This is a genomic window from Paenibacillus sp. CR_12 (assembly GCF_041953985.1).
GTDB lineage: Bacteria > Bacillota > Bacilli > Paenibacillales > Paenibacillaceae > Paenibacillus_AQ > Paenibacillus_AQ lautus_A.
This window is the reverse complement of the sequence record NZ_JAVFHO010000004.1, coordinates 344,952-402,622: the sequence shown is the minus strand read 5'-3', so window position 1 is coordinate 402,622 and position 57,671 is coordinate 344,952. Positions and strand designations below refer to the sequence as shown.

Below are 57,671 nucleotides of genomic sequence, written 5' to 3'. Positions count from 1 at the left end.
CTCGTAACGATCCTTCACTCCGAGCGCACGGATCTGCTAGAAGGAGTGCGAGGCGGCGCCGAAGAGACAACGACGGGCATTCTGCGCCTGAAATCGCTGGAGAAAGAGGGCGCTCTGAAATTCCCGATGGTTGCCGTGAATGACGCGTACTGCAAATACTTATTCGATAACCGTTACGGTACGGGGCAATCGGTCTGGGACGGAATTAACCGAACGACCAACCTGGTGGTTGCAGGCAAAACGGTCGTTGTCGTCGGCTATGGCTGGTGCGGCAAAGGCGTGGCGATGCGCGCCAAGGGTCTCGGCGCCAACGTCATCGTGACCGAGATTGATCCGATCAAGGCGGTTGAGGCTTACATGGACGGCTTCCACGTTATGCCGATGCGCGAAGCGGCTAAACGGGGAGACTTTTTCGTAACCGTCACGGGCAACCGCGACGTCATTAGCGGAGAAGACTTTGATGTCATGAAGGATGGCGCCATTTTGTCCAATGCCGGGCACTTCGATGTGGAAGTCAACAAACCGGATCTGTCGGAGCGATCCCAATCGGTTCGGACGGTTCGCCGCAATATCGAAGAATACCATTTGAAGGACGGCCGTAAGATCTATTTGCTTGCAGAAGGCCGTTTGGTGAATCTGGCGGCAGGGGACGGACATCCGGCAGAAATCATGGATATGACGTTTGCGCTTCAGGCCTTGTCGCTCAAACACGTGAATGATCAGTACAAGAGCATCGGCAACCGCGTCGTGAATGTTCCGTACGAGCTGGATCAACAGGTTGCATTATATAAACTGGAAAGTCTAGGTATCCATATCGACAGCCTGAGCGCTGAGCAGAAATCCTACTTGGACAGCTGGGCCCAGCATTAAACCGCAGCAGCTTCAGATCATTTGCAGACCTCCTTTCCATCCCCCGACGGGATGAAAGGAGGTTTTTTGCGCGGTTGTTCTGAGAGAAAGTTCCAAAAAAACAAATGCAGCTCAGAAGGGATTTGATTCTTGACGCCGAATCTATTATCCTAAAGTGGTGGAAAGTGGTGCAAAGTGGGGAATCGGGGTTAAGGAGTGGAATGCCTGATGTTTATGGGGGAGTTTCAGCATAGCATCGACGATAAGGGGAGAATCATCATCCCCGCTAAATTTCGCGACCTCCTGGGCACCTCGTTTATCGTAACCCGCGGATTGGACAATTGCCTCTTTGTATACCCCAAAGATGAATGGGCCATCATGGAGCAGAAGCTCAAATCCCTACCGCTCATGAAGTCGGATGCACGCGCATTCACCCGGTTTTTTTTCTCCGGAGCGACGGAATGTGAATGGGATAAACAGGGAAGGGTAAATTTGCCGGGCAATTTGCGCGAGTTCGCCAAGCTCGAGAAGGAATGCGTCGTCATCGGCGTATCGAGCCGCGTGGAGATCTGGAGCAAGGAGCAATGGCAAAATTACTATCAGCAGTCGGAGGAAGCGTTCAACGACATTGCTGAGAAGCTGGTAGACTTTGATTTTGACTTATGACCAGCTAGGAAATCCCGTAATCGAAATGGACAAGTTACACTAAAAATCAGGAATGAGACACAATGGAGGGCTGCAGCTTTGTTCCATCACATCACAGTGCTTAAGCAAGAAGCGACAGAAGGGCTGCGCATCAAACCAGACGGTATATATGTTGACTGTACGCTCGGGGGGGCGGGGCACAGCTCGCTCATTGCTTCCCAACTAAGTTCGGAAGGCCGGTTGATCGCTTTGGATCAGGACGACTGGGCATTGAATAACGCCCGGGAGGCCATGAAGCCTTATGCGGACCGGATCACCCTCGTTAAGACCAATTTTCGCGATTTGGAGGAGGTGCTCCGACGCGAAGTGGGGGCTGGCGAGAACGGGCAGCCGCAAGTTGACGGTATACTGTTCGATTTGGGCGTATCTTCTCCGCAATTTGATGAAGGGGAGAGAGGGTTTAGCTACAATCATGATGCCCCGCTGGATATGCGGATGGATCAATCCGCCGAGCTTACAGCAGCCAAGATTGTAAACGAATGGCCGGAACAGGAAATCGCGCGGATATTGTACCAATACGGCGAAGAGAAGTTTTCAAGGCGGATTGCCAAGGTCATCGTTGAAAGAAGGGCACAGAGTCCTATTCAGACAACCGGAGAGCTTGTCGAAATGATTAAGGAAGGGATACCGGCCGCGGCTCGAAGAACGGGCGGCCACCCGGCGAAGCGAAGCTTTCAAGCATTTCGCATCGCGGTAAACGATGAGCTGGGCGCTTTCGAGGATGCGCTTCATCAAGCCGTAAGATGTCTAGCACCGGGAGGAAGGGTCTCGGTGATTACCTTCCACTCGCTCGAAGACCGGATATGCAAGCAGATTTTTAACAGTTACATTCCCAAGTGCACGTGCCCTCCAGACTTTCCGATGTGCGTATGCGGAGGCGGCCAAGGCGATCTGAAGCTGGTAAACCGTAAACCGCTTATCCCGTCGGCGGAAGAAATTGAGAGTAATCCAAGGGCGCGTTCGGCGAAGCTGCGGATTGCGGAGAAACTGTAGAAACATCAAATCCCTGAAGAAGGAGAATCAGCCATGGCTTACACGCGCGGCAATTTAGCCGTACAGGAGAGACAGAAGGAAACGCAGCAGTCCGCTTATCTCGAGAAGACCAAAGTCGTTAAACGTCGTTCCCAGCTTCCGCAAAAAGAAAAGCTGCTGTATTTGTTGTCCGTGGTGTTCGTGGTTGCCGTCATGGGCGTCATCGGCATGAGTCATGTTCATTCCTATGACTTGAACCGGCAGATCCAGGCGACGGAGAATGAGATACTTAAAGCTAAACGAAACATCAGTCAACTTCAGGTAGAGAAGCAGACGCTGGAGATGCAGGTATTGGACAAGGCGAAAGAGCTCGGTTATGTGCCGATTGAGGACGATAACATGATCCATCTATCACCTGTCTCGGGAGCAACCGGGACACAGGATTCAGACTCGGGACAAAATGATTGAAGTGTGAGGTTTTGACCGATGATTAAAAAAATCAAACTGCGTACCGTGCTAATAGGGGGATGTATAACCCTCTTTTTTGCTTTATTGATTGGTCGGGTATTTTGGCTGCAGGTGATCGATAACGACTTCTGGAAGGAACAAGCCTTAGCGAAATGGTCCAGAACCCAGGACTTGCCGGCATCCCGCGGTACGATCATGGACCGGGACGGCGACATCCTGGCCATGGACGCCCCCGCCTTCACGGTCATAGTAAACCCTGCGGTCATCCAGGCTAACGGCCTGGAGGATGAGGTCGTTAAAGGGCTGCACGAAACCCTCGGCAAGGATGAGGATAAGCTTCGCGAAATGGTTCAAGCCAAAGGCAAGGACGGGGAATACCTCAAGGGCGTGGAAGTCCGCAACGAAGGATGGAAGATCAGCCAAGAGAAGATGGAAGAGGTTAAAGCGTTCAGCCAAAGCTTGAATGATAAATTGAAGGCCGCAGGCAAAGTCCCCGATTCGGGCATCGGCTTTCAACGCGAGCAGAAACGCTTCTATCCCAAAGAGACATTGGCCGCGCATATGCTGGGTTACACCGATCGTCAAGGACAGGGGATCGGAGGCATTGAGCAGTTTTATGACGAGATGCTGAAGGGGACCGACGGATTCGCTTCTTACAAGAGCGACAAGAAGGGAGTCAAGCTGCCCAGCGAGGATGATTTATACCAGCCTGCAATAAATGGGAAAAATTTAGTACTGACGACCGACGATACAATCCAGTATTATATCGAGGAAGCGATGCGCGACACGTATAACCAATATAAACCAATCAGCATGACGGTGATCGCGGCGGATCCGAACACGATGGAAATACTGGGGATGGCCAACATGCCGACTTTTGATCCCAATACATATTCGAAGTGGAATCAAAAGAATTTTATCAACCATGCCGTGCGGTCCATCTATGAGCCGGGATCGACCTTCAAAATTGTAACCCTGGCCAGCGCAGTGCAGGAAAAGCTGTTTAACCCGGGTGATATCTATCAATCCGGATCCATCAGGGCGGGGGGAAGAACCCACCGGGACATTAACAGCGTAGGGTGGGGCCCGATCACCTACCTGGACGGCGTGAAAAAGTCGAGTAACGTTGCTTTTGTTAAACTCGGATACGAGATGCTCGGCAAGGAGCGGTTTACCAATTATATTCGGGAATTCGGTTTTACCGAGAAAACGAATATTGACCTGCCGGGGGAAATTCTCGGTACCTTGAACATGACCTATGATTCCGATATTTCAACCATGACCTACGGTTACGCCGTATCCGTAACGCCTATACAACAGATTGCGGCCATTTCCGCCGTTGCCAACGGCGGCAAGCTCATGGAGCCGCATATGGTGAAGGAGATCGAGGACCCCAACACGGGCGAGGTTCAGAAAATCGAGCCGAAAGTCGTGCGCCAGGTCATATCTCCCGAAGCCGCAAGAGAAACAGGGACTTACCTTGAGCAGGTCGTAGCCGACCAATTAAACGGCACAGGCAAGCTTGCGTATATCGACGGATACCGCGTTGCGGGCAAAACCGGTACCGCCATTAAATCCGGCGGCGGATATAAAGACCGTTCGAAACAGGTGGTTTCGTTCATCGGGTACGCACCCGTCGAAAACCCGAAGATTGCCGTGCTGGTTATTATCGACGAACCTAACGTGGAGAAGGGCGGCGGAACGCTGGCGGCACCGATTTTCAAAGAAATCGTCTCCAAGACATTGAATTATTGGGGCGTTCCCAAATCGACTGAAACTCAGGACAAAGAAAAATCGAATACGGGAACGGCGCCGAAGGATTCCCTTAAAGCACCGGACTTTACGGGAATGAAGCTCAGCGAAGTAAAGGCCAAGCTGTTGAAGGACGGAGTTGCGTTTGAGACATTGGGTAATGGAAGCACCGTGAAGGAGCAGTATCCGCCCGCAAATGCGACCATCAGCGTTGGACAGCGAATCTATCTTCTTACAGAGGACAGCCCATCGATGAAAATCCCGAATTTAGAAGGAGAATCGCTTAGGGACGCCATGGAGGTGCTCACCTTGATGAAAGTAAAGGTGAACGTTCAGGGCGAGGGTTTCGTTGCATCGCAATTGGAAGCCAAAGAGAATGGCCAGCGGATCGTGCAATTAACGCTGAAATCGGCTCAAGAGCTGATAACGGGGAGCAGCAGTACCGATGAAACCTCCTCCGATGGCAACGAAAATGCGAACGGGGAAGAAACCGGCGACAAAGAGACGGAAGGAACCCCCGATAACGAAGCCGAAGCAAACGACCCAGGACAAGGCGATACAGAAGGGGAATAGCTTGTTCTAACCCGGGTTTGTCCCGAATACTCATGTGAAGAACGCATATCATGAGCTTTCGGGTTCAAACAGGGAGGGAAGCTTAGGTGAAAGTATCCAAGGTATCGCAGCGGAGAAGGCTGCTCTGGAGCCTGCTGCTGCTGCTCCTGCTGTTCTCTGCGCTGATCGTCAGACTGGCCTATGTGCAGATCGGGAAAGGCGCGGAGCTGTCGGCGAAGGCGGAGGACCTCTGGCGCCGCGACATTCCGTTCGCGGCACAACGTGGCGAAATTCTGGACCGTAACGGAACCGCATTGGTTACGAATATAACGACACCGACCATTTGGGCGATTCCTGTACAAATCAAAGATCCGGACCATACAGCCGAGACGTTGGCCGGGCTGATCAGCATGGACAAGGCCGATATCAAGAAGATCATTACGAAACGTTCGAGGTTGGAACGGATAAATCCCGGTGGACGAAAAATTACGATGGAGCTGGCTCAGGAAATTCGTGATTTGAAGCTGCCGGGTATCGTTGTTGCTGAGGATAACAAACGGTATTATCCCTACGGCGATCTCGCGGCCCATATTTTGGGGTTTACGGGAGCCTACAGCCAGGGACTCACCGGCCTGGAAGCCATGCATGACGACAAGCTGAAGGGCTTCGAAGGCGGAATATCCTATTTGTCCGATGCCGGCGGAAGAATCATGCCGGGCTCCTCGGAGAAATACGTAGAGCCCCGCGACGGTCTGAATCTGGAGCTGACGATCGATAAATCGATCCAGTCCATCATGGAGAGGGAGCTTGACCAGGCCATGGTGAAGTACCAGGCGAATGGAGCATGGTCGATTGCCATGAATCCGAAGACGGGCGAGATTTTGGCGATGGCCAGCAGGCCGGGGTACTCCCCTGCCAACTATCAGGAATTTTCAGCGGAGACATACAATCGCAACTTGCCGATCTGGATGACCTATGAGCCGGGCTCGACGTTCAAGATTATTACGCTTGCCGCTGCCCTCGAAGAGGACAAGGTCGATCTGAAGAACGACCATTTCTTCGACAGCGGGGCGGTAGAGGTCGGCGGAGCCAGGCTGCGCTGCTGGAAGAAAGGCGGCCATGGCAGTCAAACCTTCATGGAGGTTGTGCAGAACTCCTGCAACCCGGGCTTTGTGGCATTGGGCCAGAAGCTGGGCAAGGAAAGCCTGTTCCAGTATATCCGGGATTTCGGCTTTGGAGCGAAGACGGGCATCGATTTGAACGGGGAAGAGAACGGCATTCTGTTCAAGCTCGATAACGTTGGCCCTGTGGAGCTGGCCACAACGGCGTTTGGCCAAGGCGTATCGGTTACGCCGATCCAGCAGGTTGCGGCCGTGTCCGCCGCCATTAACGGCGGTAAGCTGTTCAAGCCGCACGTCGCCAAGGCTTGGGTCAATCCGGAGACGGGCGAGACGGTTGAGGAGATCAAACCGGAGCTCGTCAGACAAGTAATCTCGGAGGAAACCTCCAAGCAAGTGCGCGAGGCACTCGAAAGCGTCGTCGCCAAAGGAACCGGACGTCCGGCCTTCATCGACGGTTATCGTGTGGGAGGGAAGACCGGTACCGCCCAGAAGGTGATTAACGGCCGCTACTCGTCAACCGAGCATATCGTCTCCTTCATCGGATTCGCGCCAGCCGATGATCCGGAAATCGTGGTGTACACGGCGGTGGATAACCCGAAAGGCATACAGTTCGGCGGCGTCGTGGCAGCCCCGATCGTGCAGAATATCCTGGAGGATGCGCTGCACTATATGAACGTTCCGCCGCGCAAAGACCAGCTTGCCCGCGAATACAAGTACGGCGAGACGCCGACCGTGACCGTACCGAACCTGGTCGGTGCAACCGTTCAGGATCTGTATGAGGACTTGAATATGAACTTCATGCTGGCCAAGTCCGGAACCGGCAATACGGTGATTTCCCAGGCGCCGAAGCCGGGAAGCCGGGTGGAGCGAGGGTCCACCATTCGGATTTACATGGGTGAAGACCCGGGGGAATCCAAGCACGAACACTAAGGCATCATCCGGTCGGCAAGCGAAGGGCGGATGATGCAGATATATAGAGAGAGGGATAACAATGAACTTAAAGCAATTATCATCCGTATTGGCCGCTGCTGTTATCGAGGGATCCGGAGATGTTGAAATTACGGGGATAGAAACAGACTCCAGACAAGTAAAACCGGGGGATTTGTTCATTTGCCTGCCGGGCCATACGGTGGATGGACACCAGTTTGCAGCCCAGGCCGCCGACAAAGGCGCCGCGGCGCTGGTCGTTGAACGCAAGCTGGAGGTTGACCTCCCGCAGGTCATCGTGAAAGACAGCCGCTTCGCGATGGCGGGTTTGGCGAATGCCTTTTATCATCAGCCGAGCTCCCGCATGAAGATGATCGGCGTAACCGGTACGAACGGCAAGACAACGACAACGTATTTGATCGAGACGATCATGAACGATTTCGGGTTGAAAACCGGATTGATCGGCACGATTCAGATGAAATACGGCGGCCAGTCCTTCCCGATGCCGAGAACGACGCCCGAGGCGCTGGAGCTTCAGCGTTACTTGAACGATATGGCCAATGCAGGCACCGAGTGCTGCGTGATGGAGGTATCCTCGCATGCGCTCGAACAGGGGCGCGTGAAGGGAACGGATTTCCGGACAGCCATCTTCACGAATCTGACCCAGGACCATTTGGACTATCATCACACGATGGAAGAATACCGCGGCGCAAAAGGGTTATTTTTCTCCCGGCTGGGCAACGCTTTTGCCAAGGATGAATCCGCGCGCAAATATGCCGTCCTGAATGCGGATGACGATGCTTCGGCATATTTCGCCAAGCAGACCGCGGCGGAAGTGATTACCTACGGTTTGGGTGAAGATGCGGATGTGCGGGCGAGCAATATATCGATCACCGCGCAAGGCACCTCGTTCCATGTGGATACGTTCCGCGGCAGTGCGGACATTTCGATTCGAATGGTAGGGAAATTCAACGTGTATAACGCCATGGCTGCGATCGCGGCAGCGCTCCTGGAAGGTGTGCCGCTCGAAGATATCAAGAACAGCCTGGAGTCCGTGCCCGGAGTCGATGGCCGCGTAGAGGTCGTGGATGAAGGCCAGCCGTATGCCGTGATCGTGGATTATGCCCATACGCCGGACGGACTTGAAAATGTGCTCCGCACCGTCAATGAATTCGCGGAAGGCCGGGTGCTCACCGTTTTCGGCTGCGGGGGCGACCGGGACCGGACCAAACGGCCGATCATGGGTAAAATCGCTGCGAAATACAGCGATGTTGTATTGGTAACTTCCGATAATCCCCGTACCGAGGATCCGGAGTTGATATTGAAGGATATCGAGGCCGGATTGGTTGAGGACGGTGTGGCAACCGAAAGCTACAAGCTCATCGTCGATCGCCGGAAAGCGATCGAAAAGGCTATTGAAATGGCAAGCCCGGGCGATGTAGTATTGATTGCGGGGAAAGGTCATGAGACCTATCAGCTGATTGCGGGCGAAGTGCTTGATTTTGACGACCGCATCGTAGCCAAAGACGCGATAAGGGGCAGACAATAGTGATCCATAAATCATTAAAGAGCATCGCCGACATGTGCGGCGGAACGCTCTCACGTAACCAAGATGACAACATCATCATTCAAGGAGTCGGTACCGACTCCCGAACCATACAGCCGGGCAACCTGTTTGTTCCGATTGTCGGCGAGAAGTTTGACGGGCATGAATTCGTGGAGAGCGTGCTCGCCGGCGGAGCCGGCGCGGCATTCTGGCAGAGGGATCATCAGCCGGTTCCCGCCGACCTTCCGCTCATTTTCGTGGAGGATACATTAAAGGCGCTCCAGTCGCTTGCGGCGGCCTATTTGTCCGAGAGCAGAGCCAAGGTGGTGGGCATAACCGGCAGCAACGGCAAAACCACCGTGAAGGACATGGTGTCGGCACTGCTTGAAACCACGTATAACGTTCACAAAACGCAAGGCAATTATAATAATCATATCGGGCTTCCGTTAACCGTACTGGCAATGAAGGAAGGCACCGACATTATCGTGCTTGAGATGGGTATGAGCGGACGACATGAGATCGAGCTGCTCTCGAATATAGCCCGCCCGGATTTAACCGTGATCACCAATGTCGGGGAAGCGCATTTGCTGCAGCTCGGTTCCCGGGAAGAAATCGCACGGGCCAAGCTTGAAATTATCAGCGGCATGAAGCCCGGCGGTTTGCTGATCTATCATGGGGACGAACCGCTGATCCGTCAGGTGCTTGCTGAAGAGGGAACGGTGAAGCCGGAGGGGCTGCGTACGTTTACGTTCGGAAATCAAGATACCAATGACGATTATCCGACGGGACTCATGTTCCATGCCAGAGGAATCATTTTTACTTCGAGCCGGCATGCAGGCGAAGGCTTCAGCCTGCCGCTCCTCGGCCGCCACAATGTGGTAAACGCCCTGGCAGCCATGGCCGTGGCGACCCATCTGGGCATCGGCGATGAAGCCATTCGCAGCGGGTTCGCCCGTCTGAAGCTGTCGAGCATGCGGATCGAAGCCGTAGAGACCGCGTTCGGGGTAACCGTGCTGAACGATGCCTACAATTCCAGCCCGACGGCGGTGAAGGCGGCTGTAGACGTGCTTGGCGATATGAAGGGTTACCGCCGCCGGATCGCCGTGCTCGGGGACATGCTGGAACTTGGTCAGCGGGAAGAGTCATTCCATGCCGAAATCGGAGAGTATTTATCTCCGGACAATGCGGATCTGGTATTCACCTACGGTCCGTTGTCTCTTCATACGGCGAATAAAGCGAAAGCTCGCTTCCCGGAAGGGGCCGTGCTTTCTTTTTCGGATAAAGAAAAGCTGATCGAAGCCCTGCTGGAGCAGGTTACGGAGAAGGATATCGTATTGGTGAAAGCCTCGCGCGGCATGAGGCTGGAGCACGTGGTTGATGCCTTGAAGGCACTGCCGGGCAGCAACAACGGAGTGAGGGGGTGAGCTGATGGACTTTCAATTGCTGTTATTGACAATCGGTGTAGCGTTTGTGCTTGCGGTGATATCGGCTCCGCTGCTCATTCCGCTGCTGCGGCGTATGAAGTTCGGCCAGCAGGTCAGGAACGACGGTCCGCAGAGCCACTTGAAAAAAGCCGGGACGCCAACGATGGGCGGCGTCGTCATTCTTTTAGCTTTTACGCTGACTTATATTAAATTTTCGCCTGTCGATACCGATTTCTACGTGCTGATCGTAGCCACGCTCGGTTTCGGTTTGATCGGCTTTCTTGACGATTACATCAAGATCGTGTTTCGCAGATCATTAGGACTTACGGCCCGGCAGAAGCTGTTTGGACAGCTTCTGTTTTCCGGTATTATGTGCTGGCTGTTGATTTCCAACGGCCACAGCACGGCAATCAGCGTACCCGGCATGGATTGGTCCTTTGATTGGGGCCCATGGTTCTATTATCCGTTCATCGTGGTCATGATGCTTGCAATCAGCAACGCGGTCAATTTCACCGACGGATTGGACGGCCTGCTGTCCGGCGTCAGCGCGATTGCCTTTGGCGCCTATGCCATCGTCGCCATCCAGTCCACCTCGTTCGCGGCGGCGTTCTGCGCGGCTGCCATGATCGGCGCGGTGCTCGGGTTTCTGGTATTTAACGCTCATCCCGCGAAGGTGTTCATGGGTGATACGGGTTCTTTAGGCATCGGCGGTGCCATCGGCGCCATTGCCATCGTAACCAAGAGCGAGCTGCTGTTCCTGATCATTGGAGGGGTCTTCGTCATCGAGATGCTATCTGTTGTGCTTCAGGTGATCTCCTTCAAAACCCGGGGCAAACGAATATTCAAAATGAGCCCGATCCACCACCATTACGAATTGTCCGGGTGGTCGGAGTGGCGCGTTGTTTTTACATTTTGGGCCGTGGGACTGGTACTTGCGGGACTCGGACTCTATATCAACAAGGGGTTGTAACATATGAAGCAGCTAGATGTTTATCGGGATAAGCATATCGTCGTGTTGGGTCTTGCCAAAAGCGGAGTGCAGGTGGCCAAGGTGCTGCATCAAGCCGGCGCCTCCGTCATCGTGAATGATCGAAAGGAAAGAGAACAGTGTCCTGAAGCCTCGGAGCTCGAGGCTTTGGGTATTTCTGTTATTTGCGGCGGGCATCCCGATGACCTCATTCATCCCGGCGTGGCGCTCCTTGTCAAAAACCCGGGAATTCCGTATTCGGTTCCTCCTGTCCAAAAGGCGATCGAGCTTGAAATTCCGATCGTGACCGAAGTCGAAATCGCCTATCACCTCTGTGAAGCTCCCATAATCGGCATCACGGGCTCGAACGGCAAAACAACCACGACGACTTGGGTGGGCCAGCTGCTGGAAAACGCCGGCCTTTCTCCGATCGTTGCCGGCAATATCGGCACGCCCCTATCCGAGGCTGCAGCGACAGCCACCGAACATGACTGGATGGTCGTGGAGCTGAGCAGTTTTCAGCTAAAAGGAACGGAGGCGTTCCGGCCGCGCATTGCCTGTCTCCTCAACGTGACGGAAACGCATCTGGATTACCATGGCGGAATGGATGATTATGTGGCATCCAAAGCCAAGCTGTTTGCCAACCAGACTTCGGAGGATACCGCTGTGCTCAATTGGGATGATCCCGTGTGCAGAAACCTTGTCCCGTATATCAAGGCGCACATCGTGCCTTTTTCGATGAGCGAGAGCCTTCGTGAAGGGGTTCACATCACGCCGCCATATGCTCCCGGTGCCCAGGATTCGGACGACGACGATCAGGGGCGCAGAATCATTTATACAGACGGCGAAGGGTTTACCCATGAGATCATCCGTGTGGAGAACATCGGACTGCCGGGAAGATTCAATGTGGGGAACGCAATGGCGGCCTGTGCCATCGCCATAGCGGCGGGCGTTGCCCCCGATAAGCTGGAGGAAGCTTTGTCCAGCTTCCGCGGCGTTGAGCACCGCCTGGAATTTGTGGCGGAGCTTCAAGGCGTATCCTATTACAACAATTCCAAGGCAACCAACTCCAAGGCGACGCACATGGCTTTGACCTCGTTCAAGGAACCTGTCGTTTTGATCGCGGGGGGGCTTGACCGGGGATCGGATTACGAGGAGCTGATTCCATCCATGCAAGGGCGGGTGAAAGCGGTCGTGCTTCTTGGCGAAACCAGGGAGAAAATCGCGAACGCTGCCGCCAAGGCCGGATTAAAGGACATCATCCTCGTCGATAATGGGGAGGACGCCGCTTCGACATTGACCTCGGCTGTCCGGAAGGCTGCCGGGCTGGCGGAGAGCGGAGACATCGTTCTCCTGTCCCCCGCGTGCGCGAGCTGGGACATGTTTCCTTCCTATGAGACGCGAGGACGCATTTTTAAAGAGGCGGTGCATAACCTTTAAGTAGGGGGGTGGAAAAGCCCCTACTAAGGATGTACGAGGTGGCCTTTCCATGAACAAGAACCGCCAGGCGCCCGATCTGTGGCTGCTTATCTGTATTTTGGCCCTGCTGGCCATCGGAATCGTCATGGTATACAGTGCAGGCTCCGTCCTCGCTTTTCATGACTATGGCGATAAGTTTTATTTTGTGAAGCGTCAGCTGTTTTTTGCCTGTCTGGGGCTTGCTGCCATGTACTTCACATCGAGGATCGATTTTCGGGTTTGGAAGAAATACAGCAAGATTGCGCTGCTGGTCTGCTTTTTTTTACTGATTATCGTACTAATTCCAGGCATCGGCGTTGTTCGCGGCGGAGCCAGAAGCTGGCTCGGCATCAGCTCGTTCGGCATTCAGCCCTCCGAGTTCATGAAGCTGGGCATGATTCTGTTTCTATCGCGCTGGCTTAGCAAGCAAGACTATGATATTACATCATTTACCAGAGGGCTGATGCCGCCGCTAGGTTTGATCGGACTGGCATTCGGGCTGATCATGCTCCAGCCTGATTTGGGTACGGGGGCCGTTATGCTCGGTGCTGCGATGATGATCGTATTTACGGCAGGAGCACGGATGAAGCATCTGGGCTTTCTCGCTTTAGGGGGGATAGCCGGATTCATAGGCTTGATTCTGACAGCGCCTTACCGGCTGAAGCGGATAACCGGCTTTCTCGATCCATGGTCCGATCCGCTCGGCGCAGGCTACCAGATCATCCAATCCCTCTATGCGATAGGGCCGGGCGGACTCGGCGGACTCGGACTAGGCATGAGCCGTCAGAAGTACGCTTATGTGCCCGAACCGCAGACTGATTTTATTTTTTCGATCCTGGCCGAAGAGCTGGGGTTCATCGGCGGCTTGATTGTACTGCTCTTGTTCGCCGCCTTGGTGTGGCGGGGCATGAGGGTGGCCATGACGGTCACCGACGGCTTTGGCAGTCTGCTGGCCGTAGGGATCGTAGGCATGGTCGCCATCCAGGTCGTCATCAATATCGGCGTCGTTATCGGTTTGATGCCGGTGACAGGGATTACGCTGCCGCTCATCAGTTACGGAGGCAGCTCGCTGACGCTGATGCTGACGGCGCTCGGCATTCTATTAAATATTTCCCGTTATGCGAGGTGAAGGGTATGCGTGTCGTTTTGACCGGCGGCGGAACGGGGGGGCATATTTACCCCGCCGTTGCCATAGCAAGACAATGTGAGAAGGAAGATCCGAAGACGGAATTTTTATATATCGGAGGCGAGCGAGGCCTCGAAAGCAAGCTGGTGCCCCAAGAGAAGCTGCCGTTCGAGAGCATCGATATCACGGGGTTCCGGCGCAAGCTGTCGATGGACAACGTGAAAACGATCATGCGTTTTTTTAAAGGCGTGAAGCGATCGAAGGCCCTTCTGAAGGAGTTTAAGCCCGATGTCGTGATCGGGACGGGCGGATATGTGTGCGGCCCTGTCGTTTACGCCGCCGCCAAGCTGGGAATACCGACCATGATTCATGAGCAGAACGCGATTCCGGGCCTGACCAACCAATTCCTCAGCCGATATGCGGATACGGTTGCGGTCAGTTTTGAAGGAACGGAGTCTTCTTTTCCTAAAGCCAAAAGAACGGTATATACAGGAAATCCACGTGCGACAACGGTTTTATCCGCCAATCGTGAACGTGGATTTGCTACGCTCGGCATTCCGGTGGACAGCCAGGTCGTTCTGATCGTCGGCGGAAGCCGGGGAGCCAAGGCGATCAATAACGCGATGATCGGGATGGCGCCGTTCATTCACAAGCTGCCGAATGTCCATTTTGTTTTTGTTACGGGCGAAACGTATTTCGAGAATACGCGGGAATCCATTCGGTCCCAGCTCGGCACCATGCCGAATCATCTTCATATTTTGCCCTATATTCATAATATGCCGGAAGTGCTTGCGGCTACTTCGCTGATCGTAAACCGTGCGGGAGCCTCATTCCTGGCGGAAATTACATCGCTTGGCATCCCATCCGTCCTTATACCATCACCTAACGTCACCAATAACCACCAGGAGGCGAATGCGAGGCAATTGGAGGAAGCGGGGGCATCCAGCATGATTTTGGAAAAGGACTTGACGGCTGAATCGCTGTTCCGAAAGCTTGAGGAGATCATGACCAACCGCTCTGCAAGAGAGTTGATGTCTGCGGCTTCGAAAGAGCTCGGCAAACCGGACTCGGCGGCCGTCATAACCCAAGAAATCCGCCGGTTAACCGGCAAACGCTAAAACGGCTGGGCGATTGTCACACACCTATGGAGCCTGACATAAGATACTCTATAATCGTGACACACCCATGAGGCCGGCATTACTGACAGCGGCCATCTCTTCATCCAGTTGAAGGAATGGCCTTTTGGTTTTGAAAGTCAAGGGAGGTTTATTTAAAATGCAGCAGTGGAAATCGCTACTATCAGAGGCCAATGTCGGAGCAGTGTTATGGAATGAACCGCTGGCAAAATATACGACATGGAAAATAGGCGGACCAGCCGATTGCCTGATTGTTCCTGAGAACAAGGAACAGCTCAAGGAACTGGTCACTCTTCTCCATGCCCATCACATACCTTGGACACAGCTGGGCCGCGGTTCAAACATGCTGGTTGCCGATAAAGGAATTCGGGGAGCGGTCATCAAGCTGGGCCAGGGTTTTGAGGAGCTTCGTTTTGACGGAGAGACGGTAACTGCAGGCGGCAGTCTGTCTTTTGTCAAACTTAGTGTTCTGGCCGGAAAACAAGGATTATCCGGGCTCGAATTTGCCGGAGGCATTCCTGGATCGGTCGGAGGGGCCGTCTACATGAATGCGGGTGCCCATGGGTCTGATGTGTCACGCATATTCAAGTCCGCTGACATTGTACTGGAAACAGGGGAATTGGTTACGTATGCTGCGAAAGATATGGCGTTTGATTACCGACACTCCATTCTGCATGAACGAAAAGGGATTGTGACTGAAGCGGTATTTGAGCTCCGTCAAGGAGACCGCAAGGAGATTACAGCCGTTATGGCCTCCTATAAGGACCGTCGCCGGCGTACGCAGCCACTCCAATCCGCAACGGCAGGCAGCGTATTTCGAAACCCGCCCGGCGACCATGCGGCGAGGTTGATCGAGGCTGCCGGTCTCAAGGGCCTGCGGATCGGAGGCGCGGAAGTTTCTTTACAGCATGCCAATTTCATCGAGAACACCGGTCAAGCGACAGCAGAGGACGTGCTCGCTTTGATGGAACGCATCAAGGAAACCATATCGGAGAAGAACGGAATTCAAATGGTGCCTGAGGTGTACGTTCTGGGCGAGCGGTAAACTCGGAGGTGATACATTGGACAAATTGGTGATTGAGGGCGGAAGGCCCCTATCAGGAACCATACGTATCCATGGAGCAAAAAATGCAGCTTTACCTATTCTAGCAGCAAGTCTTCTTGCAGAAGGGACTGTAAGATTAAGCAATGTCCCGCATCTGCTGGATATTGAAGTGATGCTCAGCATTCTCGGCCGTCTCGGCTCCAAATGCAAGCATGAGCTGGAGACGGTGACCGTGGATACCTCGTCGGCCAATTCGTTTCATGTCCCGGAAGATTTAATGAAGCAGATGCGATCCTCCATCTTTTTGATGGGACCTCTGCTGGCCCGTTTTGGCGAAGTGACGATCTACCAGCCCGGAGGCTGCGCGATCGGAGAACGCAAGATCGACCTCCATCTTAAAGGATTGCAGGCGCTTGGTGCGGAAATCGAGGAGAGCAACGATAAGATCCATTGCAGGGCCAGCCGTTTGATCGGAACCGATATTCATCTGGATTTTGCCAGCGTAGGGGCGACGGAGAATATCATGATGGCAGCTGCAACGGCGCTTGGCACGACGGTGCTCACCAATGCCGCGAGAGAGCCTGAAATTCAGGACCTTCAGCATTTCCTGAACAAAATGGGAGCGAACATTATCGGGGCAGGAACGGATACCATAACGATCCATGGCGTGGAGCGCCTGGAGCCTTGCGAGTATGAGATCATTCCGGACCGGATCGTAGCCGGAACTGTCATGATCGCAGCAGCGGTTACCCGCGGCAGCGTAACGCTTACAAAGACCAATCCGTCCCATTTAACTTCCCTTATACATGTGCTGAAGCGCGCCGGTGTTCAAACCAGTATATGCAATGATATAATAAATATAAGCTGCATGAGCCGTCCTAAAGCTGTGGAACGAATCGTGACTTCGCCGTATCCTTCTTTCCCGACTGATTTGCAATCCCAGGTTATGGTTTTGCTGTCCTTGGCGGACGGGTTTAGCGTGATGAAAGAGACGGTATTCGAAGGACGGTTCAAGCATGTGGAGGAACTCTCCCGCATGGGGGCGGACATTTCCACGGATCTGAACTATGCGTTCATACGCGGCGTTCAGAGAATTTACGGAGCCACCGTGGAAGCAACCGATCTTCGGGCTGGAGCGGCGCTCGTCATTGCCGGTTTGGCCGCGCAGGGAACGACCGTGGTGGAACAAGTTCACCATATTGATCGCGGTTATGATCGTATTGAAAACATGTTCCAAGGTTTAGGCGCACGGATCTATCGTCAGTCCCCGGTGCCAAAGCCGCTTGATTTAGCCAATTGAGGTCCTGAGCATCCCCTCCAGGAGGAGGGGATAACAGGTCTTTATGGAGAGAGTGGATATGTCCAAGACACATATGCCTGTCCTGAAGCAGGACAAGCCCAAACCGAAAACGGCCAAAAAAATCATATGGATTCTTTTGCTGCTGTTTGCAGCTCTGCTGACGATCCTGTTTTTCCGGTCGTCGGTCAGCCAAGTTACCGAGATTCATTTTACAGGTAATACGTTTAATACAAATGAGCAGCTTACCAAGCAAAGCGGACTCCACATCGGAGACCAGTACTTTGGCGTCGACCCCGCACTCGTGCAGGAGCGCCTGATGAAGCTGGGCACGATTAAGACGGCCGAAGTGGTCAAGAGCTTTCCCGGCGAAGTCAGTATTGTGGTGACGGAACATCCTACGGTTGCCTTTGAGCTGTCCGACAGCGGCGAGCTCCAAGCGATTCTGTCGAGCGGTACCTCGGTTCCCGTCACGGCAAGCGGCATTGCCGTGGAGAAGCCGATTCTGACCAATTGGGATGCAAACGACCCCAACAAGGCCAAGCTCAGCAAAGTACTTGCCGAGATTCCGGGCAGCCTGACTTCGGACATTTCGGAGATTATGCCATCGCCAACGTTATCTTTTCCGGATCGGATCAAGATGTATACGCGTTCCAAATTCGAGGTCATTACTTCGGTTTCCTTGCTCCGTGACAAGGTAGAGTACTTGAATCAGGTTACCGAAATAGAGCGGCCGGGCGTGATTACGATGCTGGAAGCCGATTCTTACGTGCCGTTTGAAGAAGAAGTTGGAGAAGACGCCGAGGAAGGGCAATAAACCCCTACTCAGGCATAGGAATAAATGGTACAATTGAAAGTATTGACAACTTGTTTCGGCTCTTCTTTTTTGAATGACTTTTACGGCCTGTTATAGCAAATGTTGGCAGTAAAAAAAATGTTGAAAAAAGAGGGAAAGACCCGCGAGTGTTGAATAAGTAGAAATGTATTCTTTATAATCAAAATTAATTTGCTAAAAACAGGAGGTGCCAGGGCTTGAGCAACAATGACATCATTGTTAGTTTGGACATCGGTACATCCAAAGTTCGTGCTATTATTGGGGAAGTTAATAATGGAACCTTTAATATTATTGGAGTTGGATCTGCCGACTCGGAGGGAATTCGCAAAGGTGCAATTGTAGATATCGACCAGACCGTACAATCCATTCGCAGCGCTGTTGATCATGCGGAGCGTATGGTCGGTATTCAAATATCCGAAGTTTATGTCGGCATATCTGGAAATCATATCGGACTTCAATCCAGCCACGGCGTTGTGGCAGTATCGAACGAGGATCGCGAAATTGGTGAAGAGGACATTGACCGCGTGCTGAAGGCAGCGGAAGTCGTTGCGCTTCCTCCCGATCGTGAAATTATCGATGTGGTTGCTAAACAGTTTGTAGTTGACGGTTTGGAAGGAATCTCTGATCCGCGAGGAATGATCGGCGTAAGGCTGGAAGTGGAAGCGACGATTATAACTGGCGCCAAAACGGCAATACATAACCTGTTACGCTGCGTGGAGAAATCAGGTCTGAAAGTGAAGGATCTGGTGTTGATTCCGCTTGGTGCGGGACAGCTGGCCTTGTCCAAGGACGAGAAAACGATGGGGTCCGTGCTGGTCGACGTCGGAGCGGGCTCAACCACGCTGGCTGTGTTCGAGGGAGGCAGCATTGCCGCAACCTCCACGCTTCCGGTAGGCGGGGATTTCGTGACGAATGATATCGCATACGGCCTGCGAACGCTGACGGATCAAGCAGAGAAGGTTAAACTGAAGTACGGGTGCGCGCTGATCGAGAGTGCCGCACACGAAGTAACGTTCAAGGTAACGAGAATTGGAAGCAATGTGGACAAGGAGTTCACTCAAGAGGATCTGGCAGCTATCATAGAACCTCGCGTTCAGGAAATATTCCAATTAGTGCGCCAAGAAATCAAGCGCTTGGGTTACAGTGAGCTTCCTGGTGGTTATATACTTACTGGGGGCACTATGTCCATGCCTGGTGTGCTGCAGGTGGCACAAAATGAGCTGGCGACTTCCGTACGGATTGCGGTTCCCGATTTTATCGGTGTTCGTGATCCGGGATACTGCAGCGGAGTCGGCATCCTCCATAATGCAATCCGGAACGTACGCGTACGGAATACAGGAGGAAGCAACAACAGCAGCGGAAATAGCAAGAAACCGGTGAACCGCGCTAAGCAGCAAAATCCTGTCGCAGCAACTCAGGAGACCAGCCAGAAGCCGGGATTTATTGAACGCCTGAAAAAGATGTTCAGCGAGTTTATATAGCGGATTCATTCGACTGTGGACGTGCCATCCACGCACATTGAGGGGGAGATGGATTAAATGTTGGAATTTGATTTTGAAATGGAGAGCTTAGCTCAAATAAAAGTAATCGGAGTAGGCGGCGGCGGAAGCAACGCCGTTAACCGAATGATTGAAAATGGTGTGCAGGGCGTTGAATTCATTACGGTCAATACGGATGCTCAGGCACTCCACCTTGCAAAATCCGAACATAAACTGCAAATCGGGGACAAGCTCACTCGCGGTCTTGGTGCCGGCGCCAATCCTGACGTAGGCAAGAAGGCTGCGGAAGAATCCCGTGATTTGATCATGAACACCCTGAAGGGTGCCGATATGGTATTCGTTACAGCCGGTATGGGTGGCGGTACAGGTACTGGAGCTGCGCCTGTCATCGCTGAAATTGCTAAGGAGTGCGGGGCATTAACGGTTGGGGTTGTCACTCGTCCGTTTACGTTCGAAGGACGCAAGCGTGCTTCCCAAGCGGAGCTTGGCATCGAAGCATTGAAAGAGAAAGTGGACACACTCATCGTCATTCCGAATGATCGCTTGCTGGAGATCGTGGATAAGAAGACACCGATGCTGGAAGCGTTCCGAGAAGCAGATAACGTATTGCGTCAAGCCGTTCAGGGCATTTCTGATCTGATCCAAGTGCCGGGTCTGATCAACCTTGACTTTGCCGACGTGAAAACGATCATGACAGAACGCGGCTCGGCTCTGATGGGTATTGGATTGGCTACTGGTGAAAACCGTGCCTCCGAGGCTGCCCGCAAGGCGATCATGAGCCCGCTGCTTGAAACCTCAATCGAAGGTGCCCGCGGTGTGATCATGAATATTACGGGAGGAACCAATCTTTCCTTGTATGAAGTGAATGAAGCGGCCGAGATTGTAACATCTGCTTCCGATCCGGAAGTAAACATGATCTTCGGTGCGATCATTGAGGAAAGCATGAAGGATGAAATCAAGGTCACGGTTATCGCTACCGGCTTTGAGAGCAAGCCTTCTCCAATCCCGCCGGGACGTCGTCCTGCAATGCCGCAAGGGGAACAACAGCAACAACAGCAGCCGGAAACGGACAAGAGTAATGTGAATCTGAAGCCGTTTGGCAATCAGAGCAATGATCAGCTTGATATTCCTACTTTTCTTCGCAATCGTACCCGTAATAATGATTAATAACGGTAAGCCTGTGCTTCGTCATCATGATGAAGACAGGCTTATTTTTATATCCAAGCCTCGTCATCTTCCTTTTATTTCATTTACAAGGCCAACAGCTGATGCTGTCACACTTTCACGAATGAAAGCCCAATCAGCAATTACTGGGGAAATTACGGATATTCCCCGAGCCTTCCCGCCAAGATAGAGATCGCCGATAACGCTAAGAGGCTGCTCTTGGTACAGGTCTCTAAAAACTGCCCTTCATCGACAAAAAAAGTCCGAAATCCGCCCACAGGTTTAGACAGACTTTGAATTCTATTCTTCTTATACTAGTAACATCTCCCTTAGCCCAGAATTCAACAGAAGGATAACGGTAGAGGATTCTTCGACTAGGCAGGTGAACAACCTGGTTGTTTATATTGATCTCATATTTTTGGCAAACCTCGTCATTGACGCCGTTTTGCTGGCTTTGACCGCCTGGATGCGGAGAGTGAAGCCAACATGGTGGAGGCTTGCATTATCCTCTGTGATCGGCGCTCTGTATGTCGTCATGATGTTTGTCCCGCAATTGTCGTTTTTGTTTACCTTTCTCATCAAGTTTGGACTATCGTTGATCATGCTGTGGGTGGCTTTCGGCTTTGTGAGCTTGCAGAGTTATCTTCGGAATTTGGGAGCTTTTTACATGGTGAATTTTGCAGCTGCCGGAGGCATTATCGGTTTTCATTACTTGGTCCAAAATTCGGGAGAGTTGTTCAGCGGGATATGGTATACGACATCGGGCGGGCTATCCTTTGAATTGAAGGTGGGATTCTGGTTTGCGTGCATTACCTTTTTTGTAGTTGTATTCGCGTTTAAAGCCGTTCAGACCACGAAACGAAAAACCGAGAACCGGGAAGCCTTGTTGGGAGAAGTGTCCGTATGGATCGGCAGCGCCAAAATAGGCTGCGTGGGTCTGCTTGATACTGGTAACCAATTGAGCGATCCCTTGACGCGCACGCCGGTTATGGTGATGGAAGCAGAACTATGGGAAGCCTACCTGCCCCAGGGATGGAGCAAACAGCTGATGGAGGGGGAACCGGACAAATTAATCATGGGGCTGGCGGCAGAGGAATTCGAATGGCAGGACCGCCTGCGGCTTGTTCCGTATCGCGGCGTCAACCGGGGGGCTGCATTTATGCTTGCGCTGAAGCCTGACATGGTGCGAGTCGAGCTGGGGGGATTTGAATACGCGGCATCCAAGGTGCTGATTGGTCTTGACGGCGGGACGCTTTCGGGAGACAGGGCATACAGGGCCATCATCCATCCGGCGTTGACGGAAGGTGAGGGGACGCCGAAGAATGCACAACCTGCCATAACGGGCGATTCTCAGAATCATGAGGCGACCGGTCTGAAATCAGGCGAAGCCAAGACTGCAGGATAATGACAGGTGAAGCCATTTTCATAGTGTTCGAGTCTGTGACCCAACGTTCGAGCGATGGATAAGTCTTTGAAAATCTTCATGAAAATCCATCCTTTCCGGATTAGGAGCCTAAAGATGATCTTTATGAAGTCAGTTAAACCTTCGGGAAAACGCATTAGGAGGATAAGAGATGCCCGTTAAATGGAGATTAGCATTGCAGCTGCAGTATTACCGCGTACTTTTTATGCTGGGTTTGAAGAGTCAGGAAATCTACTATATCGGAGGAAGCGAGGCGCTTCCGCCTCCGCTAACGAAAGAGGAAGAGGAGTTCTTGCTCAAAAAGCTGCCTACCGGCGATGCGGCCACCCGGGCCATGCTGATCGAACGTAATCTGCGTCTGGTCGTTTATATCGCCCGCAAATTCGAGAACACCGGCATTAACATCGAAGATTTGGTATCGATCGGTGCCATCGGTTTGATTAAGGCGGTGAATACGTTTGACCCCGAGAAAAAAATCAAGCTGGCCACGTATGCCTCGCGCTGCATTGAAAACGAAATTTTGATGTACCTGCGCCGGAATAACAAAACGCGAAGCGAGGTCTCGTTCGACGAGCCGCTGAATATCGATTGGGACGGCAATGAATTGCTCCTGTCCGACGTATTGGGCACCGAGAACGACACCATCTACCGCAACATCGAGGAGCAGGTCGACCGGAAGCTGCTGCAAAAAGCACTCGATAAATTGAGCGACCGGGAACGCATGATTATGGAGCTTCGTTTCGGCCTGCAGGACGGGGAAGAAAAGACGCAAAAAGACGTGGCAGACCTGCTTGGAATCTCGCAATCCTACATTTCCCGATTGGAGAAGAGAATCATTAAACGGCTCCGCAAAGAATTCAACAAGATGGTGTAACTGGAAATCGCAAGGAATAAAATAACCCCCCTCGGAGATAATGTACAGTAATGTTTCTCCTTGGGAGGTTAGTCATCATGACGCGAAACAAAGTTGAAATTTGTGGTGTGGATACGTCAAAACTGCCTGTTCTGACGAACGTGGAAATGAGGGAGCTGTTTCATAATCTGCAGCAGAACAATGAACGGTCGGCCCGAGAAAAATTGGTGAACGGCAACCTGAGACTGGTGCTCAGCGTCATCCAAAGGTTTAACAATCGGGGAGAGTTCGTTGATGATCTGTTTCAGGTAGGCTGCATCGGATTGATGAAGGCCATCGACAATTTTGATTTATCGCAAAATGTTAAATTTTCCACTTATGCCGTACCGATGATTATCGGAGAAATACGTCGATATTTAAGGGACAATAACCCGATTCGCGTCTCCCGATCACTGCGCGATATTGCCTACAAGGCACTTCAGGTCCGGGATCAGCTGACCAATGCGAATTCGCGCGAACCAACGATTTTTGAAATTTCCGAAGCGCTGAATGTGCCCAAGGAAGACGTTGTTTTTGCACTCGATGCCATTCAAGATCCCGTTTCGCTGTTTGAGCCGATTTATCATGACGGTGGCGATCCGATATATGTGATGGATCAAATCAGTGATGACAAGAACAAGGATGTGTCCTGGATTGAGGAAATCGCTCTCCGGGAAGCGATGCACAAGCTCGGGCAGCGCGAAAAAATGATTCTGTCCATGCGGTTTTACGAAGGCAAAACCCAGATGGAAGTTGCCGATGAAATCGGTATCTCCCAAGCCCAAGTGTCGCGCCTGGAGAAGTCGGCGATCAAGCAGATGCAAAAGCACGTCAAAACTTAAGAAGCCCAGCAATCAAACGAACAGACAACGATCCCGTTTATGGGGTCGTTTTTTTCGTTTTAAATAAGCTATTTTACCCAAGCGGATCATATATTGAACAGAGGGATGCGGATTGAACAGGGATGGACGGATAATCTTCAAATACATCTAAGGTGTGATGCTCATGATACCTGATAATCAAATGGTGGGGAAAAAGATGAAAATTTCCGATTTTCAAACAAAGGATGTTATTAATATCATCGACGGCAAGCGGCTCGGGCAAATCAGCGATTTGGAGCTGGATTTGCGGCAGGGCCGGATTGAAGCGATCGTGGTGCCGAGCTACGGCAAATTCATGGGGCTGTTCGGCGGCGGAAGCGATCTGATCATACCGTGGCGGAATATCGTCAAGATCGGCTCGGACGTGGTCCTTGTCAAAATGGAGGAACTGCGGAGAACGCCGGATGATCAGGAACCGGTGGAGTATCTGGATCGTCCTGACCGTCGATCCTTCTAACCAAACGGCGGGTTCATATGTCTCCGGCGTATGTTTTCTGTTACACTGGTCATAGAGGTGAATGTTCATGGAACCGTTTGTTAGTCAAGATCGGCAGACACCGAGTCTGTTTGTGCTCGAAAAATGGGAAGGGAAGTCAGCGGCCGCACTCACGGCCGGGTTCACGGGCCGGCATGGCGGCGTGAGCCGGATACCCTATGACAGTTTGAATTTGGCCTTTCATGTCGGAGACGAGCCGGGCGACATTGTCGAGAACCGGAAGCGGGTCGCCGCGGCGCTTGGCTTTTCTCTCGAGGACTGGACGTGCGGCGAGCAGGTGCACGGCATCCGGATTGGCGTCGTTCATGATAAGGACAGGGGCAGAGGGAGCTTGGACCGGGCCTCGGCCTATCAAGATACGGACGGGCTTGTAACCGATGTTCCCGGCGTGTTGCTGACTTCCTTCTACGCCGACTGCGTGCCGCTGTATTTCTGGGACCCGGTCACGGGCGCCGTCGGTCTGGCCCACGCTGGCTGGAAGGGAACCGTGGGTGCCATAGCCGAACAAATGGTGGTCAGGATGTCTGCGGAATACGGAAGCTTGCCTCGGAACCTCCATGCAGCCATCGGTCCGTCGATCGGCGAATGCTGTTACGAGGTGGATGATCGGGTCATGGAGCGTGTCCGCGAACTCGGAATCGAAGGATTCTCAGGCGATAAAGTTACAAATTCAGCTTTTTATATCGACAAGGGACACGGGAAATACATGCTGAACTTGAAAGAAATAAACAGACACATTATGATTAAAGCAGGAATATTGGCGGAACATATCGAATGTACATCATGGTGTACAAGCTGCAATCACGATCGGTTCTTCTCCTATCGCAAAGATGGAGGGACTACGGGTCGGATGGCGAGTTGGATCGGGATGAGAAAGAGGTGAGTCGTCCCTTGAGTTTGAAGGAACGTATCGATCAAGTGGAACAGCGAATAACGGAGGCTTGCGCAAGAAGCGGCAGGGACCGGAATGATGTGAATATGATTGCGGTCACGAAATATGTCTCCTTGGATATGACGGCTTCGGTACTGGATCACGGACTTTTGCATATCGGCGAGAACCGCTGGCAGGATGCCCAGGCGAAGTGGAATGCACTCGGCAACCGCGGCACATGGCATTTCATCGGCCATCTTCAGACCAATAAGGTCCGGGATGTCATTGATAAATTTCAATATATTCATTCGCTCGACCGCTTGTCTTTGGCCCATGAGCTGGAGAAGCGGGCGGCTGCGCTGAATCTGCAGGTATCCGCCTTGATGCAGGTCAATATCTCGGGTGAGGAATCCAAGTACGGCTTGCCTCCCGAGCAAGCAGCCGAGTTTTTGAAGGAAATCAACAGTCTTTCGCACGTAAAGGTAACCGGACTCATGACCATGGCTCCATACGAATCGTCGGCGGAGCAGACGCGTCCTGTATTTCGTGGTTTAAGACAACTAAGAGATGAGCTGAACGAGCAGGCGCTTACGGCGGAGCCATTGACCGAATTGTCCATGGGCATGTCCAATGACTTTGAAGTTGCCATAGAGGAAGGGGCGACCTGGGTGCGTCTCGGCTCAATTTTAGTAGGGAAAGAGGAGGATTGACGATGGGCGTGATGAACCGGTTTATGAATTTCTTGGGACTGCAAGAGGAAGAAGAAGTTGTGGAACGCGAGGTTCTGGCCTCGCAGGAAGAGCCGGTGGAGGCAACGCCGTTTGATCATCGGAAAAACCAAAAGAGCGGCAATATCGTTAGCATTCATTCGCAGAAGAACGTTAAGGTTGTATTAGTCGAGCCTCGTTCATATGATGAAGCACAGGAGATTGCAGATCATCTGCGGTCATTTCGAACGGTTGTGGTCAACCTTCAGCGCGTGAGGAATGATCAGGCGCTGCGCATTATCGATTTTCTTAGCGGAACCGTTTATGCGCTTAGCGGCGGAATCTCGAAGGTGGGCGGGAACATCTTCCTATGCACGCCGGATACCGTTGAGATCCAAGGTTCGATCTCGGAGATTCTAGCAGACGAGCATGAATATAACAGAATGAGGTGATTTAGGCTTTGACCTACGAAATTTACAGTATCGTTGGAACGCTGTTCCAAATTTATTTTTACATGATCTTGGTCTACGTCTTAATGTCATGGCTTCCGAATGTGAGGGAAAGCTTTGTCGGAGAGCTGCTTGGCAAGCTGGTAGAGCCATACTTGGCGCCTTTCCGCCGGTTCATTCCGCCGATTATGGGCATGATCGATATTTCCCCGATTATCGCGCTGTTCGTGCTGCAGCTGGCACAGCGCGGCGTATACGCCATTCTCGGATATTTCCTCTAGCAGGTGAATGAATGATGAAACTGGACATCTACGATCATTTTCACAAGGACGAACGGGAATTTGTGGACCGGGCTTGGGAATGGGTGGTCAATGCCGGACAATATCATGAAACCAAGCTGACGGATTTCCTGGATCCCAGGCAGCGGTTCATTCTGGAATCGCTCGTGAATCGTCTTCCGGACGTGCATGCCGTGTTTGATGGCGGACATGCTGATGCCGAACGCGTGCGGGCGATGATTGCTCCGGATTACCGGGCGCTTGAAGGCGAGGATCTGAAGATGAAGGTGCTCAGCATCTCTTCCGGAGATCAGAAGTTTCTGGAGCTGGAGCATGGCGATTATATGGGTTCGATACTGGGTCTGGGCATTAAGAGATCCAAGATCGGTGATATCCATGTACTTGCGGACGGCTGCCATGCGGTCGTTGCCGACGATATCAGCGCCTTCCTGCATCTGAATCTCAGCCAGGTCCACCGGGTGCATGTCATGACGGATCTGCTGCCGCTGGACAAGCTTCAGGTGGCCCGCACGAATTTCGAGGCGATGGACATTACGGTATCTTCCATGAGACTGGACGGAATCGCCAGCGATGCCTACCGAATCAGCCGCACAAAAATCGTCGTGCCGATCAAGGCCGGCCGGTGCCGCGTCAACTGGAAAGTGGAAGAGGATCCCTCCACGAATTTAAAAGAAGGCGATGTCGTCTCCATCCAAGGATTTGGACGTTTTAAAGTACTGGAGACGGGCGGCCTGACGAAAAAAGGGCGGTACCGTATCAAGGTTGGGAAATATGCTTGACCTTTGAAGGAATTGCCGTTTTTTTGTCGAAACCATACAGGGAACATTCAAAATGACAATGGATTTGCCGATAAATCGTAAATGACCGCTATTGTCTTCACGGACGGGTGGTTTGGCTAACACAGCGGACGGACCGTCCTGTAAGGCCCATATATTTAGGAGGTGCACACCATGCCATTGACACCGCTTGATATACATAACAAGGAATTCGCCCGTCGAATTCGCGGTTATGATGAGGACGAGGTCAACGAGTTTTTGGATCAGATTATTAAGGATTATGAAAGTGTGATCCGGGAGAATAAAGAATTAGGCAACCAGCTGATGGCGATGCAAGAAAGACTGGATCATTTTTCGAATATTGAGGAAACCTTATCGAAGACCATCATTGTCGCCCAGGAGGCGGCGGATGAGCTGAAGAACAACGCGAAGAAGGAAGCTCAGCTGATCATTAAGGAATCCGAGAAGAATGCGGACCGGATCATTAACGATGCGCTCGGGAAATCCCGCAAAATCGCGCTGGAGGTTGAAGAGCTGAAGAAGCAGGCCTCCATCTACCGCACCCGTTTCCGCTCCTTGGTAGAGGCTCAGCTGGAGCTTCTGAAGCAGGAAGGCTGGGAGACGCTGGAGAACCGCGAACCGAGTCTGGAGCCGAAAGAGGTATACTAGGCGGGTATCCGGTTGACTTTTTCCGCGAAGTCGTCTATAACTAATAACATATTGTTGATTCATACCGTAATTCGTTGATGGGAATAGTACGCGAAGGATCTGTCCCCCAGAGAGCCGGCAGTTGCTGAAAGCCCGGCGTTCAGGCCTAGCAGAAGATCATCCCGGAGAAGTGAAGCTGAAGCGCTGTGACCGCGTGCGTAAGCTAAGCCGTCTGCCGAACGTTATATCGGACCTTGCCTTACGAACAGGCATGGACATTGAGGTGTCGTTTGAGCAGGCTTCCATTAGAAGTCGGCCGGGCGAAATTAGGGTGGTAACGCGAGAACAGGTTCTCGTCCCTTGGGGGACGGGGCCTTTTTTATGTTCACAGAACATTTACGAAAAAGGGCGAGTTCAAAAAGATCGGTTTTCAGCACCGAAGCCTATGCTTTGCTGTGCGTTTTTTCAAAACGCTTCAGTAGGATGAAGCTAGGGAGTGAGGAGCGGAGCGTACGTAGTTTGTACGTGAGCACCTGAAATGTTTCCGCAGGAAACATACTTCGAAAGCATCTGCTTAGGCCCGGCTGAATTCAAGATTCGATGCCGAATTGCTTCTTGATTCACTTCGTGTTAGATATAGAATTTATGAGTTATCAGTGGAATTGATGAAATTCTATATCGCAAGAAAACTTACCTATGCATCGCGGTCGCTCATCTTTGAAGTGGCCTCGATAGAGGTTTTCTTATCAAAATCGGACTTTTTGAACAACCTCGAAAAAGGGCGAAAGGAAGATCTGCATGAACAGAGTAGACGTCAAGGAGAAGGCGCGGGCAAGAGAGCTGCGCATCTTGAACAAATGGAACGAGGAGAACACGTTCAAGAAATCAATCGAGCTGCGGGCCGGCAAGCCGAATTATGTATTTTACGAAGGTCCGCCGACCGCGAACGGCGCGCCTCATATCGGTCACGTGCTCGGCCGCGTCATCAAGGATTTTGTAGGCCGCTACCAGACGATGAAGGGCTATCATGTCGTTCGTAAAGCGGGCTGGGATACGCACGGGCTTCCGGTTGAGCTGGGCGTAGAGAAGCAGCTGGGCATCTCCGGCAAGCAGGAAATCGAGAATTATGGCGTGGAGGCTTTTATCAAAAAGTGTAAAGCCAGCGTATTTGAATATGAGCATAAATGGCGCGAGCTGACCGAAGCGATTGCGTATTGGACCGATCTGGATCATCCGTACATCACGCTCGAGAACAACTACATCGAGAGCGTATGGAACATTTTGGCGACGATTCATGACAAGGGCCTTCTGTACCGCGGCCACCGCGTAAGCCCGTACTGCCCTTGCTGTCAGACGACACTGAGCTCCCACGAAGTGGCACAGGGGTATGAGGATGTTAAAGACCTGAGCGCAACGGCGAAGTTTAAGCTGCATGACAGCGGAGAGTATGTGCTGGCATGGACGACGACGCCTTGGACGCTGCCATCCCACGTGGCACTGGCTGTTAATCCGGATATGAATTACGCCCGCGTCGAGCAGGAGGACGGCATCTATATCGTGGCTAAAAATCTGGTAGAGGATGTCATGAAAGGCGAGTTTACCGTTCTATCGACGCTGAAAGGCTCTGAGCTGGTCGGCAAGACTTACGACCCTCCGTTCCCGTATGTAAAAGCGGAAAAAGCGAACCTCATCGTCGGCGCATCCTTTGTTACCGATGCAAGCGGTACGGGGATTGTGCACATGGCTCCTGCGCACGGCGAAGACGACTACCGCGTATGCCGCGAGAATGGCATCAGCTTCGTGAGCGTCGTGAACGGCCACGGCCGTTATACCGATGAAGTGACGGATTTTGCCGGACGCTTCGTCAAGGATTGCGATCTGGACATCGTGAAGGCATTGTCCGAAAAAGGACTTCTGTACAGCAAGGAGAAATACGAGCACAGTTACCCATTCTGCTGGCGCTGTAAATCCCCGCTGCTCTATTATGCGATGGAGAGCTGGTTTATCGAAACGACGGCGGTTAAGGATCAGCTGATCGCCAACAACAACGAGGTGACCTGGTATCCGGGCCATGTACGCGAGGGACGCTTCGGCAAATTCCTTGAAGACCTGGTCGACTGGAATATCAGCCGGAACCGTTACTGGGGAACGCCGCTTAACGTATGGGTCTGCGATTCTTGCGAAGGGCAGTTCTCGCCGCACAGCATTGCGGAGCTTCGGGCCAACGCCGTAGGCGAGGTAGCGGAGGATCTGGAGCTGCACAAGCCTTATGTGGATGAAGTGAAAGTGAAATGCCCGCATTGTGAAGGCGGCGTAATGGAGCGAACCTCGGAAGTTATCGACGTATGGTTTGACAGCGGGTCGATGCCGTATGCGCAATACCATTATCCATTCGAGGACAAGGAGAAGTTCGAACAGCAGTATCCTGCCGATATGATCTGCGAAGGGATCGACCAGACGCGGGGATGGTTCTACAGCTTGCTGGCCGTATCGACCCTCTTCACCGGTAAAGCGCCTTATAAAGCGGTCATGGCCACGGGCCATATTCTCGATGAGAACGGACAGAAGATGTCCAAATCCAAGGGCAACGTCATCGATCCTTGGGAAATCATCGAGGAGTACGGCACGGATGCGTTCCGTTGGGCCCTGCTGGCCGACAGTGCGCCATGGAACAGCAAACGTTTCTCGAAAGGAATCGTCGGCGAAGCCAAATCCAAGGTTGTGGACACGCTGGTGAACACCCATGCATTCCTGACACTGTATGCCGGCATTGACGGCTATGATCCGAAGGAGCATGACTTCAAGGGATCGGACCACAAGCTGGACCGCTGGATTCTCTCCCGCTTGAACAGCTTGATTCAAGTGGTTGACAAGGGATTGGCCGTCAATGATTTCCTTAACGCGGCCAAGGCGATCGAAGCTTATGTGGATGAGCTGAGCAACTGGTATATCCGTCGTTCGCGCGATCGTTTCTGGGGCAGCGGACTCGGTGAAGATAAGCTGGCCGCTTACGGGACGCTTACGCACGTGCTGTTGACGCTATCCAAGCTGATGGCACCATTCACGCCGATGCTGTCCGAAGATATCTTCGTCAACCTGGGCGGCGGCGAGAGCGTGCATCTGGCCGACTTCCCGCAAGCCGACGAAGCGTTGATCGACAAAGCGCTCGAGCAGGACATGGAGACGGCAAGACAGATCGTAGAGCTTGCGCGGAACGTCCGCAACGAGACAGGAATCAAGACGCGTCAGCCGCTGTCCAACCTCATCGTATCCATGGATCGCGAGTTCGATCTCGCGGGGTATGAAGACATCATCAAGGACGAGATCAACGTCAAAGCGATTGAGGTGGAGACCAGCGACAGCGGATTCGTTGATTTCACGCTGAAAATGAACCTGAAGGTCGCAGGCAAGAAATACGGTAAAAATATCGGCTTCCTGCAAGGTTTCCTAAAGGGAATGAGCAGTGACGAGACCCGCAAGGTGGTCCAATCGGGCGGCGTGAACGTAACTTCACCGGAAGGCGAAGAATTGCAGATCACGTCCGAAGAGCTTCTGGTAGAGAAGAAGGCGAAGGAAGGCTTTGCATCCGCTTCGGGTTACGGGTTAACCGTTGCGCTCAATACGGATATCACGCCGGAGCTGGAGCAGGAAGGCTGGGTTCGCGAAGTGGTGCGTGCCGTGCAGGATACGCGTAAGAAGCTGGACCTCCCGATCGAGAAGCGGGTGAACTTGACTCTCGATACGGATGATGAGCTTCAAGCTGCGATCACGGCATTTGAAGATGTGCTGCGAGAAAACGTACTGGTTAACGATTTGCAATACGGACAAAGCGAAGGCATGGAGCGGGTTGAGCTTGGCGGCAAAACCATTGGCATCCATATCGCCTGAGAATCGTTGATATTATTAAACCACCGCCATGAAATGGCGGTGGTTTTTTGCTGTCCCCAATAAGCACCGGCTTTGTTCGGAGGACTCCGTGCGAATGAGATGCTTCCAACAGATGCATAATAATCAGCGAATTCTCATGCATGTTATGTATGGTTTCAAGCAGGAAGAAAGCGGATCCTGATCTGTTTTTTCCAGAGTCTGCCTAGTATAGTGGCAAGGGGGCGGTGAATATGGCAGAGAAGCCGGAAAATGCGTTATCAACCGAAAAGAATAAATCGCTTGTGGAAGCAGAGCGGGACCAATTGGGCGCCATACACCGCATGACCACGGACATCGCGCAGCAGCTGGAGAAGGCCCGGATCGCGGAATACACCCAGCTGTTGAACCGCCCCTGGAAATTGATATGGACCAATCTGCTGGCCGGGTCGGCACGCGGCGTGGGAATCGCGATCGGGTTTACTTTTTTTGCGGCAACCATCATATATGCCCTTCAGGCCCTTGGCGCGCTGAATTTGCCTATTATCGGCGATTACATCGCGGATATTGTCCGGATTGTCCAGCGGCAGCTTGAACTGACGTAATGGATTATGTAATGCCCGGCAGCCGCTGCAAGTCATATGCTGCCGGGTAAGACGCTTAATCAGCTGAATGATTCATCATCCGGGTCGCCATTGGGGTCAAGGAGATAACTTCCTTCGCCCCGGTTTAGGTAATCGACATATTGGGGACTGCGTACGATAAACACTTCCGAGCCATCGATATTGGTGGCAACGAAGTTTTCGTACACCTCCACGAACCCGCCTTGATCGTCGCCATTCTCGATATCCATTTCGTTATAGCTGTCCATTTCGTTTCCTTCCGCCAAAGCCGGGGAATTGGAGTTCCCCCAGCTCTCAACGATCTGCCAGGCGTCCTCGCCGTCAAATGCAGCATATTCGTGCTCATCCATACTGGATTTTCCGAAAGCGGGAGCTAGAACGTCCTCCTCGACCGGACGGTCCCGGGACACGCGCTCCCGAGGCGTATGTTCTACGCAATATTGCGTATCCGGGATAACCTCCAACCGCTCGTACGGAATGGGCTGGCCGCAGGTAAGGCACACGCCGTAACGGCCATGATGAATGGCTTCCAGCGAAAAAATAACCCGCTGCAGCTCCTGATCCACCCTGTCCTGAAGCGCGAGGTCTTTTCCTCTTTCAAACACTTCGGTTCCCACATCGCCAGGGTGATTATCAATATGGGACAGCTCGCCGGTCATATCTCGCTCCGATTCTCCCAGCCCGTGTTGGTCGTTATTGACCATGCGCCGTTCAAGTTCAACCTTTCGATCCATCAGCTTTTGTTGCAAATTATGAAGTTGCTCCTGAGTGAGATGCGACATGTCAGGCTCCTTTCATGGTCCCGAAGTTGACCTTCTTGGTTCATAGGTATAGAGTGCACCCATCGATAAGGTTTTACTGACGGAAAATGTTCTCGCCGCTGGACAGGAATGGACGGTTTCTGAGCCGCTGTGCTACAATAAGACGAGTTACGGACCGATCAGCGAAGATGTTCGCCTGATTGGAGAAGACAAGAACGGAGTGACATAAACAAGTGGTATATTATTTGATTGCATTTGTTTTATTTCTTATCGATCAGGGAACCAAGTACTTGATTGCTACCAAGCTCGAGCTTTATGAACAGATACCGGTCATCGGGGATTTCTTCCTGATCACGTCCAGTCGGAACCGGGGAGCCGCGTTCGGCATACTCCAGGACCAGTTATGGTTCTTCATCATTGTGACACTAATCGTTGTGGGCGGAATCGTCTGGTACCTGCGGAAGGTATCAAAAGAAGGACGCAAGCTTCTGCCGACCGCGCTTGCGCTTGTACTTGGAGGGGCACTCGGAAACTTCATCGATCGATTGATAATGGGCGAGGTCGTCGATTTCCTGCAGTTTAATTTTGGCAGCTACACCTTCCCGATCTTCAATATTGCCGATTCTTGCATCGTGATCGGCGTGGGATTGATCATATTGGACACGCTTCTGGAAGGAAGACGCGAGAAGATGCAGACAACAAGTGAAGTTTCAGGCACAGAAGGGACTGAATGATGGTGCAAGACGGTAAGGATACAGATACGGATTGGACAGATGAGAACGGTCAGGAAACGGAAGCCATCGAATGGACGGTGGATGCCGACGCTGCCAAAACCCGTATCGATAAATACATAACGGAAAATCTTGGGGAAGATGTGTCGCGTTCCCAAGTGCAGTTATGGATTGCGGACGGACATGTGAGCGTGAACAATGGCCCGATCAAGTCCAATTACAAAGTGAGTCAGGGTGACCGCATCGTGCTGAAGGTTCCCGAGCCATCGGCCGTCGAGATCATTCCCGAGGACATCCCGCTTGAGATCGCGTTTGAAGACGGGGACGTGATTGTCGTAAACAAGCCGAGAGGAATGGTCGTCCATCCGGCTCCGGGACATTCGTCCGGCACGCTAGTGAATGCATTGATGTTTCACTGCAAGGATTTATCGGGAATCAATGGAGAGCTTCGCCCCGGCATCGTCCATCGGATCGATAAGGATACTACGGGCCTGATCATGGCCGCGAAGAATGATAAAGCCCATGCTTCGCTGGCCGCCCAGTTGAAGGAGCACAGCGTGAACCGCCGTTATTTGGCGTTGGTGCACGGCAATATCAGCCATGATCAGGGAACCATTGACGCACCGATCGGCCGGGACGCCCAGGATCGCAAACTGTATACCGTCACGGACCGGAACAGCAAACATGCGGTGACGCATTTTACCGTGGTGGAACGGTTCGGAGATTACAGTCTCCTCGAGCTGAAGCTGGAGACGGGTCGTACCCATCAAATTCGCGTGCACATGAAATATATCGGGCATCCTCTCGTAGGGGATCCCGTTTACGGCAAGAGCAAGGGGATCAAATTGAACGGACAAGCGCTTCATGCGGCCGTATTGGGTTTTGTCCATCCTTCGACCGGGGATTATAAGGAGTTTTCGGCACCGATGCCGAGCGATATGAATGAGCTGTTGACGATTTTAAGGGGCCGCTAGCGGTCCCTTTTCGCATGTATAAGCATGGGTCCCACAAAGGTTTAGAGTAAGCATCAAAGCATGGGCTCCACTTTGCTGGGCTATTTGTCTTGCCTTCCAAACCATGGATATGGTATAGTGACGATAACTTTGATGAAGGAGGTGAGCAGGATGAATATCGAGATGGTCAACAACCGTATTAGCCAGCTGCCTATCGCTATGGCTGGCATTGTTCATGCATTTCCCTACAACGGGAGAGGTCTGTCCAATTTTAATGATACGAGTTGTACCATCGCGAGAAGTCACCTGCCTGCCTGCACGGATTAAGCCGATTTAAGGCTTACGATTCTTAAGGGTCCGCGGAGCTTGCTCTGTGGACCCTTTTTGCGTTGCAGTCCGGTTCTTCTCCCTAATTCATGCGCTCGAACAGAGTTTTGGTATTGTTCGCAGCATACAGGAGGAACCAAGAATGAATATGATCAATGTACAGAAACTGACGCAATACCACGGGGCCCAGCTGGTATTGGACGGGATATCGTTTGAAATACAGGAAGGCGAGAAGGTAGCGCTTATCGGCAGAAACGGAAGCGGCAAGTCCACGCTGATGCGCCTGCTTGCCGGATTGGATCAGCCGAACGAAGGGCAGCTGGCCATCAAGAAGGGGGCAAAAATCGGATATTTGGAGCAGATTCCGACCCATATGGATACCTGGACAGTGCTGGATGTACTGGCACAGGGGTTGCGTCACTTGAAGGATCACCGGGCGGAAATGACGGAGCTTGAAGAAAAAATGAGTGACCCGGACATCGCCGGAAATGCAGAGCTGCTCGATCGAGTGCTGCGGAAATATGCAGCGCTCCAGGAACGGTTTGAAACAGAGGGCGGCTATGAGCTGGAAGCGAGCATCGACAAAATCGCTACCGGGCTGCAAATACCCAAAAGTGAATACGGACTGGCTTTTGGTTCGTTGTCGGGCGGAGAAAAGACCCGCGTCGTGCTGGCATCGCAGCTGATCGTACAGCCGGATCTGCTCCTGCTTGATGAACCGACCAACCATCTGGATTTGGCACGCACGGAATGGTTGGAGGAATTCTTACGCGAGTATCCGGGTACCTGCGTCATTATCTCCCACGACCGATATTTTCTGGACCGGGTCGTGTCCAAAACGATTGAGCTTGAAGATGGCGAAGCTTTCACTGCCTATGGTGGCTACACTGCGTTCATGAAAGATAAGGAAGAGCGTTTGCTGCAGCAGTTCGCCGATTACCAGGAGCAGCAGAAAGTGATCAAGAAGATGAAGGAATCCATCAAGCAGCTGGAGGAATTCGGCCGGATCGGCGGCAACGAAAAATTTTTTAGGCGGGCGGCTTCCATGCGGCGAGCGCTGGAACGGATGGAGAAGGTCAAGCGACCCGTGCTGGATCGAAGACAGGCCGATTTCGAGCTTCATCCTCAGGATCGTTCCGGCCGCCGCGTGGCATACTTTGAACAAGTTGAGGTTCGCTATGGGAATCAGGCGGTGCTGGGAGGGGCTTCCGGTCTTATCGAATTCGGCGAAAAAATTGCGCTGATGGGTCCGAACGGCAGCGGAAAAACGACGCTGTTCAAAGTGCTGGTGGGCGAGCTTATGCCCGACTCCGGATCCCTTGAATGGGGCGCGCGAGTCGACGTGGGATATCTGGCCCAGCAGGAGGAGCCGAAAAATCCGAAGGAAACGGTGCTCCAATATTTTCGGGAGAACGCCGGGGTTGAAGAGGGAGAGGCCCGGGGGATTTTGGCAAGATATCTGTTCTATGGCGCGGCCGTGTTCCGATCGGTGGGCCAACTGTCAGGCGGTGAATGGACACGATTGAGGCTGGCGCTCCTTATCCATCAAAAGCCGAACCTGCTGCTCCTGGATGAACCTACGAACCATCTGGATATTGCCTCCCGGGAGGCCTTGGAGGATGCGCTGCAGGGGTATCAGGGGACCGTTCTTGCCATTTCCCACGACCGTTATTTCGTAAACCAAGTGTCAGGCAAGGTGTGGGATTTGAACCAAGGGACGCTGACCGTCTTTCATGGAAATTATGATGATTTCCGGGCCAAGAAAGACCAGCTTGAAGCCGCATTGCAGTCAAGAGAACTCTCAGCTGGTACGAATGCCGTTTCTTTACCAAGGGGGACGCCGCCGTCCAAAGCCAACGAAAAGCCCGGCCAGAAATTCGAACGCAACCATCCTGATCGCTCTGCCGCGGAAAGATCCAAATGGCTGGAAGAGGAGATCGCCCGTTTGGAGACCCGCATCCGGCAGCTGGACGGCTGGCTTGAAACGGAAGGCTCGATAAGCGGCAATTCGGACATGTCGCTGCTCGAAGAGCGTTGGAACGAGCGGGAGTCCCTGGCAGCAAGCCGCGACGAGCTCCTAGCAGAATGGCTGGAGCTGTCTTAACCGACTTCGTGCAGGGAGGCCATGGTGTGTATCAGCTCCGACTCAACCTAAAAAGTACAAATCATCTGATATATAATGCATGGCTCCAGTCGTGATTTTCCTGCATATTTAGGATGTGTAACAAAGCTAGAGTAGGAGATGAATACAAATCATGAGCATGGATAAATATCAGGAAACGTACATTCAACAGAGCTTTGCCGATCGGATTGGCGGTGCTAATTACGGTAAAGATACGGCCATTTATAAATTTGAGAAGATCAAGAGAGCAAAGGCGGCTGCGAAGCAGGAGCATCCTGATACCGAATTGATCGATATGGGAGTTGGCGAGCCGGATGAGATGGCGGATGCAGGCATCGTGGCAAAGCTGGCGGAAGAGGCGGCGAAGCGGGAAAACCGCGGATATGCGGATAACGGGATTCCGGAGTTCAAGGAAGCGGCTGTTCGCTATTTGAGCAATGTATTCGGCGTCGAAGGCATCGATGCGTCCACGGAAGTGCTGCACTCCATCGGCTCCAAGCCGGCGCTGGCCATGCTGCCGTCCTGCTTCATCAACCCGGGCGACATCACGATCATGACGGTTCCCGGATATCCTGTGCTCGGAACGCATACCAAGTATTTAGGCGGCGAAGTCTACAATGTGGAGCTGAAAAAAGAGAATGCATTTCTGCCGGATCTCGGCTCGATCCCCGAGGACATTGCCCGCCGTGCCAAACTGCTCTACCTGAACTATCCGAACAACCCGACGGGGGCCAGCGCAACGGCCGAATTTTTCGCGGAGGTTGTCGAGTGGGCCCGCAAATATGGCGTGGTGGTTGTTCATGACGCACCTTATGCTGCGCTCACTTACGATGGTTTGAAGCCGCTGAGCTTCCTGTCCGTTCCTGGAGCGAAGGATGTCGGCGTGGAGCTTCACTCCCTGTCCAAATCCTACAACATGACGGGGTGGCGCATTGGCTTCATCGCCGGCAACCCGCTGGTGGTTAAAGCGTTTGGCGACGTGAAGGACAACAACGATTCCGGACAATTCATCGCCATCCAAAAGGCTGCCGCTTACGGTCTGGATCATCCGGAAATTACGGAGAAGATCGCCGAGAAGTATTCCCGCCGCCACAACATGCTGGTCGACGTGCTGAACGGACTCGGTTTTACGGCGGAGAAGCCCAAAGGCTCCTTCTTCCTGTATGTGGAGGCTCCGAAAGGCGTCAAAGGCGGACGCCGTTTTGAATCCGGGGAAGACTTCTCCCAGTACCTGATTCGCGAGAAATTGATCTCCACCGTTCCTTGGGATGATGCAGGACACTTCGTTCGTTTCTCCGTTACCTTCATTGCCGACGGCGAGGAGGAAGAGAAACGCGTCATTTCCGAAATTCGCAGAAGACTCAGCGATGTGGAATTCGAGTTTTAATTCAAGGCTATGAACATGCTTGGAACGCGACAACGTTCGACATGATTGCTGTTGACATCTCTTGTAGGGTCTGTCATAATGGGATCAATCGAATAGCACCTTTAAATCAGTCCCGTGAGGCTGGCAAGGTAACGTGAACCGAGGTTCATTAACAGGAGGCATGGCTCTGTCTGCGGATAGATGCTGCGCTTTCCACACCATCTCTATGAGATCAACTCCTTGTCCAGCCGGGCAAGGAGTTTTTTTGTGTGGAATGAATCCACGGATCGTCAGGAACGATAAAGGGCTAATCAAACGTTTAGAAGGAGGACAAGAGGATGAGCAACGAACAGCATGTGATTATGGACGAGACGGCCATCCGCCGCGCGCTAACGAGAATTGCCCATGAAATATTGGAAAAAAATAAAGGGATCGAGGATTGCGTATTGGTCGGGATCCGCACGCGCGGCGTGTTTCTGGCCCAGAGAATCGCGGAGCGAATGAACGAGATCGAAGGTACTCCGATTCCTTGGGGAGAGATCGACGTGACCTCTTACCGCGATGACCGGGACAGCAATGGAGCCGCTGCGGAACGGGGTGAGGGAGCGAAGCACAGCCTAGCGCACCTGAACATCCATGACAAGAAGGTTATTTTGTTTGATGACGTGCTGTACACCGGCCGGACGATTCGGGCAGCAATGGACGCCCTAATGGACTGCGGACGGCCTAGAATGATACAGCTTGCGGTTTTGGCAGACCGGGGGCATCGCGAGCTGCCGATCCGGCCGGATTATATCGGAAAGAACGTTCCTACCTCCAAACAAGAGGAAATTACGGTGGCATTAACCGAAATCGACGGCAAGGACGAAGTGACCATTAGCCAAAGAGAGGAACGATAATCATGACAACAGCCATTTCATTGAAAGAACGCAGCCTCTTAGGTTTGAAGGATATTAGCAGAGACGAAATCGGATCCATCCTGAATCGGGCAGCATATTGGGAAGCGCAATCCGAGAAAGTGGTGCCGGTACTTCAATCGAAATTTGCGGTTAATATGTTCTTCGAGAACAGCACCAGAACGAGATTCTCGTTTGAAATGGCTGAGAAAAGACTCGGTGCCGAGGTCATGAACTTTGCGGCGGCAGCATCCAGCGTCGAGAAAGGCGAGTCGATCTACGATACCGTCAGAACGCTGGAATCCATGGGAATCGACGCGGGCGTCATCCGGCTGAAGCCAGCCGGCGTGCTGCAGGAGCTGGCGGAGCGGATCTCGATTCCGCTGGTCAATGCGGGCGACGGCAACAATGAGCATCCCACGCAGGCGCTGCTTGATCTATACACGATGAAGAAAAGCTTCGGCGAGCTTAAGGGATTAACGGTGTCCATCATCGGGGACATCAAGCACAGCCGGGTTGCTCGTTCGGATCTGTGGGCCCTGCAGAAGTTCGGAGCCCATGTGCAGTTCTGCGCGCCGGAAACGATGCAGGCTCCGGAGCTGGCTCAGTATGCGCCTTACGTATCGATGGAAAAGGCGCTCAAGGCCGATGTGGTGATGATGCTGAGAGTACAGCTGGAACGCCATAACGAAGGGGTGTTCAAATCCAGCGCGGAGTACCGGGAGCAGTACGGCTTGACGGAAGAGCGGGCGGCCAAGCTGTCGGGGCACACCATGATTATGCATCCGGCACCGGTGAACCGCAACGTTGAAATCGACGACGCGGTCGTGGAAAGCCCGAGATCGATGATATTCAAGCAGATGGCGAACGGAGTGCCCATTCGCATGGCGGTCATGGAACGGGCGATGGTCTGATTCGAACATGCGGAATACGGTTTACAGAATGAATAAATATTAATAATTATACACAAACATGAATTTTTATTATACAATATACAAAGAAGCGAACGGTGCTTCTGCTGCGGAGGGGAACCAAGATGCAAATGCAAGTGATAAAGAATGCCAAAGTGATCAATGAACAAGGACAGCTCGAAGATAAACATATCGTCATTGCAGACGGATTGATTCAGTCGGTTGCGAGCGATATCGCAGCCTTGCCGGAACCGGGCGATCACGTTCAGATCATCGATGCCGAGGGCAAGCTGGTCACGCCGGGATTCATCGATATGCATGTGCACTTGAGAGAGCCGGGTTATGAGCACAAGGAAACCATCGAGAGCGGCAGCCGCTCGGCAGTCAAAGGCGGTTTCACCACCATCGCCTGCATGCCGAACACAAGACCGGTGACCGATACGCCGGAAACGGTGAAGCTCGTGCTGGATAAGGCCAGCGAGGCGAATCTTGCGAAGGTGCTGCCATATGCAGCCATTACGAAGAACGAGCTGGGCCGCGAACTGACGGACTTTGAGTCCTTGAAGGCCGCGGGTGCGATCGGATTTACGGACGACGGCGTCGGTGTGCAGAACGCACAGATGATGAAAGATGCCATGAATAAAGCGAAAGCGCTGGGCATGCCGGTCATTGCGCACTGCGAGGATGACTCGCTGGTAAAAGGAGCTTGCGTGACCGAGGGCAAATTCGCTCAGCAGCACGGCCTGAAAGGAATACCGAACGAGTCGGAAGCGATCCATGTCGGGCGCGACATTCTGCTGACCGAAGCCACCGGCGTGCATTACCATGTATGCCATGTGAGCACGGAGCAGTCCGTAAGATTGATCCGCCAGGCAAAAGCGATCGGCATCTCGGTAACGGCCGAGGTATGCCCGCATCATCTGGTTCTCTCCGACGAAGACATTCCCGGCCTTGATGCAAACTGGAAGATGAACCCGCCGCTGCGCACACCGCGTGATGTGGAGGCTTGTATAGAAGGTCTGCTGGATGGAACGCTTGATATGATCGTAACGGATCATGCACCGCATAGCGCGGAAGAGAAAGCAAAAGGCATGGAGCTGGCTCCCTTCGGCATCGTGGGATTCGAAACGGCGTTCCCGCTGCTCTACACCAAGTTTGTCGCCACGGGAAAATGGGATCTCGCCCTGCTCGTAAAACGGATGACAAGCGATCCGGCAAGAGTATTCGGTCTTGCAACGGGAGTGCTGGAAGCCGGTAAAGCAGCGGACCTGACCATGATCGATCTCGAAGCGGAGAAAGAAGTGAATCCGGAAGAGTTCGCAACAAAAGGCCGGAACACGCCATTTACAGGCTGGAAGCTCAAAGGCTGGCCCGTGATGACTTGGGTGGACGGCGAAGTGAAATGGTCCGAACAAAACGGATTCTAAGTAACAAATAGGCAAAAGACTTATAAAATAAATTACACATAGATGACAGGAGTGATCGGGATGCAGGCAAGATTGTTACTGGAGGACGGAACGCTGTTCAGCGGAAAATCCTTCGGCGCGGATGCTGAAATGACCGGAGAGGTTGTTTTCAATACAGGGATTACAGGATATCAAGAGGTGCTGAGCGACCCGTCCTACTGCGGACAGATCGTAACCATGACGTACCCTTTGATCGGCAACTACGGCATCACGCGGGATGACTTTGAATCCATTCGGCCGTTCGTTCACGGATTCGTCGTTCGTCGTCATGAGCCTGTTCCCAGCAACTGGCGCGCAGAATACAGCGTTGACAGCCTGTTGAAGGAATACGGAATTCCGGGGATCAGCGAGATCGATACGCGGATGTTAACCCGTATCATCCGTCATTACGGTACGATGAAGGGCATTCTGACCACTTCCAACAAACCGGTGGAAGAGCTTAAGGAGATGCTCGGCGATACGACGATCGCTGAACTCCGCAACCAGGTGGCAAAAACCTCAACGCCGCAAATGTTTACGAGTCCAGGGTCAAAGGAACGGATCGTTCTGGTCGACTTCGGTGCAAAAAGCGGGATTCTGCGCGAATTGACGTCCCGCGGGTGTGACGTCATGGTCGTTCCGCATGACACGACGGCCGATGAAATCCGCAGACTTCATCCGGACGGCATTCAGTTGTCCAACGGCCCTGGGGACCCGAAAGACGTGCCTTACGCCGTCAACATGGTCAAAGAACTGCTCGGCGAATATCCGATCTTCGGCATCTGCCTTGGCCACCAATTGTTTGCGCTGGCTGCGGGCGCGGACACCGAAAAGCTGAAATTCGGACACCGCGGCGGAAACCATCCGGTAAAAGAGCTTGCCAGCGGACGCTGCTACATCACTTCCCAAAACCACGGATACACCGTAAACGAAGAATCCGTCAAAGGGACGGATCTGGAAGTTACGCATATCAACAACAACGATAAAACGATCGAAGGCTTGAAGCACTCGAAATTCCCGGCCTTCTCGGTGCAATACCATCCTGAAGCTGCCCCTGGTCCGCACGACAGCAGCTATCTGTTCGATCAATTCCTTGAAATGATAAGAGACCATAAACAGAATGAAATCCGGAAACCGCGCCAGGCGGTTCTGGCCGCAGCCGTGAAAGGAGCTCAATAATATGCCTAAACATGATACATTGAAAAAAATTCTCGTCATCGGCTCCGGTCCGATCGTCATCGGGCAAGCAGCGGAATTCGACTACGCTGGAACCCAAGCCTGCCAGGCACTGAAAGAAGAAGGCATGGAGGTCGTGCTGATCAACAGTAACCCGGCGACCATCATGACCGACACCAACATGGCGGATAAAGTATATATCGAGCCGATCACGCTGGATTTCGTTACCCAGATCATCCGTCAAGAGCGTCCGGACGGACTGCTCCCGACGCTTGGAGGACAAACGGGACTGAACATGGCGGTTGAGCTTGCCCGTGCCGGAATTCTGGAGCAGGAAAACGTCAAACTGCTCGGAACGCAGCTGGAATCGATCGAAAAAGCCGAAGACCGCGACTTGTTCCGCGAGCTGATGCGCGAATTGGATCAGCCCGTGCCGGAGAGCACGATCGTAACGACCCTGGAAGAGGCGCTTGAGTTCGCGAATGAGATCGGTTATCCGGTGATCGTGCGTCCGGCCTACACCCTTGGCGGCACCGGCGGCGGCATTTGCGCAACCGAAGAGGAGCTGCGCGAAACGGTCAGCTCCGGACTTCGCTACAGCCCGATCACGCAGTGCCTGATCGAGAAGAGCATTGCGGGAATGAAAGAAGTCGAGTACGAGGTTATGCGCGACGCCAACGATAACTGCATCGTGGTATGTAACATGGAGAACTTCGATCCGGTCGGCGTTCATACCGGCGACAGCATCGTCGTGGCGCCAAGCCAAACGCTGTCTGACCGCGAATATCAAATGCTCAGATCCGCATCGCTGAAAATCATCCGCGCCCTGAACATCGAAGGCGGATGCAACGTGCAGTTCGCGCTGGATCCGAACAGCTATCAATATTACGTCATCGAGGTAAACCCACGGGTCAGCCGCTCATCCGCGCTGGCTTCCAAAGCAACGGGCTACCCGATCGCGAAGATGGCAGCAAAAATCGCGATGGGTTACACCCTGGACGAGATCGTTAACCCGGTAACGGGCCAGACGTATGCTTGCTTCGAGCCTACGCTGGATTACATCGTCAGCAAAATTCCGCGCTGGCCGTTCGACAAGTTCATCCATGCCAACCGGAAGCTGGGCACCCAGATGAAGGCAACCGGCGAAGTGATGGCAATCGGCCGCACCTTCGAAGAATCGATCCATAAAGCGGTTCGCTCCCTGGAAATCGGCGTGCACCGTCTATACCTGAAAGGCGCGAACGAGCTGAGCGATGAAGTGCTCCAGCAGCGCCTGATCAAAGCGGACGATGAGCGGATGTTCCTGATCGCGGAAGCGTTCCGCCGGGGCTATGATCTGCAGCAGATTCAGGACCTGACGAAGATCGACTGGTGGTTCCTGGACAAAATCGAACGCCTGATCAAGTATGAAGACCATATTCGCAGCGAAGCGTCGCTGACTTACGAAACGCTGTACGAAGCGAAGCGTCTCGGCTTTACGGATCGTGCCATCGCCGAGCTCCGCGCAGAAGGCAAGGCCAGCACGCACACGACCGAGGAGTCGATCGGATTCCTCCGCCGCGAGCACGGATTGCGTCCGGTTTACAAAATGGTGGATACCTGCGCAGCGGAGTTTGAAGCAACGACGCCGTACTACTACTCCACCTACGAAACGGAGAATGAAGTCATCGAATCCGCGAAGGAGAAAGTCATCGTGCTCGGCTCCGGTCCGATCCGGATCGGTCAAGGGATCGAATTCGACTACTCCACGGTGCATGCCGTATGGGCCATCCAGAAGGCGGGATATGAAGCTGTTATCATCAACAACAACCCGGAGACCGTATCCACCGACTTTAATACGTCGGACCGTCTCTACTTCGAACCTCTTTTCTTCGAAGATGTCATGAATGTCATCGAGCAGGAGAAGCCGATCGGCGTCATCGTGCAGTTCGGCGGGCAGACGGCGATCAACCTCGCGGAGCCGCTCAGCAAAGCGGGCGTGAAGATTCTGGGCACAAGCCTGGAGAGCATTGACGAAGCCGAGGACCGCAAGAAATTCGAAGCGCTTCTGTCCCGATTGGAGATCGCCCAGCCGAAAGGTAAAACCGTAACGTCGGTCGATGATGCCGTAGAAACGGCACAATCGCTGGGCTACCCCGTGCTCGTAAGACCTTCGTATGTACTGGGTGGACGCGCCATGGAGATTGTATACTCCGACAGCGAGCTTCTGAGCTACATGAAAGAGGCGGTTAAGATCAACCCGGATCACCCGGTTCTGATCGACCGTTACATGCTGGGCAAAGAAGTGGAGGTTGACGCGATCTGCGATGGCGAGACCGTGCTGATTCCGGGCATTATGGAGCATGTAGAGCGCGCAGGGGTTCACTCCGGCGACTCGATTGCGGTATATCCGCCACAATACTTGTCCCAGGACTTGAAGGACAAGATTGTCGAAATTACGATCAAGATTGCCAAAGAGCTCAATACACGCGGACTTGTCAACATCCAGTTCGTCATCTATAAAAACGAAGTGTACGTAATCGAAGTGAATCCGCGTTCTTCCCGGACGGTGCCGTTCCTGAGCAAGGTGACGGGCATTCCGATGGCGAACCTGGCTACGCAGGCCATTATGGGCGGCAAGCTGAAGGATCTCGGATACGAGGAAGGCATGTGGCCGGAAAGCGAGCATGTATCGGTTAAAGTGCCGGTCTTCTCCTTCGCGAAGCTTCGCCGCGTGGAGCCGACCCTCGGACCTGAAATGAAATCGACCGGCGAGGTTATGGGCCGCGACGTGAAGTATGCCAAGGCACTGTACAAAGGCCTCATCGGTGCAGGCATGAAGATTCCTTCAACGGGCGCGATCATCGCCACCATAGCGGATAAAGACAAAGCCGAAGCGGCTGCGCTGCTGAAGGGCTTCCATAAGCTGGGGTATAAAATCATCGCAACCGGCGGTACGGCGGCAGCGCTCAAAGAAGCGGGTCTTGACGTGACGACCATCAACAAGCTGTCCGAAGGCACGCCGAACATTCTCGATATGATCCGCACAGGCGAAGCGAACTTTGTCTTCAACACATTGACCAAAGGCAAAACGCCGCAGCGCGACGGATTCCGAATCCGCCGTGAAGCGGTAGAGAATGGCGTTGTATGCATGACCTCGCTCGATACGGTTCGCGAGCTTCTGACGATGCTGGAGACCATCAACTTCTCCTCTGAAGCGATGCCGGTTTAAAATCGGGAAGGAGGGGTACAGATGAACGCCAGCTACAATGAAATGGCGGGCCGCCTGATGGTGGCCCTGGATTACCCGGATGCCGAGCGTGCACAAGCATTGGTACGTCAGCTGGAGGGCATCCCGTGTTATATGAAGGTCGGCATGCAGCTGTTCTATGCGGCCGGTCCTGACTTTGTGAAAGAATTGAAAGCGAAAGGCTATTCCGTGTTCTTGGATGTAAAGATGCATGATATTCCGAATACGGTCAAAGGCGGCTCGCACAGCGTAACGCGGCTGGGCGTGGACATGTTTAATGTCCATGCCGGCGGCGGCGCGCTCATGATGCAGGCGGCAAAAGCCGGGGCGGAAGCCGCAGTGGCGGACACCCCGGGTCTTGCCATGCCTACGATCATTGCGGTAACGCAGTTGACCAGCACGAATCAGGATGTCATGAATAACGAAATCGGCATTCCCGGCCAGGTGGAGGATACCGTCGTGCGTTATGCTGAGTTGGCCCGGCAGTCGGGACTTCACGGCGTCGTGGCATCCTCCCTGGAAGTGGAGGCCATTCGATCCGCCTGCGGCAAGGATTTCAAAACCGTCATTCCGGGTATCCGCCCTGCCGGTGCGGATATCGGTGACCAAGCGCGGGTGCTTACACCTGGGGAAGCGATCCGCAAGGGAAGTCATTACCTGGTTGTCGGCCGCCCGATCACCGAGTCCCATAACCCGAGACAAGCTGCAGAACAGATTATTGAGGAGATGATTCAAGCATGAGTACCATCGCGAATATTCCGCATCAGATCGCATCTTATTTGCTTAAGATCGAGGCCGTTTCCCTAAGACCTCATCAGCCGTTTACATGGACGTCGGGCATCAAGTCACCGATCTACTGCGACAATCGCCTGACCATGTCCTATCCCGACATTCGCGATTACATTGCTGAATCGTTCGCGGCCGTCATTCGGGAGCAGTATCCGGAAGCCGAGGCCATTGCCGGAACGGCCACCGCAGGGATCCCGCACGCGGCCTTCGTATCCCAGAAGATGAACCTGCCGATGTCCTATATTCGGGACAAAGCCAAAGGCCACGGCAAGGAAAACCTGATCGAAGGTTTGATCAAGCCAGGCCAGAAGGTCGTTGTCATCGAGGATCTGATCTCCACGGGCGGCAGCTCCCTGAAGGCGGCGCAAGCGGTCAAGGACGCAGGAGCAGAGCCGCTCGCGGTGCTCGCCATATTCAGCTATCAGTTGGATAAAGCGGTACAAGCCTTCGCCGAAGCGGGAATTCCGCTGCAGAGCCTGTCCAATTACGGTGCACTCATTGATGTAGCGTTATCGGAGAACCGGATTCAAGCAGAGGACGTGGAGCTCCTACAATCCTGGAGATCGAATCCAACCTCCTTTGGCGTATAGATATTCTTCATCCTCAGGCCGCCGTCTCTGTGAACTGACACAGAGGCGGCTTTTTTTGGTTTCCTGAAACAAGATAACGTAATATCGGCCGCGGGTTGACAGTCGAAGGACGGATCGTTACATTAGGACTGTAAGCGGCTGATTTAGCCATAAACATCCTGAAGCCGAATAGAAGGGATCTAATCTACCGATGAACGCAAAAAAAGAAGCGGTGCTTGAGGCCGGAAAGAGGTTGTTTCTGGAGCATGGGATTGTGAAAACCAGCATGGAGCAGATTGCCGAAGCTGTCCCCGTTTCCAAGATGACGATTTATAACTATTATCAGAGCAAAGAGGGCTTACTGGATCATGTGGTGGATCGCATGGTCGAGGAGATGATGGCGATCTATCGCGGGATCATGGAGCAGGCCAAAGATCCGCTGGATGCCTTAACCGTGTTCTACAGGGATCAGGAGAAGTTTTCGGCGCTCGTCTCGCAGCAATTTGTGTCGGATCTGGCCAAGTTTCCGGAACAGATGGACAAGCTGCTTCAGTTCAATCAGAAATACGTTGTCCCGGAATTCGAAATGCTGATTTTTAAAGGCCAGCAGCTGGGACAGATCCGCAAAGACATATCCCCGCAGGTACTGGTCGCGTTTTTGACTTTTATCAATGAATTTACGGCGCGAACGGAATGGTACCGTGGTCTGGGCAGCCTGAATGCGGTCAGCGAACAACTGATGACGATTCTATATCACGGCATTATCCGGAAGGATGAGCCGCTTAATCCAACATAACCGCTCAAACATTCCAGAGGTGATTGCCAAAGCCCGGGAATGTTTTTTTATATTTTGCCGCTTGGTGGTTTGGGAGCCGTCTGATTTGGGTATATGTTCCTATAAATTTAGGGCCAGGATTTGGTAGAGGGGAAGGATACGTCTCACCTATAATAGTAATGATAACTTCGAAAACAAACACAAAATAGGCGGGACTGACCGTAAGGAGGAGAGATCTTTGGAAATTCCGTCCAGGATCCAACTGACCGGCAAGCAATTCTTTGTATTAACCGGCATTGTCGGTGCGCGGGCCGTCATCGGGTTGGAGGACCCTTTTCGCGGAACGCTCACGGAAGAGATGCCTGTCGAAGTAGCCAAGATTGAGCAGGAACTGCTGGAGAAGGGTTTGATTCAAACGGCCGATAACGAGCCGGTTCTTGTGCAGGAGCTCCTGGAATACATAGAAGTATGCAGCCGGACCTTGTTAACGATTCATATGAGGGTGGCAGGTTCGGAGGAAACGTCGAAGGAGTGCTTCATTTATTACAGTTCCGGCCTTGTCGTGAAGGCGGATATCGAAATCGGGCCAGGCGGTGAAAGGCTTTATGTGCTGGAAGAGCTCGGAACCCCTTCGGAGGCTTGGCTGAAGATCATCGGTTACCTGCAGCTGGAGGACCGAAAAAATCGCGATACAGGCTCACTGGCCTTGCCTAAGGGCTGGTTCCAGCAATGGATGAACGCCGAGCAAGGGGGGCAGGAGCCTCGGAAGCACCTGCTTGCTCAAGGCTATCCGGAATCGGTCGTTAATGACTTGGCTGATTGCGTCAGCCATCCGGAGAGATATGCCACCTTCACGGCGTATTATTGTCCGGATCTGAACTGCCGGATTCAGGGAATCGAGCTGTTACGGGGAGCGCAATCCAATTGGCTGATTCGCAACGAAGGCGAACAGGACCAAATATGGGGCGCTACGGTAACCGAGATCATCCGGGAACTCGGCGCGGTCATCGAGCGTATTAAGTGAGAGACGTTGCATCCTGATCCCGCATACTGTAATTTTTGCCTTCTCGATCAATGACATGGAGGATTGTTAGCTATGACCAAAATACGTGTGGTACCTGAAATGCTGAACCAGCAGGGCGCAGCGGTATCTGATATTGCACGGGAAGTCCAAGCGCTTCAGGAGCGGATGCAGCAGCGCATCCAGAGCATGTCCTGGGAATCGCGCCATCGCGCCCAGGTAGAGCAGCGCCTTGCGCAATGCCGGGCCGCGTGCCAGTCGGTCGTAGGCCGTCTGGAGCAGAATCGCGGCCAGCTCGTGAAGAAAGCGGGGGATTTTTCGCAGACCGACCAATCGCTCGGGAGCAATCTGAATTTCGGCAAACAATCGGTCGCCCAGGTGAGTCCGCATCTGCTGCTTCAGGCAAGTATGGCACAGAACGGAAATAAGAAGACGGATCCGCCCGTGACGGCGGCGGGCGTCGAATTCAATGCGCTCGCGCCATTCGGCGGCACGGCGGATCAATGGAAGGGCAATCCGCTTGCGGCCGCAGGGGTATTGTTCGGAACGGCAACCGCATCGGGCACGATGTACAAATACTGGGATATGTACCGGAACGGCTTCGGCGTATGGCTTGAAAAAGACAAGCGCGGCAACATGCGTGCCAATGTGACGAACGGCATGCTTGCCAATATCCGCAAGAAATCCTATGCCGAGTACAATTGGCGGAATCACCCCCGAATTCCGAAATACGTCCTGCCCGGCGCAGCCGTGAAGGACTCGCTCAGCTGGAAGGGCGGCAAGCTTGGTTATGCCGGCATCGCCATGCAAACGGTGGGAAATCTGGTCACGAATATCAATGAAAACAAGAGCGGGGCGAAAATAGCCGGAGACGCCGTCGTCGACGTGGGTGTCGGCGTGGGAACCGTGGTCGCTTCCGCGGCGGCTGGCGCTAAAGCCGGCGCGCTGATCGGGACGGCAGTGGGCGGTCCGATCGGCACCCTGGCGGGTGCGGCCATCGGCTTCGGCGTGTCGGTCGGCGCTTCCTACGTCATGGACGGCATCAAGTTCGCGGATTTTGACGGGGACGGGAAGAAAGATACCGTAACCGAAGGATTGAAAATGGGGGCGGAGAAGATAGGTTCTACGATAGCCGGATGGTTCAAATAAAGGGAGTGTCATAGATGAGCACGAAGATTTCAGAGGAAGAACAGTTTCATTTCCGGTTAATCCCCGCCGAGCAAATTCGGGGCGGCATCGTATGCTTTTTATTCATTATGCTCATCCCCGTGCTGGTCACGCTGGCGGCGCCGATGATGTCGGTATATTTTTATGCGGCGGCGGCGGTGTGGGCGGCCATGCTGCTGTGGGGAATTGGCCTGAGCGTAAATCCATACAGGTCTGAGGTCGGTTTTGTGCTGTACTTGGGGATTTACGGATTGGCGTTGGCGGTCACTTGCCAGCTGGCTATCTTGAAAATGATGTATGACATGGCCGGTGTCGAATCGATCGGATATGGACTTAGCTCGATCGCGGTGATGCTCCTGCTGCTCGTTGCGTTTTATGTTCTGCATGCAAGAGCGCTGCGGCAAGGGACGTACCAGTCCATGGAACGCAAAGGCGGCATCGGCAAAGCAGGCAAAGCGGCCTTGCTGTTGGCTGGCATCGGTTACACAGGGTATTACGTCGTGGTTGCCGTTACCGGGGACCTTGGCGGATTCGTCATGGGCATGGCGGCTTTTTCCGTCCTGTTGATTCTCGGCCTGTACCTGGCCGTTGTGTTCATCCCTCGATATCGGTTCATCCAGAACAATATGGAAAAGCTGAGGGCTCATTATCCCGTATTGGGATTGCCGAAGGAGCAGCGGAATGCCGCGTTTCTGAACAAAATGAATCAGGGCCGCACGCCGGCGGCACCGCATCGTCAGAGTAAGAAAAGGAGAGGATCGTAATGACGCAACAACAGCAGCTGCTGCCCAACGGATCGATCGTCATTTTGAAGGAAGGCGAGAAAAAGCTGGTGATCTATGGACGCAAGCAAATTTTGGCGCTTGAGCAGCCGCAATTGTTCGACTATCTGGCTTGTCCGTATCCGGAAGGGTATGTCAGCCCGGAGTTTGCTTACGTGTTTAACCATGAGGATATCCAAGAGATTATTTTTACGGGTTACCAGGACGAAGAGGAAGAACAATTTCAGGCCGTACTGGCTGAGACGAAGGCTACTTAGCTTGCCAGGGATTAAGGGAGGAGCGTGAGGCGGATCTATGTCAGGACGTATAGAGGTATCGCCCGAGGAGCTGCGCCGCGCGGCGGCAGACATTCGCAGCGGGAGTGACTACGGCGGGGAATTGGTCGCGAGGCTGTCCCAGGTCATTGAAACGCTGAATGCCGAATGGGAAGGCGTTTCCCAGCAGCGTTTTCGCACAGAGGCCGAGGAGACGAAGGCGCAGCTGATGAATTTCATCCAGATGATGCATTCGATGGAGCAGGAGCTGATGAGCATCGCTGCCCGGTTTGCAGAGGCCGACGGCCAATAAGCGAATGGGTTATAACCCAAGACAACAATCAGCATATACGTATCCCGGCACGGTATACGGCATGGCTGATTGTTTTTATTATGGGGAGGGATGGAGAACTTCGGAGGACGGCGTTTTTTTTGTGGAAGTTTGGACATAATATGACAGCATTACATTATCATTTCGGTAAGGAGCCGCATAGGATGAACTGGGTATATTACGGAAAGCTCTATACAACCAAATTTCAGGCTGGGTGCTTCGCTAAACGTCTGGAGCAGGACGGCTGGCTGTTCGGGTATCATGATCCGCGGATGGTAGAGGTTTATCGTTCCAAGAAGGGGCGTTATGGCGTGCGATTCCTGCCTTGAGGAAATTCCATTAAAACAGCACTTGACTTGATGCAGGGGAATGGTGTATATTTATTCTTGTCGCTGTTTGATACAGCATTGACGCGGGGTGGAGCAGTTCGGTAGCTCGTCGGGCTCATAACCCGAAGGCCGCAGGTTCAAATCCTGCCCCCGCAACCAATTTTTAAACGATGTATGTATGACGTCCTTATGTTTATGTGTACATGTATGTTCAGGGCCCTTAGCTCAGTTGGTTAGAGCGGTCGGCTCATAACCGACTGGTCGGGGGTTCGAGTCCCTCAGGGCCCACTTTATGAAAACCCTTGCGATGCAAGGGTTTTTTGCTGTTTATAGGACGGTTTAGACCGAACGATATGAGATTTTACGATAAGGTGGGATTGCTGCTGAAGGCATCTAAGCTTATCGGTTTATTTTTAGAAAAATTGCCCATACATAAGATATACGGTAGAAAGGAGTGTATGGGTCTTCATGCTAGAGCACATGATTATTTTACTTCGTAGTATATCAGCATTCGTTATTTTGTTGATTATTACGCGGTTTTTGGGCAAACAAACGTTGTCTAACATGAATTTTCATGAATTTGTTACGGCCGTGTGTTGCGCAAAAGGATATATTTGACATCTCGGAAGTGGAGTACGGCGTATTAGAGATCAATGGAAAGATATCTGTAATGAAGAAAAAGGAATACCAGAATGTAACTTTAAAAGATATGTAAAAGGGCTTGAAAGGGAATCAGCAGTTTCCGATTGAGCTTATCATGGATGGACAACTATTAGAAAATAATCTAAAAATCAATGATCTATCCCCAGAGTGGATTAAAGAAAAATTAAAAGTCCGGAACAAAGAAATTGCAGATGTTTTTTATGCAGTGAAAGGAACCGACGGTCAGCTGTACATCGATCTTTATCGGGATAAAATACAGCATCCCGTTGATGTAGAGTAACGACGCATCACATACAGCCGGAATCTATATAATAGGAGAAGCTAAAACCCTTGCGATGCAAGGGTTTTTTGCTGTTTACAGAACGGTTTGGCAGACGCCTGAAGACACTGAAAGTATGGGTAATATCCTTAACATTAGCACAATCTGATCATGATTGCCGAAATGTCCAGACTAAGACCGTCTATCTACATAAACTGTACCATTCCACAAAGCAAGGAGGTTAAATCGGTGAGCTGCGAAAAAGGTGGTTACAACGGTTACGGTAATCCAGTAGGAACTGTTCTGGTTTTATTTATTCTCTTGGTTATTATCTTGGGAACGTTTTGGATTTAATGAAGCTCCTTAATGAAGCATTCATTCATTGATTTAATTTAATTCATCAAATTACGATACTGCACCCATGTGGTATCCCCAATTACGATAAACGGGGACGGCAACTTTTCCGTCCCCGTTTTTAGCATTTTCATTGTACTTAAACTGAACATTAAACAACGACACCGCAGAGATCAGTATGGTCGTCTTAGGAACTGAAAAAAAATGTGACAAAGGCCAACAGGTCATAAACGGTATGAGATTATGGTTCATTCATACGCTGGGTTATAAGTGCTATAAGCCGGAGGATATTTTCATTTGAGAAAATTGAGTGATTTTGACTAATCTATTGTCCATATCCATTAATTCAATGGACTCATATATATGTTAAGGATTTCGTTGATAAAAAGGAGGAAGCACAAATGCACAAAAGCACAGTATCAGGAAAGGCAAAAAATACGGTCAAACAACTGCAAACGCCTAGAAGACATAGCGGAATATGGGCGGGTAGCGTTGCAAAGGCAATGAGAACGGTGATTGCCGCACAGAGATCATTGAACGCACAAAATCCGGTTGTTATTAGTCAACGAACCAGAAGAATAAGTACGAATCGAAATTGGGTAAATGCACTAGAAATCGAGCGAAATCCGGCGTGGGTGGCGCCGCAAGCCGGTGAATCGTACGTTTGGGGAAGAAATGACCCTAACGGTCCTGCTGCTGTGGTCGCCAGAAGATTTACGATTAGAGACGATATTGAGAGAGCTAGCTTATTCCTGTCCGTGGATAACTTTGCCATCGTTTTAATCAATGGACGGTCGGTCGTTATCGACAACCCGCAGGGCAACGTTTCATTCTTTAATCCGGGAAGAACTTTTAATATCAGACGCTTCCTTCGGAGAGGTACAAACGATATCGTGATCGCCGCTTTTAACTTCCCGTCAAATGCAAACAGAAGCGGAGATAATCCAGCTGGTGTCCTTGCCCGTATCGAGATTGAACTAGAAGATTAGTCCGGTAGTAGCTCAAAGTATCCACCGGCTGAGTAGCGGCCCGTCGAGTGCGGCATTGAGCTGCTTTCGCGATATTAGCATTCCATCATAACGGAAGCGAGGGGAAGTTTTCATTCTTCCCCCGATTCCGGATGTGGTCGTTGCTTTTTTTTGCGTTTACTTAATTGCTTTGCGATGGTGTAGCCGATAAGATATGCAGCAGAAGAGGTGTTTCCGTCGACTGTATATGGAACTAAGGACGCATCTGCGACGATCAAATCTTGAACCCCGTGTACCTTTCCTTTACGGTTAACGACTCCTCCTGCGGATAAAGGAGCCATCCGCAGAAATCCTTGCTGATGGTGATTGTGATCGAAATTTTCCTTAATAAATTCTTCAAGCCTGTCATCGTCATCGATAATATCAAATGTAGGGGATAAGAGACGATATGAAGAATCAATCTGTTCCAACTCTATGGCAATATCTTTGATATACGTTCTATAAATTCTTTTTACCGCCTCCATGTCGTCTGGATTTGAGAGAAATCCCTCATCTGCCAATACGATATTCAGCGGATCTTTGCTTTGTATGCGGATCGTCCCATTGCTCTTGGGTCGCAAGTACAGAATCGCTAGGGTCAATTCTTCATCGGATCCAATACCAACGAGTTGAACAGCCCGCTCATCCGGATCGATGCCAGATGGATCTGGCAAGAAAGCTCCTCCCGTATACAGTGTGTTGGGGTCTAAGGGAGGGAGGGGACGATCTTGTGAATTGGTAGCAAATACTGCGAAATTTAACGTATGGTTTTTTAACCTTTGCCCTACGTTTGGATTGTCGAAGATGACAGGGATTTCAGCCTTTTTCAGCATTTTGGCGGGTCCGATTCCTGACAACATCAACAACTGAGGGCTGTTGATCCCCGCCGAAATAATAACCTTTTTGCGGGAATACGCATAGCAGCACTTGCCATCCTTCAAATATTCAACGCCAATGGCCCGCTTACCGGAGAAAAGAATACGGAGAACCGTTGTTCGAAACTTCACAGTTAGTTTTCTGTTATTCACTCCCCGACCTGTGGCCGTCATAATATCGCGAGACAGGAAGGCTGTGGAGGAGCTCTCCCTACGGCCATCAGGCTGTTGGTATAATTGCCAACGGGTGAACGGTCCCATGGGAGTATTCGGATCATTATAGTCAAGAATGGTCGGATAACCTGTTGCCCGCTCGATCGCAGTTGTCAGCTTGTGAGCCATCGGCGTTGGAGTTTCGGGTGCTTGCCGGACGTTGATTCTTCCTCGATACCCGTGTGCATTGATATCTGTGGTTTCTCCGTTATAATTCTCCAATGATTTGAAACGTCGAATCGCTTTCTCGGGTGACCAGAGAGGTCCAAGCAGCCGTTCCCACTTTCGGAGCACGGCGGATGTCGGTCTTACATATTGTTCTCCGTTGATTGAAGAACCGCCTCCCGAGAGTCGACCTGTTGTCCATTCGAATGCGCGTTCATCAAGTTCCTCTTGGGGGATGCCTTCTCCCTGCCAAAAGTAATTCGGAAAGAAGCTTTCTTCCAATTCAAGTGCAAAGGTTGAATCCTTAATCGGTTTGTCTTTGTCATGGTTTCCGCCCGATTCTAAAACAAGCACGGAGGTTCGCATGTCGTCAGTAAGTGTCTTCGCAATCACGGCCCCGGCCGGGCCTGTGCCTACAACGATGTAATCATAAGTTGATTTTTTCTCCATTAAAGCACTCCTTTTGGAAATGAACTAATTCAGAATATTAATTTGCTCTGACAACTGTGCTTAACTCTGCAGTATGATCATGATTCAAGTGATGCTCAAATCCAGAGGAGCCTAAAAGATCCATCAGAAGACCCGATCAGCGAGATTTGTAATCGGGAACAACTTACGGTACATTTTAATGGAGTCGTTAGGGACATGTACTTCCAAACGCCGAGGCTGGCGGGATGCAGCTCATTTTCGTACATAGGATGGGGGATCAAGGTGTCAGAGTGGGTATTGAATCAGTCCTGGGGACTGCCCGTGTTGCTTGCCTTCTTAGTGATCGTATTCGTATTCGAGTCAAGGAAGGCTTTTAAGGCATATCAGGAAAAAAGACGTTTTGAACTGGGATGGGCCCTATTGTTTGCGCTTGTGGCTTTATTGGCGATTATTGTCCTGGTGGCTTATTAATACATAACAACGAAAACTAAAGACCCTGCCGGAAGTTTCCGGCAGGGTCTTGTTCTGTCATTGTCTAAGACGTGAGAGTATGTTGTTTTCAGCGTATGATTACCGCTCATTCGTGACAGCTTCCGTAGCAGCCCAGGCTCTGCCGGCACGCATGGCCAAGAAAAAGCAGAGGATGAGGACGATCGATGCAGAGATGTATGGGAAGTTGATGTCCAAATCAAACAGATAACCTGCGACAAGGGGCCCCGCGATGTTCCCCAGACTGGTATAAGCCGAGTTCAGGCCGGCGACGTAGCCTTGCTGATCCTTTGCCAGCTTGGACATTTGCGTGCCGATGGCAGGACGCAGGATGTCGATCGACAGGAAGACAAGGAACGTCACAAGGAAGATTAGCCAATATTTATGCACAAACAGCGTTAACAGAATGCAGATTCCCGCTGTGAGCAAGCTGAGCGTAATGACCCTTTTCTCGCCGAACCGGTTCAGGATCCAGCCGAATATCGTTGCCTGCACGACAGCGCCCGCAATG

General features: G+C 52.3%; 54 protein-coding genes, 2 tRNA genes and 1 pseudogene (2 of these 57 cut by a window edge). 54 read left to right on the top strand and 3 right to left on the bottom strand.

Annotation, left to right across the window (positions count from 1 at the left end; translation table 11 throughout):
* The 29 genes from RB297_RS17525 to RB297_RS17385 all read left to right on the top strand — a co-directional run.
* Nucleotides 1-870 carry the 3' portion of an adenosylhomocysteinase gene (locus RB297_RS17525; RefSeq protein ID WP_192569218.1) on the top strand. It extends 399 nt beyond the left edge of the window, so the window shows 870 of its 1,269 coding nt (coding positions 400-1,269); the start codon falls outside the window, past its left edge; the stop codon is at nucleotides 868-870.
* Nucleotides 871-1,077: 207 nt separating this feature from the next.
* Nucleotides 1,078-1,515: a division/cell wall cluster transcriptional repressor MraZ gene (mraZ, locus tag RB297_RS17520; protein ID WP_009590832.1), complete on the top strand. Its 438-nt coding sequence runs from the start codon at nucleotides 1,078-1,080 to the stop codon at nucleotides 1,513-1,515.
* A gap of 78 nt (nucleotides 1,516-1,593) precedes the next feature.
* Nucleotides 1,594-2,547, top strand: a complete 954-nt coding sequence (gene rsmH, locus RB297_RS17515) for a 16S rRNA (cytosine(1402)-N(4))-methyltransferase RsmH (RefSeq protein ID WP_036666015.1) — start codon at nucleotides 1,594-1,596, stop codon at nucleotides 2,545-2,547.
* Between the two features lie 33 nt (nucleotides 2,548-2,580).
* Nucleotides 2,581-2,994: a cell division protein FtsL gene (locus RB297_RS17510; RefSeq protein WP_192569216.1), complete on the top strand. Its 414-nt coding sequence runs from the start codon at nucleotides 2,581-2,583 to the stop codon at nucleotides 2,992-2,994.
* A gap of 18 nt (nucleotides 2,995-3,012) precedes the next feature.
* Entirely contained in the window at nucleotides 3,013-5,319 is a 2,307-nt protein-coding gene (locus RB297_RS17505) for a penicillin-binding transpeptidase domain-containing protein (protein WP_375121027.1), read from the top strand.
* Nucleotides 5,320-5,405: 86 nt separating this feature from the next.
* Entirely contained in the window at nucleotides 5,406-7,349 is a 1,944-nt protein-coding gene (locus tag RB297_RS17500) for a stage V sporulation protein D (protein ID WP_375121026.1), read from the top strand.
* Between the two features lie 61 nt (nucleotides 7,350-7,410).
* Nucleotides 7,411-8,895 carry a UDP-N-acetylmuramoyl-L-alanyl-D-glutamate--2,6-diaminopimelate ligase gene (locus tag RB297_RS17495; protein ID WP_096773070.1) on the top strand — a complete coding sequence of 495 codons (1,485 nt, stop codon included), beginning with the start codon at nucleotides 7,411-7,413 and terminating at the stop codon, nucleotides 8,893-8,895.
* Nucleotides 8,895-10,316, top strand: a complete 1,422-nt coding sequence (locus tag RB297_RS17490) for a UDP-N-acetylmuramoyl-tripeptide--D-alanyl-D-alanine ligase (RefSeq protein ID WP_375121024.1) — start codon at nucleotides 8,895-8,897, stop codon at nucleotides 10,314-10,316. Before RB297_RS17495 ends, RB297_RS17490 begins: the two co-directional genes overlap by 1 nt.
* A gap of 4 nt (nucleotides 10,317-10,320) precedes the next feature.
* Entirely contained in the window at nucleotides 10,321-11,286 is a 966-nt protein-coding gene (gene mraY / locus RB297_RS17485) for a phospho-N-acetylmuramoyl-pentapeptide-transferase (RefSeq protein ID WP_009590845.1), read from the top strand.
* 3 nt (nucleotides 11,287-11,289) lie between these two features.
* Nucleotides 11,290-12,723 (top strand): UDP-N-acetylmuramoyl-L-alanine--D-glutamate ligase, encoded by a 1,434-nt coding sequence (gene murD / locus RB297_RS17480; protein WP_096773072.1) that lies wholly within the window; start codon nucleotides 11,290-11,292, stop codon nucleotides 12,721-12,723.
* A 49-nt stretch (nucleotides 12,724-12,772) separates the two neighbouring features.
* Nucleotides 12,773-13,870 carry a stage V sporulation protein E gene (gene spoVE, locus RB297_RS17475; RefSeq protein ID WP_009589659.1) on the top strand — a complete coding sequence of 366 codons (1,098 nt, stop codon included), beginning with the start codon at nucleotides 12,773-12,775 and terminating at the stop codon, nucleotides 13,868-13,870.
* A 5-nt stretch (nucleotides 13,871-13,875) separates the two neighbouring features.
* Nucleotides 13,876-14,985 carry an undecaprenyldiphospho-muramoylpentapeptide beta-N-acetylglucosaminyltransferase gene (murG, locus tag RB297_RS17470; protein WP_192569213.1) on the top strand — a complete coding sequence of 370 codons (1,110 nt, stop codon included), beginning with the start codon at nucleotides 13,876-13,878 and terminating at the stop codon, nucleotides 14,983-14,985.
* 157 nt (nucleotides 14,986-15,142) lie between these two features.
* Nucleotides 15,143-16,048 carry a UDP-N-acetylmuramate dehydrogenase gene (gene murB / locus RB297_RS17465; RefSeq protein WP_015734237.1) on the top strand — a complete coding sequence of 302 codons (906 nt, stop codon included), beginning with the start codon at nucleotides 15,143-15,145 and terminating at the stop codon, nucleotides 16,046-16,048.
* 16 nt (nucleotides 16,049-16,064) lie between these two features.
* Entirely contained in the window at nucleotides 16,065-17,348 is a 1,284-nt protein-coding gene (murA, locus tag RB297_RS17460) for a UDP-N-acetylglucosamine 1-carboxyvinyltransferase (protein ID WP_009589613.1), read from the top strand.
* Nucleotides 17,349-17,406: 58 nt separating this feature from the next.
* A complete protein-coding gene (locus RB297_RS17455) occupies nucleotides 17,407-18,162 on the top strand; it encodes a cell division protein FtsQ/DivIB (RefSeq protein WP_375121023.1) in 756 nt (251 codons plus the stop codon).
* A gap of 215 nt (nucleotides 18,163-18,377) precedes the next feature.
* On the top strand, nucleotides 18,378-19,661 hold the full coding sequence (ftsA, locus tag RB297_RS17450; protein WP_009589690.1) for a cell division protein FtsA: 1,284 nt from the start codon (nucleotides 18,378-18,380) through the stop codon (nucleotides 19,659-19,661).
* Between the two features lie 57 nt (nucleotides 19,662-19,718).
* Nucleotides 19,719-20,846, top strand: coding sequence for a cell division protein FtsZ (gene ftsZ / locus RB297_RS17445; protein ID WP_009589569.1), 1,128 nt, complete (start codon nucleotides 19,719-19,721; stop codon nucleotides 20,844-20,846).
* A gap of 388 nt (nucleotides 20,847-21,234) precedes the next feature.
* Nucleotides 21,235-22,248 (top strand): sigma-E processing peptidase SpoIIGA, encoded by a 1,014-nt coding sequence (gene spoIIGA, locus RB297_RS17440; RefSeq protein WP_228469002.1) that lies wholly within the window; start codon nucleotides 21,235-21,237, stop codon nucleotides 22,246-22,248.
* 169 nt (nucleotides 22,249-22,417) lie between these two features.
* Complete coding sequence (gene sigE / locus RB297_RS17435) at nucleotides 22,418-23,140, top strand: RNA polymerase sporulation sigma factor SigE (RefSeq protein WP_009589674.1); 723 nt, start codon at nucleotides 22,418-22,420, stop codon at nucleotides 23,138-23,140.
* A gap of 77 nt (nucleotides 23,141-23,217) precedes the next feature.
* Nucleotides 23,218-24,000: an RNA polymerase sporulation sigma factor SigG gene (gene sigG, locus RB297_RS17430; RefSeq protein ID WP_006209087.1), complete on the top strand. Its 783-nt coding sequence runs from the start codon at nucleotides 23,218-23,220 to the stop codon at nucleotides 23,998-24,000.
* Nucleotides 24,001-24,163: 163 nt separating this feature from the next.
* Entirely contained in the window at nucleotides 24,164-24,496 is a 333-nt protein-coding gene (locus tag RB297_RS17425) for a YlmC/YmxH family sporulation protein (protein ID WP_009589579.1), read from the top strand.
* 67 nt (nucleotides 24,497-24,563) lie between these two features.
* Nucleotides 24,564-25,418, top strand: coding sequence for a peptidoglycan editing factor PgeF (gene pgeF, locus RB297_RS17420; protein WP_192569210.1), 855 nt, complete (start codon nucleotides 24,564-24,566; stop codon nucleotides 25,416-25,418).
* Nucleotides 25,419-25,426: 8 nt separating this feature from the next.
* A complete protein-coding gene (locus RB297_RS17415; RefSeq protein ID WP_041621955.1) occupies nucleotides 25,427-26,116 on the top strand; it encodes a YggS family pyridoxal phosphate-dependent enzyme in 690 nt (229 codons plus the stop codon).
* Nucleotides 26,117-26,118: 2 nt separating this feature from the next.
* Nucleotides 26,119-26,565: a cell division protein SepF gene (locus RB297_RS17410; RefSeq protein ID WP_009589651.1), complete on the top strand. Its 447-nt coding sequence runs from the start codon at nucleotides 26,119-26,121 to the stop codon at nucleotides 26,563-26,565.
* Nucleotides 26,566-26,573: 8 nt separating this feature from the next.
* Nucleotides 26,574-26,843: a YggT family protein gene (locus tag RB297_RS17405; protein ID WP_090913083.1), complete on the top strand. Its 270-nt coding sequence runs from the start codon at nucleotides 26,574-26,576 to the stop codon at nucleotides 26,841-26,843.
* 11 nt (nucleotides 26,844-26,854) lie between these two features.
* Nucleotides 26,855-27,640, top strand: a complete 786-nt coding sequence (locus RB297_RS17400) for a YlmH family RNA-binding protein (RefSeq protein ID WP_375121022.1) — start codon at nucleotides 26,855-26,857, stop codon at nucleotides 27,638-27,640.
* A 171-nt stretch (nucleotides 27,641-27,811) separates the two neighbouring features.
* On the top strand, nucleotides 27,812-28,306 hold the full coding sequence (locus RB297_RS17395; RefSeq protein ID WP_090913079.1) for a DivIVA domain-containing protein: 495 nt from the start codon (nucleotides 27,812-27,814) through the stop codon (nucleotides 28,304-28,306).
* Between the two features lie 777 nt (nucleotides 28,307-29,083).
* Nucleotides 29,084-32,173, top strand: coding sequence for an isoleucine--tRNA ligase (gene ileS, locus RB297_RS17390; RefSeq protein ID WP_375121021.1), 3,090 nt, complete (start codon nucleotides 29,084-29,086; stop codon nucleotides 32,171-32,173).
* Nucleotides 32,174-32,403: 230 nt separating this feature from the next.
* Nucleotides 32,404-32,754, top strand: coding sequence for a DUF5665 domain-containing protein (locus RB297_RS17385; RefSeq protein WP_015734246.1), 351 nt, complete (start codon nucleotides 32,404-32,406; stop codon nucleotides 32,752-32,754).
* Between the two features lie 59 nt (nucleotides 32,755-32,813).
* Here RB297_RS17385 and RB297_RS17380 read toward each other — a convergent pair whose 3' ends face one another.
* Complete coding sequence (locus RB297_RS17380; protein WP_036665987.1) at nucleotides 32,814-33,554, bottom strand: TraR/DksA C4-type zinc finger protein; 741 nt, start codon at nucleotides 33,552-33,554, stop codon at nucleotides 32,814-32,816.
* Between the two features lie 212 nt (nucleotides 33,555-33,766).
* On the opposite strand from RB297_RS17380, the gene lspA reads away from it, so the two are divergent.
* The 24 genes and pseudogenes from lspA to RB297_RS17260 all read left to right on the top strand — a co-directional run bounded on the left by lspA (nucleotide 33,767) and on the right by RB297_RS17260 (nucleotide 54,971).
* Nucleotides 33,767-34,267, top strand: a complete 501-nt coding sequence (gene lspA / locus RB297_RS17375) for a signal peptidase II (protein WP_277748385.1) — start codon at nucleotides 33,767-33,769, stop codon at nucleotides 34,265-34,267.
* Nucleotides 34,267-35,238: an RluA family pseudouridine synthase gene (locus tag RB297_RS17370; protein ID WP_375121115.1), complete on the top strand. Its 972-nt coding sequence runs from the start codon at nucleotides 34,267-34,269 to the stop codon at nucleotides 35,236-35,238. The genes lspA and RB297_RS17370 overlap by 1 nt, the downstream gene beginning before the upstream one ends.
* A gap of 150 nt (nucleotides 35,239-35,388) precedes the next feature.
* Nucleotides 35,389-35,544 (top strand): hypothetical protein, encoded by a 156-nt coding sequence (locus RB297_RS17365; RefSeq protein WP_375121020.1) that lies wholly within the window; start codon nucleotides 35,389-35,391, stop codon nucleotides 35,542-35,544.
* 142 nt (nucleotides 35,545-35,686) lie between these two features.
* Complete coding sequence (gene abc-f / locus RB297_RS17360; RefSeq protein WP_375121019.1) at nucleotides 35,687-37,648, top strand: ribosomal protection-like ABC-F family protein; 1,962 nt, start codon at nucleotides 35,687-35,689, stop codon at nucleotides 37,646-37,648.
* A 151-nt stretch (nucleotides 37,649-37,799) separates the two neighbouring features.
* Nucleotides 37,800-39,053 (top strand): LL-diaminopimelate aminotransferase, encoded by a 1,254-nt coding sequence (locus RB297_RS17355; protein WP_015734252.1) that lies wholly within the window; start codon nucleotides 37,800-37,802, stop codon nucleotides 39,051-39,053.
* A 317-nt stretch (nucleotides 39,054-39,370) separates the two neighbouring features.
* Nucleotides 39,371-39,931: a bifunctional pyr operon transcriptional regulator/uracil phosphoribosyltransferase PyrR gene (gene pyrR / locus RB297_RS17350; RefSeq protein WP_096773084.1), complete on the top strand. Its 561-nt coding sequence runs from the start codon at nucleotides 39,371-39,373 to the stop codon at nucleotides 39,929-39,931.
* A complete protein-coding gene (locus RB297_RS17345) occupies nucleotides 39,931-40,842 on the top strand; it encodes an aspartate carbamoyltransferase catalytic subunit (protein ID WP_277749023.1) in 912 nt (303 codons plus the stop codon). The genes pyrR and RB297_RS17345 overlap by 1 nt, the downstream gene beginning before the upstream one ends.
* A 122-nt stretch (nucleotides 40,843-40,964) precedes the next feature.
* Nucleotides 40,965-42,266, top strand: coding sequence for a dihydroorotase (locus tag RB297_RS17340; RefSeq protein WP_375121018.1), 1,302 nt, complete (start codon nucleotides 40,965-40,967; stop codon nucleotides 42,264-42,266).
* A 60-nt stretch (nucleotides 42,267-42,326) separates the two neighbouring features.
* Nucleotides 42,327-43,463, top strand: coding sequence for a glutamine-hydrolyzing carbamoyl-phosphate synthase small subunit (gene carA / locus RB297_RS17335; protein WP_009589632.1), 1,137 nt, complete (start codon nucleotides 42,327-42,329; stop codon nucleotides 43,461-43,463).
* Nucleotide 43,464: 1 nt separating this feature from the next.
* Nucleotides 43,465-46,671: a carbamoyl-phosphate synthase large subunit gene (gene carB, locus RB297_RS17330; protein ID WP_096773087.1), complete on the top strand. Its 3,207-nt coding sequence runs from the start codon at nucleotides 43,465-43,467 to the stop codon at nucleotides 46,669-46,671.
* A gap of 21 nt (nucleotides 46,672-46,692) precedes the next feature.
* Nucleotides 46,693-47,430: an orotidine-5'-phosphate decarboxylase gene (gene pyrF / locus RB297_RS17325; RefSeq protein WP_009589605.1), complete on the top strand. Its 738-nt coding sequence runs from the start codon at nucleotides 46,693-46,695 to the stop codon at nucleotides 47,428-47,430.
* The gene (gene pyrE, locus RB297_RS17320) at nucleotides 47,427-48,068 is read left to right on the top strand and encodes an orotate phosphoribosyltransferase (protein ID WP_009589603.1); all 642 of its coding nucleotides are present in this window, start codon (nucleotides 47,427-47,429) and stop codon (nucleotides 48,066-48,068) included. Before pyrF ends, pyrE begins: the two co-directional genes overlap by 4 nt.
* Before the next feature lie 190 nt (nucleotides 48,069-48,258).
* Nucleotides 48,259-48,843: a TetR/AcrR family transcriptional regulator gene (locus RB297_RS17315; RefSeq protein ID WP_096773088.1), complete on the top strand. Its 585-nt coding sequence runs from the start codon at nucleotides 48,259-48,261 to the stop codon at nucleotides 48,841-48,843.
* 217 nt (nucleotides 48,844-49,060) lie between these two features.
* Nucleotides 49,061-49,846 carry a hypothetical protein gene (locus RB297_RS17310; RefSeq protein WP_096773089.1) on the top strand — a complete coding sequence of 262 codons (786 nt, stop codon included), beginning with the start codon at nucleotides 49,061-49,063 and terminating at the stop codon, nucleotides 49,844-49,846.
* 72 nt (nucleotides 49,847-49,918) lie between these two features.
* Complete coding sequence (locus tag RB297_RS17305) at nucleotides 49,919-50,992, top strand: WXG100 family type VII secretion target (protein WP_096773090.1); 1,074 nt, start codon at nucleotides 49,919-49,921, stop codon at nucleotides 50,990-50,992.
* A 14-nt stretch (nucleotides 50,993-51,006) separates the two neighbouring features.
* On the top strand, nucleotides 51,007-51,774 hold the full coding sequence (locus RB297_RS17300; protein WP_096773091.1) for a hypothetical protein: 768 nt from the start codon (nucleotides 51,007-51,009) through the stop codon (nucleotides 51,772-51,774).
* On the top strand, nucleotides 51,774-52,049 hold the full coding sequence (locus RB297_RS17295) for a DUF4176 domain-containing protein (protein ID WP_009589601.1): 276 nt from the start codon (nucleotides 51,774-51,776) through the stop codon (nucleotides 52,047-52,049). The genes RB297_RS17300 and RB297_RS17295 overlap by 1 nt, the downstream gene beginning before the upstream one ends.
* Before the next feature lie 37 nt (nucleotides 52,050-52,086).
* Entirely contained in the window at nucleotides 52,087-52,359 is a 273-nt protein-coding gene (locus tag RB297_RS17290; protein WP_009589633.1) for a WXG100 family type VII secretion target, read from the top strand.
* A gap of 182 nt (nucleotides 52,360-52,541) precedes the next feature.
* Nucleotides 52,542-52,706 carry a hypothetical protein gene (locus RB297_RS17285; RefSeq protein ID WP_009589607.1) on the top strand — a complete coding sequence of 55 codons (165 nt, stop codon included), beginning with the start codon at nucleotides 52,542-52,544 and terminating at the stop codon, nucleotides 52,704-52,706.
* Between the two features lie 82 nt (nucleotides 52,707-52,788).
* A tRNA-Met gene (locus tag RB297_RS17280) sits at nucleotides 52,789-52,865 on the top strand.
* A 55-nt stretch (nucleotides 52,866-52,920) separates the two neighbouring features.
* Nucleotides 52,921-52,994, top strand: a tRNA-Ile gene (locus tag RB297_RS17275).
* A gap of 286 nt (nucleotides 52,995-53,280) precedes the next feature.
* Nucleotides 53,281-53,649, top strand: a pseudogene (locus tag RB297_RS17270) (YetF domain-containing protein).
* A gap of 228 nt (nucleotides 53,650-53,877) precedes the next feature.
* Nucleotides 53,878-53,982 (top strand): YjcZ family sporulation protein, encoded by a 105-nt coding sequence (locus RB297_RS17265; protein WP_374705851.1) that lies wholly within the window; start codon nucleotides 53,878-53,880, stop codon nucleotides 53,980-53,982.
* Nucleotides 53,983-54,383: 401 nt separating this feature from the next.
* Nucleotides 54,384-54,971, top strand: coding sequence for a hypothetical protein (locus RB297_RS17260; protein WP_096773092.1), 588 nt, complete (start codon nucleotides 54,384-54,386; stop codon nucleotides 54,969-54,971).
* 110 nt (nucleotides 54,972-55,081) lie between these two features.
* Here RB297_RS17260 and RB297_RS17255 read toward each other — a convergent pair whose 3' ends face one another.
* Complete coding sequence (locus RB297_RS17255) at nucleotides 55,082-56,692, bottom strand: GMC family oxidoreductase (RefSeq protein WP_375121017.1); 1,611 nt, start codon at nucleotides 56,690-56,692, stop codon at nucleotides 55,082-55,084.
* Between the two features lie 195 nt (nucleotides 56,693-56,887).
* Here RB297_RS17255 and RB297_RS17250 point away from each other — a divergent pair, with 195 nt between their 5' ends.
* Nucleotides 56,888-57,142: a hypothetical protein gene (locus RB297_RS17250; protein ID WP_096773094.1), complete on the top strand. Its 255-nt coding sequence runs from the start codon at nucleotides 56,888-56,890 to the stop codon at nucleotides 57,140-57,142.
* A 99-nt stretch (nucleotides 57,143-57,241) separates the two neighbouring features.
* Here RB297_RS17250 and RB297_RS17245 read toward each other — a convergent pair whose 3' ends face one another.
* Nucleotides 57,242-57,671: the final stretch of an MFS transporter gene (locus RB297_RS17245; protein ID WP_015734266.1), read on the bottom strand. Its footprint extends 776 nt past the window's final position; 430 of the gene's 1,206 nt are visible here — the last part of the coding sequence; the start codon falls outside the window, past its right edge — the gene reads right to left on this strand; the stop codon is at nucleotides 57,242-57,244.

Excerpts from the sequence above, each read along its gene's own strand:
- sigE (WP_009589674.1), top strand. The coding sequence starts at position 22,418 with ATGCCCGTTAAATGGAGATTAGCATTGCAGCTGCAGTATTACCGCGTA.
- mraZ (WP_009590832.1), top strand. The coding sequence starts at position 1,078 with ATGTTTATGGGGGAGTTTCAGCATAGCATCGACGATAAGGGGAGAATC.
- RB297_RS17365 (WP_375121020.1), top strand. The coding sequence starts at position 35,389 with ATGAATATCGAGATGGTCAACAACCGTATTAGCCAGCTGCCTATCGCT.
- RB297_RS17355 (WP_015734252.1), top strand. The coding sequence starts at position 37,800 with ATGAGCATGGATAAATATCAGGAAACGTACATTCAACAGAGCTTTGCC.
- RB297_RS17425 (WP_009589579.1), top strand. The coding sequence starts at position 24,164 with ATGATACCTGATAATCAAATGGTGGGGAAAAAGATGAAAATTTCCGAT.
- RB297_RS17495 (WP_096773070.1), top strand. The coding sequence starts at position 7,411 with ATGAACTTAAAGCAATTATCATCCGTATTGGCCGCTGCTGTTATCGAG.
- RB297_RS17395 (WP_090913079.1), top strand. The coding sequence starts at position 27,812 with ATGCCATTGACACCGCTTGATATACATAACAAGGAATTCGCCCGTCGA.
- RB297_RS17295 (WP_009589601.1), top strand. The coding sequence starts at position 51,774 with ATGACGCAACAACAGCAGCTGCTGCCCAACGGATCGATCGTCATTTTG.
- pyrR (WP_096773084.1), top strand. The coding sequence starts at position 39,371 with ATGAGCAACGAACAGCATGTGATTATGGACGAGACGGCCATCCGCCGC.
- RB297_RS17410 (WP_009589651.1), top strand. The coding sequence starts at position 26,119 with ATGGGCGTGATGAACCGGTTTATGAATTTCTTGGGACTGCAAGAGGAA.
- RB297_RS17340 (WP_375121018.1), top strand. The coding sequence starts at position 40,965 with ATGCAAATGCAAGTGATAAAGAATGCCAAAGTGATCAATGAACAAGGA.
- RB297_RS17315 (WP_096773088.1), top strand. The coding sequence starts at position 48,259 with ATGAACGCAAAAAAAGAAGCGGTGCTTGAGGCCGGAAAGAGGTTGTTT.
- abc-f (WP_375121019.1), top strand. The coding sequence starts at position 35,687 with ATGAATATGATCAATGTACAGAAACTGACGCAATACCACGGGGCCCAG.
- RB297_RS17260 (WP_096773092.1), top strand. The coding sequence starts at position 54,384 with ATGCACAAAAGCACAGTATCAGGAAAGGCAAAAAATACGGTCAAACAA.
- RB297_RS17255 (WP_375121017.1), bottom strand. The coding sequence starts at position 56,692 with ATGGAGAAAAAATCAACTTATGATTACATCGTTGTAGGCACAGGCCCG.
- ftsZ (WP_009589569.1), top strand. The coding sequence starts at position 19,719 with ATGTTGGAATTTGATTTTGAAATGGAGAGCTTAGCTCAAATAAAAGTA.
- carB (WP_096773087.1), top strand. The coding sequence starts at position 43,465 with ATGCCTAAACATGATACATTGAAAAAAATTCTCGTCATCGGCTCCGGT.
- RB297_RS17300 (WP_096773091.1), top strand. The coding sequence starts at position 51,007 with ATGAGCACGAAGATTTCAGAGGAAGAACAGTTTCATTTCCGGTTAATC.
- carA (WP_009589632.1), top strand. The coding sequence starts at position 42,327 with ATGCAGGCAAGATTGTTACTGGAGGACGGAACGCTGTTCAGCGGAAAA.
- RB297_RS17455 (WP_375121023.1), top strand. The coding sequence starts at position 17,407 with ATGTCCAAGACACATATGCCTGTCCTGAAGCAGGACAAGCCCAAACCG.
- RB297_RS17510 (WP_192569216.1), top strand. The coding sequence starts at position 2,581 with ATGGCTTACACGCGCGGCAATTTAGCCGTACAGGAGAGACAGAAGGAA.
- pyrE (WP_009589603.1), top strand. The coding sequence starts at position 47,427 with ATGAGTACCATCGCGAATATTCCGCATCAGATCGCATCTTATTTGCTT.
- RB297_RS17505 (WP_375121027.1), top strand. The coding sequence starts at position 3,013 with ATGATTAAAAAAATCAAACTGCGTACCGTGCTAATAGGGGGATGTATA.
- ileS (WP_375121021.1), top strand. The coding sequence starts at position 29,084 with ATGAACAGAGTAGACGTCAAGGAGAAGGCGCGGGCAAGAGAGCTGCGC.
- murD (WP_096773072.1), top strand. The coding sequence starts at position 11,290 with ATGAAGCAGCTAGATGTTTATCGGGATAAGCATATCGTCGTGTTGGGT.
- pyrF (WP_009589605.1), top strand. The coding sequence starts at position 46,693 with ATGAACGCCAGCTACAATGAAATGGCGGGCCGCCTGATGGTGGCCCTG.
- RB297_RS17290 (WP_009589633.1), top strand. The coding sequence starts at position 52,087 with ATGTCAGGACGTATAGAGGTATCGCCCGAGGAGCTGCGCCGCGCGGCG.
- sigG (WP_006209087.1), top strand. The coding sequence starts at position 23,218 with ATGACGCGAAACAAAGTTGAAATTTGTGGTGTGGATACGTCAAAACTG.
- RB297_RS17250 (WP_096773094.1), top strand. The coding sequence starts at position 56,888 with ATGTACTTCCAAACGCCGAGGCTGGCGGGATGCAGCTCATTTTCGTAC.
- RB297_RS17370 (WP_375121115.1), top strand. The coding sequence starts at position 34,267 with ATGGTGCAAGACGGTAAGGATACAGATACGGATTGGACAGATGAGAAC.
- RB297_RS17305 (WP_096773090.1), top strand. The coding sequence starts at position 49,919 with ATGACCAAAATACGTGTGGTACCTGAAATGCTGAACCAGCAGGGCGCA.
- RB297_RS17385 (WP_015734246.1), top strand. The coding sequence starts at position 32,404 with ATGGCAGAGAAGCCGGAAAATGCGTTATCAACCGAAAAGAATAAATCG.
- murG (WP_192569213.1), top strand. The coding sequence starts at position 13,876 with ATGCGTGTCGTTTTGACCGGCGGCGGAACGGGGGGGCATATTTACCCC.
- RB297_RS17400 (WP_375121022.1), top strand. The coding sequence starts at position 26,855 with ATGATGAAACTGGACATCTACGATCATTTTCACAAGGACGAACGGGAA.
- mraY (WP_009590845.1), top strand. The coding sequence starts at position 10,321 with ATGGACTTTCAATTGCTGTTATTGACAATCGGTGTAGCGTTTGTGCTT.
- spoVE (WP_009589659.1), top strand. The coding sequence starts at position 12,773 with ATGAACAAGAACCGCCAGGCGCCCGATCTGTGGCTGCTTATCTGTATT.
- RB297_RS17285 (WP_009589607.1), top strand. The coding sequence starts at position 52,542 with ATGAACTGGGTATATTACGGAAAGCTCTATACAACCAAATTTCAGGCT.
- RB297_RS17380 (WP_036665987.1), bottom strand. The coding sequence starts at position 33,554 with ATGTCGCATCTCACTCAGGAGCAACTTCATAATTTGCAACAAAAGCTG.
- murB (WP_015734237.1), top strand. The coding sequence starts at position 15,143 with ATGCAGCAGTGGAAATCGCTACTATCAGAGGCCAATGTCGGAGCAGTG.
- pgeF (WP_192569210.1), top strand. The coding sequence starts at position 24,564 with ATGGAACCGTTTGTTAGTCAAGATCGGCAGACACCGAGTCTGTTTGTG.